The following is a 57,671-nucleotide window of genomic DNA, read 5'->3' on the forward strand; positions in this document are numbered from 1 at the left end:
GGTGCAGTCGGTGCAGTCGGTGCAGTCGGTGCAGTCGGTGCAGTCGGTGCAGTATTTAGTTTCTTTTCTGTTTGTTGTTCTACTTTTTTCGAGGAATCTGTAGTTTGTTCTTTTTCCCTTGAAAGTTTTTGAACAGGCAAAGCTACAGTCTTCTCTGGCAGATTTTTGGACTGTACGTCTATGCTAGGGAGAGACTGTTTTTCCTGATCAACTCTTCTACTAGGCACAATCATAGGACGACCATCGGGACCTATAATCGTATAAAATCCGTCTGCATAAGAAACAGAAACATTCGCTATCGCAACACATAAGGTTAAAATAGCGAAATTAGGGCTAAACATCCATTTATACTGTTTTACCATTTTGTTCTATAACTCAAACCAAGTACTGTGACTTTTGTATTCGTTTTTACATCTAAACCTGAATAAGGGTTTAATAAGATATTATCGACACCACACTTATTCGATAGAGTGCTACTACAAGCTGGAATATTGTCACGACTACGTAAGAAACCGACAGAAAGATCTAAGTCTGTATCCGTATCAAAACGATAACCTACGCCCAAACCGAATAATTGCGCATTATTGATCGGAACCATAGTATTACGTTTATCATTAGGAATAGAACTAGCACGCGGCTCATAACCTGCTCGTAACTTCAAACGATCAGTTGCTGAATACTCTAAACCAATACCCCAACTCCATGGTGAAGTAAACTTTAATGGTAATGCTAAAGAGTTATCAGTCACATCATTCGATAGAAGTTTAGCAATCTTTAATAATGTAATCTGTCTATCAAATTCAAATTTAAACTTATCCCAAGCAGAATAATCAGTCCATCCAACATCAAAGTTTAATTGTAAATCTGGAAATATTTTGTATTTAATACCGGCCTGGAAATGTGCAGGATATTCTAAATCCATCGCGACTAAACCAGACTCAGTATCAGGAACATATCCTGGTAGTCCAAGAATCGCAGCTAAAATTTGCCCAGTTGCCGATGAGTTTAATCCCTGAACCAACTGTTGAGGAGCTTTGGCATTATTAATCATGTATTTGCCTTTGAGACGCATCTTGGCAGCACTTTGATATACCATACCAAAGCCAAAATCATCTGTCGGCTCCCAAAGCAATCCCAAGTTATAACTAGGGCTTAATGATTGTTCTAATGAAACTTGTAATGAACCCATTTTATTAAATGGATTCATTCCTTCTTTCGTATTACAAATTCCCAATAAGAGCAGATCAGTAATCATATCGTTATTGTCTTTGAAGGGTGCACACACCACATCATCAACCATACGCAGTACACCAATCATTTCATTAGGAAAACGTAAATCGGTATTTAAAGCAATCGCGTTATACGACATACCAATCGAAGCACCAATTGATAAATGATCATTTACTTGATAACCAAAAGATGGGGATAGATATGTAATACGCTCTACAGCAACCTGTTGTCCCATATAGTTACCAGGATTGCCATTTTCTGCTCCAAAACCGGCTACTAAAGGCGCATACATTGCCGTTGCAAAAGTTACTTTTGAGCCTGGTGGTTTATAGGCTATACCTGCTGTAGGCGCAACGAGTGGATACCCCGCTCCCAAGTCAACCATTTTTTTAAGAATGGGTACATATAAGCTTGCATACTCGACATCACCATGTACAGAATCTTTAAAATCTGTACAAATATTGGCAGAAATTTCTGGTCCATCATTACAAACCAGAGGATCGTCTGAATAGCCAAAAATGTTGTACCCAGGAGGAGCTGAGAATTCACGCTGGATATCAAAGTTTGCAAGAATACCTTGTACATCTGTTTGTAACCCATCAATTTTCGCTAGTGCTGCTGGGTTAAAATGAACTGCACTAATCCCTGGCGGATCTGCCGTTACAGCATTCCCCATCGATAGTGAACGAATATCAACAGCTAAGTTTTGTCCTAATTGAGCATTGGCAAAGCTAGAAAAACCGGAGATAACAATTGCCGCCGTTAGAGGACATAATTTAGGATATTTCACCTGCATATCTCCTTATTTTTGTTTTTTAGTAAAACCTAAAATATCTAACGGGAATGACAAACCAAGTGAAATATCTGGCGCATCTTCGGTTAAACCAATACCTACCGTACCATTAACAATTGTTTCAGGTGAAACACGGACACCAAGAGCAAATGAAAGCATCGCACTGCTTTGATCTGGAGATGTATATGAGTCACCATTATCAAACTGGAATTCGGCATTCATGTTAAAGCTTTGCTGATACGACATAGTTAATGAAACATCGTAGTTAAATGAATAAGCAAAACCGAAAGAAAAACCACCACTGATTCCAGGGTCAAATGAGGTTAATGTACGTGTACCACGCGCCTGATTCAAACCTGTTTCTTTAAAACCATAATTGGCAGAAGCAGAAGCAAATAAAACTACAGGATCGATATATTTACGAGTACTCGCACCTACGCCAGCAGAGTAGTAACCTTTACCTGTTGATAGCTCATCTAAACCAATTTCATATGGGCTATCACCTGTCTTAGACGATAAACTACCAAAAAGTACCAATGGTAATCGACCTTGTTTTAAGGGGAAGGGCTCCCAACGAGCGCCAAGAGAAATATCCCCTAACCCAGCAGTAGTCGTATCACGAATAATTTCAGACTTTGCAACAAAAGGAAGAGTTGCGGATAAAGTTAAGTTGTCCAAAACCCCATACTGGACTGTAAAACTATTTGTTAAAGTATGGTTAGCATCTTCTTCGACACGTAAACGGTTAAGCTGAGATGAATTATCTGATAAAGCTAAATCAATTCGTGTATCACGATAATATGTGTAATCGAGGTCATAATAAGATGAAATGCCCCCTTTTTTAATTAACGAATATTGCCGCTCATTTGAAGTAAATACTTCTTGTAAATTCGTCTCTTGACTTGCATCACCTTCTTTTTTCTGTAATGCAGTTGCAGCTTGATGTGCACCACCCTCATTGGCGGGTACCGTGCTATTGTCCGTTGCAGGTGTATCAGACGACTGTACTGTACTTCCTGCTATAGCTGTATTCGAGCTTGTTGTATCTACAGGTGTAGAACTTCCTGTGCTACCTGCATTTACATCTTGGCTCGATCCGCCTACTTGTCCTTGTTGTACTTGATCCTCAGCATAAATTGTCCCTGTAATGGCACTCATACTTAAGGCCAATACACTCATCTTTATCCATCGATTATTCATATTTTTTCCCACCCAATTTATTTATTTTACTAAATTAAAATTTGACTATTTACGTTTGTAATAAAGACGCATATAGGTTTCTATTGGTAGTCCATAGGTTGCAGAGTGATTATCGTTATCTAATACGCGTCTCATGGTTGAGGCTTTATTTGCTAAACGATCATAATTAAATGTCGGATATTGCACGTCAACAAAAGCATATCTGTTGACGGTTGCATCCTCTACATGACGCATATCTGCATCTTTTAAAGCCAATAGATCTTTACGCTGAGATTCGGGGACTGAAATAACAAATAAAGTATTATTATCCCAAATTTCTTTAAAGCGATTTTCATCAAAGCTGATATTGCCTAATGCAGGATCAGCCACATAGACTCGCCCATCTTTATAAGCTTTATATACAACAAAATGTTTAAAACCAGCATAAGAAATTGGAACAATTGCAGGTTGCCCAAGTTTTACTAAATCAGAGAACTCACCACGATAACCACCACTATCTAAACCGATTGCTGTGACAAAGCGTTTCATATCGAGTAATGAGAAACTTCGGCGCTCAATAATGCGTTGATATTCGCCATACTGTAGCAAACCGCTCATAGTCTGTTGCTCAGTCAAACTGGTTCCGACATAGCCATTTAACAAAGTGGTAAGCGCAGCCGAACCACAGCTATAGTCATATGCTTGCCGAACAATTCCACGAAATTGATCTTCTACAGCAGGTTTGATTTTGACTGGTTCAATGTGATTTCGATGAAATGATAAATTACGTGAGTCGGCAGTCTCTGTGTAATAAACAGTTCCTGGTGGCTTTTTTTCTATTTCGAAGGCTTCTGTCGCAAAGTAATACATCAATGCTGAGCCTAAAACTATCTCTAACATAAGCACTTGGTCTAAATTGTGGCCTAACCGGCCTTATTCATTTTATTCTTAGAGCAATAGCTCTACATCCCTGTGTGTTGAAGATACCTTTTTTTTTGGTAAAAAACAGCTTTTTTTTAATCTTTTTGATGAATGCATAGTTCTACTTTAATTAAAGTGTTAATTAACTCTCATTCTGAAACATCAGTACTTTTAATATATTTAGTATACATATAACAATATTATTAATTCTTATGAAAAATTTAATTAAAACCCCAATAAAAAAGCGCGTATTAAACGCGCTTTTTTAATTTTTAACTTTTAACTTTTAACTTTTTAAATTAGTGACCAGAAATTGTAATTGTAGAAGTACCTACATTTAAACCTTGAATTTCTAAATCACCAATTGAAGCATTAGCAGCAGCACCTAAGTGAATCCCTTGAGCATACACATTCATGCCTTGAGTACTATTATTTTGAATTTTTAAGCCAGTTGGTACAACTGAAATATTCGCATTCACGTCTAAATCACCAGTAGTATTACCAGCACCACGTACCATTACTTTATCTAGGACAATTTTACCGCCGCCAGCAGCATCATTAATACCAAAGTTAGATAGTGTTAAACCACCTTTTAAACTTGAATTTACTTTGATCATTGCACCTTGTGGAGTAGCACCTAACTGAACATTCGCTGAAATCTGACCTAAAGATAAATCTAAACCAGAGATAATTTCAGTTGGAGCTGTTTCTGTAATACCACGTACAGCAGTTGTCTGGTTTAAAGTACCAGAAGTACCTACACCAATTGAACCTACATGAATATCAACAGCACCTACTGTGGCAGCAACGTTTAAGAAAGCGCCGTTTGAACCCGAAGCACCATTCGTATCAATTGCTAAATCTAAAAGGTTACCAGTACCTGTTTGAGTAAGAGTAACGCCGCTGATTGCGATTGCACCAGCAGTACCTGATGCACCAGTAATACCAGTTGATGATGCCAAACCATCATTATCGTGTAGATATAATTTATCGATAGTAACACCGCCAGAACCTAAAGCGATACCGATGTTAATACCATCTTGACCTGTAGCAGCGCTTAGTGCAGCATCGTCCATTGACTGCATTGCCATTGCATTTGCACTGATAGCTAAAGAAGAAACTAAAGCAAGTTTAGTGAACATTTTCATTGAGCACTCTCCCAAGAGCATTTATTTTTTGACTTTAACCACTCTCATTGTCTCAAGTTGCATTTTTCTTTTATAGCAACCGAAACTTCCAATCCTTGAGTAGTTTTGCTTAGCAATTACTAAATTACATCTACGTTACTTTTTGTTCAACTAGTGTTGTGCATTTTTTGCCAACTACCCGACAAACGGTACACTCGATTTATTTCGCTTTTAGCTTCCAAATACAACTCTAATCCCACACTAAAATTCGACTATTTTATCAGCAAAAAGTACCTCTCCTCTAAGTCTTCTCCCTGATGATCCACAAGTTGTAGTAAACTAATATTTCCCTCATTAACTATTCTGTTATTAAAAAATGTCTCAGTTAAAGAAAAAAATCTCATTACATGGTAAAAATGCTGCCGAGATTTTAAAAAATTTACAAGGATTAACTGGGCTCATTTATTTAAATGACAACAACAACCCTATTATTGGCTTTCTTCCTCAGCAATACTTTCTTATTCAGAATAAAAAAAACTTAGTATTCCAGCGCCAAAATTTTAATGAATATGAAAATATATCAAAACCGAATCAAATATTAGATTTTATCCAGCTAAAAGAAAAAGACTTAAAAGAAAATAAAAACATTAAAATGATAACAAGTTTTAACGGTGGCTATATCGGTTTTATTAGTTATGATTTTGCTGCACATCAATTTATTAATGCTCAAACTCATATACAGCCATCTTTATTCTTAGGCCAATATCGTTCTTTTTTAAAATATATAGATAATGATTGGTATTTTTTTAGTGATGAAGAAAATGCATTAGACCTATTTAAATATATTGAAAAGAAGTTAGAGATTCCTAATTCAAATAAATCTAAAAATATATTTGAATTAAAAACTGCTATTCAGCCAAGATGGTCTAAAGAACAATATTTCGAGGCTTTTAACAAAATACAAGAATACATTAAAGCTGGAGATTGTTATCAAATTAATTTAACCCAAGAATTTAAAGCTGATTTCAAAGGTTCCTTATTAAATAAAGCAGCAGATTTATGGAATCTTACTAATGCACCATATGCAGGTTATTTAAAATTAGATCAATTTGAGTTATTAAGTTGTTCCCCAGAGCTCTTCATTGAATTCAATCAAAATAAAGAAATTAAGACCCGACCTATTAAGGGAACCATGCCTCGATATCAAGATATCGAAAAAGATTTTATTTCTAAACAAACTTTAAAAAACTCGCAAAAAGATCAAGCAGAGAATGTCATGATTGTTGATTTATTACGTAATGATTTGAGCATTTATGCCAATACAGGGTCCGTAAAAACAACACAATTATTCGAGATTGAAAGTTTTAATCAAGTTCATCATATGGTCAGTGAGATTGTTGCCAAGCTTAAAGATGATATTAATCCAATGCAAATGTTGCTCTCTGCTTTACCGGGGGGATCGATTACAGGAGCCCCCAAAATTCGGGCAATGCAAATTATTGAAGAGTTAGAAGAAGAAACAAGAGGTGCTTATTGCGGGACATTAGGTTACTTCAATTTTGATGGAACGGGTCGCTGGAATATTCTTATCCGTAGCTTTCAACAATATCAAAATCAGCTCTCTTTGTGGGCTGGCGGTGGTATTACGACTGCCTCAAATGCAGAAGCAGAATATCAAGAAAGCCTTGATAAAATCTCTGCCATGCTGAACTTAATGAACAGCACAGCAGACTAAAACTTAAAAAATATCTTGTTTTAACGTTTGCACTAAACGCATATTTTGCTCATCAGTACCCACTGTAATACGCAAAAATCTATTAATACGAGGCTTATTGAAATAGCGCACAATAATACCTTGTTCACGTAATTGCTGTGCGAGTTTGCCTGCATCATGGACTGAGTGTGAAGCAAAAATAAAGTTAGCTTTAGAAGGTAAAACTTTAAAACCCAAAGCAGTTAATTCATCTACTAGCTTTTCACGACTAGAAATAACTTTCTGGCATTGTTCTTCAAAATAAGCCTGATCTTCAAAAGAAGCTACTGCGGCTGCAATTGCAAAACGGTCCATAGGATATGAGTTAAAACTATTTTTGACAGCTTCAAGCGCTGCGATTAAATGTGGCTGAGCGATTGCAAAACCAACACGTAAACCAGCTAATGAACGAGATTTCGAGGTTGTTTGACAAACAACAAGATTTTCATAGCGATTTACAAGACCAACTGCGGATTCTGCACCAAAATCAACATAAGCCTCATCGATCACCACCACCCGATCTGGATTTGCTTTTAAGATTTGCTCGATATCTGGCAAACCCATTGCAACACTGGTTGGTGCATTAGGGTTTGTAATAACAATCCCACCATTTGGTTGTATATAGGCCTTAGCTTCTATCTCGAAATTCTCATTGAGTGGAATTTCTTTAGTTTTTGTTCCAAAGAACTGACTATAAACTGGATAAAAACTATAAGTAATATCTGGATAAAGAATCGGTTCGTCTTGAAGAAAAAATGCTTTAAAAATATGAGCAAGTACTTCATCTGAACCATTACCAACAAAAACTTGAGATACATCAATATTCTGTTGTTTAGCAATTGCTTGCTTTAAAGCTGTTGCATCTGGGTCAGGATATAAACGCAATGCATCAGCTTGCTGAGTTAAAACAGCTTGAACTGCTTCAACTACTTTTGGTGATGGCGGATATGGATTTTCATTCGTATTAAGTTTCAATAAATTCTGAATTTTAGGCTGTTCACCCGGAACATACGGCTCTAATTCACGAACTTCTGGACTCCAAAAGCGCATTTGTGCTGTAGATAAAGTCATGGTCTTATCTCAAAAAGGGCTGAAAATCAGCCCTGAGTAATAATTAAAAAACTACAAGGTTTATAAGCTTATTGATAACGATAGCGAGCTGAGCGTGCATGAGCATCAAGGTTCTCTTGGACAGCTAATATGTCGGCTGTTTTAGCTAACGTTTTAACCCCATCTTTCGAACACATAATCAAGCTCGAACGTTTTTGGAAATCATAAACGCCTAAAGGAGAAGAAAAACGAGCAGTTCCAGATGTCGGCAATACATGGTTTGGACCCGCACAATAGTCACCGATTGCTTCGGGTGTATAACGTCCCATGAAAATAGCGCCAGCATGACGAATATCTTCGCTCATTGCTTCGGCATCATCTAGACACAGCTCCAAATGTTCTGGTGCAACTTGATTAATCAACTCAATTGCTTCTGCACGGTCTTTGACTAACACTAAAGCACCACGGTTTTCAATTGAAGTTCGCGCAATATCTGCCTTTGGCAATTCATTTAAATGCTTTTCAATTGCCAACTCTACTGCATTAAGCAAAGCTTCATCTGGCGTTATGAAAATAGCTTGAGCAACTGTGTCATGTTCAGCTTGTGATAAAACATCCATAGCCAACCAATCTGCATTATTCTCACCTTCTGCATATACTAAAATTTCAGAAGGTCCAGCAATCATATCGATGCCGACTTGACCAAATACGGCACGTTTGGCAGCTGCTACAAAACGATTCCCTGGCCCAGTAATTTTATCTACAGGTGGAATGGTTTGTGTTCCATAAGCCAAAGCTGCTACAGCCTGTGCTCCACCAATGGTAAACACTCGGCTGACTCCTGCAAGATAAGCTGCGGCAAGAACCAACGGATTTAATTCACCATTCGGTGCTGGAACAACCATAATAATTTCAGGTACACCCGCAACATGAGCAGGTACAGCATTCATTAGAACTGAAGATGGATAAGAAGCTAAACCACCTGGCACATAAATACCAACACGGTCTAGAGGCGTAACTTTTTGCCCTAATGTATTGCCCAAGTCATCTATATAAGTCCAGCTATCTTGTTTCTGAGCTTCATGAAATGTACGAATACGCTTTGCTGCCAACTCTAAAGCATCACGAATTTCTGGGCTTAAATTATCAAAAGCAGTTTTAAGTTGTTCTTGAGATAATTCTAAATCTGAAAATTGATGCGCAGGATGTCGATCGAACTGTTGAGTAAGCTTTAAAACATGATCATCACCATGCTGACGAACATCAGCAATAATTTGATCTACTGTTTGCACTAAATTAAGATCGTTCACGGTTTCAAATGCTAAGAGCTCAGCAAAAACCTGTTTGAAGTTTTGATCTTGAGTCGATAAACGTCGCATCAATTTACCCACAAGGCGAAAAAGAAAAAGTAAGTTTACCCTTTTTCTATGCGCTTGTGGGCATCATCTAGCTTAACTATCGCAAAAGCATGATGGGAAATTGCTTTTAACGCGATTGAACAGCTTGCTCAAGCTGTGAAATGATTGGATTTAACAAAGTTTGTTTACGTTTAAAACTGGCTTTATTTACAATTAATCGAGAAGACACTTTGCAAATCTCTTCTAATGGCTCAAGACCATTTGCTCTTAAAGTGTTACCAGTATCGACCACATCTACAATGTAATCACCTAAACCAACCAAAGGTGCTAACTCCATAGAACCATATAGCTTAATAACATCAACCTGCTCACCTAAACTTGCATAATATTGACGTGTAAGATTGACATATTTCGTGGCAATTTTTAAACGACCCTTTGGATGCTCCATACCTACTTTACCAGCTGTCATTAACTTACATTTAGCAATTTGCAAGTCAAGCAACTCATAGACATGCTGAGCACCATGTTCCATCAACACATCTTTACCTGCTACACCTATATCTGCTGCACCATTTTCTACATAGGTCGGTACATCAGATGCACGTAAAATTAAAATACGTACTTGCTTATGCGTAGTAGGAAAAATTAGTTTACGAGACTTTTCCGGATCTTCGAGTAAATTAATACCCGCTGTAGCCAATAAAGGTAACGTCTCTTTTAAAATACGCCCTTTACTCAATGCCAAGGTCAAACCATGATCAAAATTACCCATCACATCAAAATTAGGATCATCGTTTCTTACATCATTCATTAAATTACTCGCTTAATTTTGGCACCTAAACCTTGAAGCTTCTCTTCGACATGTTCATAACCACGGTCAATATGGTAGATACGATCAATTAAAGTATCTCCCTCTGCAACTAAAGCAGCCAGAACCAAAGAGAATGAAGCACGTAAATCTGTTGCCATAACAGGCGCTGCCTGTAAGGTTTCAACTCCGGTTACGACAGCATCGTGACCTTCTACTTGAATATTAGCGCCCATTCGTGACAACTCAGGAACATGCATAAAACGATTTTCAAAGATCGTTTCAGAGATTGTCGCGAATCCACGGCCAATAACATTTACTGCCATCAGTTGTGCTTGCATATCAGTTGGAAATTCTGGATGTGGCAAAGTTCTAAAACTTACAGCTTTAGGACGTTTGCCCAACATATCAAGTTCAATCCAGTCATCACCACGAGTGACTTCAGCACCCATTTCCTCAAACTTATCCAAAACAGACTCAAGCAATGCTGGATCTGTGTGAGTTGTTTTTATACGCCCACCAGTAATTGCAGCAGCTGCTAAATACGAACCTGTTTCAATACGATCAGCAACAACAGCATATTCACAGCCATGTAAACTTTCTACGCCAGTTACAACTAGAGTATCTGTATCAAGACCTTCGATCTTAGCGCCCATTTTAATTAACATCTGCGCAAGGTCAGTGATTTCAGGTTCACGAGCTGCATTACGAATAGTTGTAACACCATCTGCTAATGCTGCTGCCATTAAGATATTTTCAGTACCGCCAACAGTAACCATATCAAAAACAACTTCACCACCTTTTAAGCGACCATCAACTGAAGCATGGACATAACCATTTTCAACTTCAATATGTGCACCCAAAGCTTCTAAAGCTTTTAAATGCTGGTCTACAGGTCTTGAACCAATCGCACAACCACCTGGTAAAGAAACTTTAGCATTACCATAACGTGCTAATAATGGTCCTAAAACCAAAATTGAGGCACGCATTGTTTTCACTAGCTCATAAGGCGCAAACTGATTATCTAAAGTAGAGGTATCTGCTTTTACTGTGTCATTTTCATAGCCAATCGTTACCCCTAATCCACCAATTAGTTTTACCAAAGTATTAACATCTTTAAGATTTGGAACATTGGTTATTGTAATTGGAGAGTCTGCAAGAATAGTTGCAGCAAGTAAGGGCAAAGCCGCATTTTTAGCACCAGAAATGCGCACTTCGCCTTCGAGCTTAACACCACCCGTGATTAAAAATTTATCCATTAATATTTAAGCTCCGAAAAGGCTTGCTTTACGCCATTCATCTTTGGTCATTGCACGAATTGTTACCGCGTGAACTTCCCCACTTGCAATATAAGTATTTAATGGTGCATAAACTAATTGTTGACGAGCCACTGTACGCTTACCTTCAAATTGATCATCCACAATACGGAGGTCAAATTTTCCAGCCTGTCCGCTCACCGCTACTTCCGCTACAGGGAAAGCTTCTTTTAAAATTTGAGTGAGCTGTTCACTATTCATTGCAAAGACCTCTGACACAACCTAAGGGGTAAAACGGAGTATTTTACTATAACTTTTTCCAAGAATTCAGTACGTGTTTATATTTTATCAATAAAAAAGAGGCTATCTTTCAAGCCTCTCTTAAACTAATAAAACTTATTGAACAGAAACAGCAACTTGAGAATAAGTACATTGCATTTTTCGATATCTTAATAATTGTCTTTTTAATTTTTCAGTCAATTTTTTAATTGAAGTATACATATCATCAGCGGTTGCCTGAGCAAACAACTCAATCCCAGGCAATCTTACAATCGCCTCTGCAACATGATTTGAACTACCCTTATGAGAGCGCTTATCAATTTGATGATCTTTCGTTAATTTAATCTGCATACTATTCACCTGATCTAGGTGTTTCGTTAATTGATTAAATTTTGATTTAATATTTTCTTCTATAGCTGGTGTAATTGCTAAATGATGACCACGAATCGTTATTTGCATAATTCTATCCCTCACCTTTTTTAGGTTATTTAAAGAAGAACCAAAACGATTTAATGTTATCAAAAAGAAATTTAGGACAATTAAACCATTTTAGCGACTCCTCTTGGTGAAATTAAAATTTCATTATTTCGTCATAATGAATCTCTAGAATAGCCATACTTCAAAATTCAGATCAAGACTTTTCTTTCAGACGATGAAGGAATATGTAACGATTCTCGATATTTTGCGACAGTCCTTCTTGCTACTTCAATCCCCTCATCTTTCAATAAGGTAGCAATTACATTATCGGACAAAGGTTTACGCGGATTTTCACTTGCTACAAGCTTTTTAATCATTGCACGAATAGCAGTAGAAGAAGCCTCTCCTCCAGCAGTAGTACCTACATGGCTAGAGAAAAAATATTTCAACTCAAAAAGGCCACGTGGGGTAAGCATATATTTATTTGTAGTTACACGAGAAACTGTAGATTCATGCAATTCTACTTCTTCAGCAACATCTCGGAGAACCAAAGGTTTCATTGCTTCTGCACCTATCTCCAAAAAAGCTTTCTGATGCTCCACAATACAAGATGCTACTTTTAATAACGTCTTATGTCTTTCATCAATGCTTTTAATAAAGTTTTTTGCTTCAAGCATCTGATTACGTAAATATAAATTATCTTCACTCTGATCTGCTCTACGAATCATACTAGAGTAAAAAGTATTAATTCTTAATTTAGGTAACACATCTGGATTTAGTTGAACCTGCCAATGTAAATCTTTTTTAGAAACCACCACATCTGGAATTTGATAATCTGACTCTTCTTTATCAAAATCCATGCCTGGATACGGTTTCAATGTTTTTAATAGATTAATTGCAAACTTTAATTGCTCTTTCGTTAAACCCGTTTGTTTGAGTAATTTATTTAAATCATTTGCTATCAAAAGCTCATAATATTGCAATAAGCTTTTTGCCTCATTTAAATATTCAACATCTTTTGGTAGAAATTCGAGCTGTACCTTTAAACATTCCGCTAAATTACGCGAACCAATCCCTAATGGATCAAGTCTTTGAATATGCTTTAATACAACCAAAACTTCATCTTCTTCTATCTCTTCTTCAATATCCATTTCATTCAATAATTGCTGTGAGGCTAAAATAATTTCCTCTAATTCAGCATCCAAGAACCCCTTGTCATCTAATGCATCAACAATACAGTAAGCAATTAATTGATCTATTTTAGAAAAATGCAACAAATTAACCTGTTCTAAAATATGTTCTTTTAAAGATAATTGAACTTGGCGATTATCCTCTCGCTCTTCAAATTCTGGGGTAGCCAAAGCTGTCGATTGATGAGTATAAATATCATCCCATTCAGTATCGACTGGTAAATCATCAGGCAAATGATTTGCATTTAATTCAGTTGTTAAATCATCTGACTCTTTACTTTCTAATGTAGACAGACTTTCTGTTAATGACTCTTCTTCTATTTTTTCAAGTAAAGGATTACTATCTAGTTGGATCTGAATTTCTTGTTCAAGCTCTAAACTAGAAAGTTGTAACAAACGAATCGCCTGCTGCAATTGAGGTGTTAACGATAAAGAATTCGCAACTTTCAACCCAACAGATAATTTCATATATTTTAAATTCCATAAAACAAGCAAAAATCATGCCTACTTAACATTTATAACATATAGTTTCCATTTATCATATATATCAGCGTGAAATTCTCAGAAGAAAAAATGGATTTTTTATTAAAAAACTTGCTAGAAAGCTATCTTATTGATTGATTAGATACCTTTATTAACTAAAAGATGCTTTGCTGGTCTTATTATTTCCGAGTGTTTTATCTACTACAATTTCCCTCCCATATAAAAAAGGACTCTTCTGGAGTCTTTTTTATTGCCTAAAATTGATTAAATCTTCAATATCATTTTATTTTTGCATAAAAAAACACCCCCAACTTAGGTTGGGGGTGTTTAGAATAATGAGCTGGCGATGACTTACTCTCACATGGGAAACCCCACACTACCATCAGCGCTAAGAGGTTTCACTTCTGAGTTCGGGAAGGGATCAGGTGGTTCACTCTTGCTATGGTCGCCAGCACAACTGGTATGGATACTAGCATTGGTCTTAATATGCCGATGCGTTTTCCAAATCTTTACAGATGGGCTGATTGAGTCTTGATATTTTGTTCATTTTAGCTAAGCGTATAACTAAATCAAGTTGATTTGTACATTAATGAATCGATTGATGCTATATATACAACTGCTTGGGTGTTGTATAGTCAAGCCTCACGAGCAATTAGTATTGGTCAGCTTCACATATCACTATGCTTCCACATCCAACCTATCAACGTCCTAGTCTCGAACGGCTCTTTAGAGGACATAAAGTCCTAGGGAAATCTTATCTTGAGGTAGGCTTCCCGCTTAGATGCTTTCAGCGGTTATCCCTTCCGAACATAGCTACCCGGCGATGCGACTGGCGTCACAACCGGTACACCAGAGGTTCGTCCACTCTGGTCCTCTCGTACTAGGAGCAGATCCTCTCAAATTTCCAGCGCCCACGGTAGATAGGGACCGAACTGTCTCACGACGTTCTAAACCCAGCTCGCGTACCTCTTTAAATGGCGAACAGCCATACCCTTGGGACCTGCTTCAGCCCCAGGATGAGATGAGCCGACATCGAGGTGCCAAACACCGCCGTCGATATGAACTCTTGGGCGGTATCAGCCTGTTATCCCCAGAGTACCTTTTATCCGTTGAGCGATGGCCCTTCCATACAGAACCACCGGATCACTAAGACCTACTTTCGTACCTGCTCGACTTGTGGGTCTCGCAGTTAAGCGCGCTTTTGCCTTTATACTCTACGCGTGATTTCCGACCACGCTGAGCGCACCTTCGTACTCCTCCGTTACTCTTTAGGAGGAGACCGCCCCAGTCAAACTACCCACCAGACATGGTCCTCGCCCCGGATTACGGGGCAGAGTTAGAACCTCAACATTACCAGGGTGGTATTTCAAGGACGGCTCCATTGGAACTAGCGTTCCAACTTCAAAGCCTCCCACCTATCCTACACAAGTAAGGTCAAAGTTCAATGTCAAGCTGCAGTAAAGGTTCACGGGGTCTTTCCGTCTAGCCGCGGGTACACTGCATCTTCACAGCGATTTCGATTTCACTGAGCCTCTGCTGGAGACAGCGCCGCCATCATTATGCCATTCGTGCAGGTCGGAACTTACCCGACAAGGAATTTCGCTACCTTAGGACCGTTATAGTTACGGCCGCCGTTTACTGGGGCTTCGATCAAGAGCTTCGCTTACGCTAACCCCATCAATTAACCTTCCAGCACCGGGCAGGCATCACACCCTATACGTCCACTTTCGTGTTTGCAGAGTGCTATGTTTTTAATAAACAGTTGCAGCGGCCTGGTTTCTGTGGCTGTCATCAGCTCAGGAAGCAAGTTCCATCACCAACAACAGCGTACCTTCTCCCGAAGTTACGGTACCATTTTGCCTAGTTCCTTCAGCAGAGTTCTCTCAAGCGCCTTGGTCTACTCGACCTGACCACCTGTGTCGGTTTAGGGTACGATTCCTGTGTAACTGAAGCTTAGAGACTTTTCCTGGAAGCATGGTATCAGCCACTTCGCTGTACAAGTACAGCTTGCTATCAGATCTCAGCATAGAGCACCCCGGATTTGCCTAAGATGCATGCCTACTTCCTTTCACCTGGACAACCAACGCCAGGCTGACTTAACCTTCTCCGTCCTCTCATCGCATTACACAGAAGTATTGGAATATTAACCAATTTCCCATCGACTACGCCTTTCGGCCTCGCCTTAGGGGTCGACTCACCCAGCCCCGATTAACGTTGGACTGGAACCCTTGGTCTTTCGGCGAACGGGTTTTTCACCCGTTTTGTCGTTACTCACGTCAGCATTCGCACTTCTGATACCTCCAGCATACTTCTCAATACACCTTCATCGGCTTACAGAACGCTCCCCTACCACTTGACTTAAAAGTCAAATCCGCAGCTTCGGCACATAGTTTTAGCCCCGTTACATCTTCCGCGCAGGCCGACTCGACTAGTGAGCTATTACGCTTTCTTTAAAGGGTGGCTGCTTCTAAGCCAACCTCCTAGCTGTCTATGCCTTCCCACATCGTTTCCCACTTAACTATGATTTTGGGGCCTTAGCTGGCGGTCTGGATTGTTTTCCTCTTGACTACGGACGTTAGCACCCGCAGTCTGTCTCCCGGATAGTACTCATAGGTATTCGGAGTTTGCATCGGTTTGGTAAGTCGGGATGACCCCCTAGCCGAAACAGTGCTCTACCCCCTATGGTATTCGTCCGAGGCGCTACCTAAATAGCTTTCGGGGAGAACCAGCTATCACCAGGCTTGATTAGCCTTTCACCCCTATCCACAAGTCATCCCCTGGCTTTTCAACGACAGTGGGTTCGGTCCTCCAGTTAGTGTTACCCAACCTTCAACCTGCTCATGGATAGATCGCCTGGTTTCGGGTCTATACCCAGCAACTAAACGCCCTATTAAGACTCGATTTCTCTACGGCTCCCCTATACGGTTAACCTCGCTACTGAATATAAGTCGCTGACCCATTATACAAAAGGTACGCAGTCACCGAACAAGTCGGCTCCCACTGCTTGTATGCATGCGGTTTCAGGATCTATTTCACTCCCCTCACAGGGGTTCTTTTCGCCTTTCCCTCACGGTACTGGTTCACTATCGGTCAGTCAGGAGTATTTAGCCTTGGAGGATGGTCCCCCCATATTCAGACAAGGTTTCACGTGCCTCGCCCTACTCGTCATCATTATGTGTGCCCTTTCGTGTACGGGAATATCACCCTCTACGTTCGCACTTCCCAGAGCGTTCCACTAAAACACACATAACTTAATGGGCTGATCCCCGTTCGCTCGCCGCTACTAAGGGAATCTCAATTGATTTCTTTTCCTAAGGGTACTGAGATGTTTCACTTCCCCTCGTTCGCCTTGCAACACTATGTATTCATGTTGCAATACCTACCTTAAAGTAGGTGGGTTCCCCCATTCAGAAATCTCCGGATCACAGGATATTTGCCGCCTCCCCGGAGCTTATCGCAGGCTATTACGTCTTTCATCGCCTCTGACTGCCAAGGCATCCACCACATGCACTTAATTACTTGACTATACAACCCCAAACAGTCGTTATTACCTACAAGGAGTAATAAGACATGATCAATGATTTCTCATCAATCTCTTACAGTTTGAAGTACTGTGTATTTAAACACTGTACAGCTTCAATCTAATTCATATACCAAAACGCTTGATTCAGTTAATTTGCTAGTTCTCAATTCATTTAGATCAATTGCTTAATCTAAACTCTTGAGTGAACAATTTATTTCAGACTCAATTTTGCCAATCTGTTAATGAATAAACATGCCTTCGTCAGGTCATGCTTAATACCGTGATACTTAAATCACAGAAGTTAATAAACTAAGATCTAATCCCTATTTACTAATTTCTGTAATCTGAACTTCTCTTAAGTTCTGGTGGAGACTAGGAGAGTCGAACTCCTGACCTCCTGCGTGCAAAGCAGGCGCTCTACCAACTAAGCTAAGTCCCCAGCTTACATCATCAGTTCTGTATCTTCTTTTCTATAACTTCAACCAGTCAAAGTCATGGTGGGTCTGACAAGACTTGAACTTGTGACCCCACGCTTATCAAGCGTGTGCTCTAACCAACTGAGCTACAGACCCTCAGATACATCTATGAAGAACAACTTGTTGTGGATTCTTACTAATCGTCAATCTTTCGTTAAGGAGGTGATCCAGCCGCAGGTTCCCCTACGGCTACCTTGTTACGACTTCACCCCAGTCATCGGCCACACCGTGGTAAGCGTCCTCCTTGCGGTTAGACTACCTACTTCTGGTGCAACAAACTCCCATGGTGTGACGGGCGGTGTGTACAAGGCCCGGGAACGTATTCACCGCGGCATTCTGATCCGCGATTACTAGCGATTCCGACTTCATGGAGTCGAGTTGCAGACTCCAATCCGGACTACGATCGGCTTTTTGAGATTAGCATCCTATCGCTAGGTAGCAACCCTTTGTACCGACCATTGTAGCACGTGTGTAGCCCTGGCCGTAAGGGCCATGATGACTTGACGTCGTCCCCGCCTTCCTCCAGTTTGTCACTGGCAGTATCCTTAAAGTTCCCGACATTACTCGCTGGCAAATAAGGAAAAGGGTTGCGCTCGTTGCGGGACTTAACCCAACATCTCACGACACGAGCTGACGACAGCCATGCAGCACCTGTATGTAAGTTCCCGAAGGCACCAATCCATCTCTGGAAAGTTCTTACTATGTCAAGGCCAGGTAAGGTTCTTCGCGTTGCATCGAATTAAACCACATGCTCCACCGCTTGTGCGGGCCCCCGTCAATTCATTTGAGTTTTAGTCTTGCGACCGTACTCCCCAGGCGGTCTACTTATCGCGTTAGCTGCGCCACTAAAGCCTCAAAGGCCCCAACGGCTAGTAGACATCGTTTACGGCATGGACTACCAGGGTATCTAATCCTGTTTGCTCCCCATGCTTTCGCACCTCAGCGTCAGTGTTAGGCCAGATGGCTGCCTTCGCCATCGGTATTCCTCCAGATCTCTACGCATTTCACCGCTACACCTGGAATTCTACCATCCTCTCCCACACTCTAGCTAACCAGTATCGAATGCAATTCCCAAGTTAAGCTCGGGGATTTCACATTTGACTTAATTAGCCGCCTACGCGCGCTTTACGCCCAGTAAATCCGATTAACGCTTGCACCCTCTGTATTACCGCGGCTGCTGGCACAGAGTTAGCCGGTGCTTATTCTGCGAGTAACGTCCACTATCTGAAGGTATTAACTTCAGTAGCCTCCTCCTCGCTTAAAGTGCTTTACAACCATAAGGCCTTCTTCACACACGCGGCATGGCTGGATCAGGCTTGCGCCCATTGTCCAATATTCCCCACTGCTGCCTCCCGTAGGAGTCTGGGCCGTGTCTCAGTCCCAGTGTGGCGGATCATCCTCTCAGACCCGCTACAGATCGTCGCCTTGGTAGGCCTTTACCCCACCAACTAGCTAATCCGACTTAGGCTCATCTATTAGCGCAAGGTCCGAAGATCCCCTGCTTTCTCCCGTAGGACGTATGCGGTATTAGCATTCCTTTCGAAATGTTGTCCCCCACTAATAGGCAGATTCCTAAGCATTACTCACCCGTCCGCCGCTAAGTGATAGTGCAAGCACCATCACTCCGCTCGACTTGCATGTGTTAAGCCTGCCGCCAGCGTTCAATCTGAGCCATGATCAAACTCTTCAGTTAAAAATCATTTTGCACCTTATTAAAGACAAGGTGCCAATTCTGGCTCATCAATTTTCTGACTTAAATTTCGCTCAAATAAACTTCGAGTAATTTAAACCAATCAATCAATGATAATATTTCGATCAATCAATCAGTAAAAATCCACACAAGTTGTTCTTCATAATCTCTTAATGATCTTCTTCCTGGTTCGTCACCAGCAAGCTAGGTCGGCTATATTACTCTTAATCTCTTAAAAGTCAACAGGTAATTTCGATATTTTTAAAACTTATTCTCAAAACCAACTTCTCATCAAATTCACTACTCAAAGTAATCAACTCAATTCCAAGTAACTGTTTTTTAACAAGTTCCTATCTGCATCACCGCCGATGGATGTGCATTATAGACCATTAAATCTCGTTGGCAACCCCTTTTTTAATTTAATATTATCGTATGCTCATTTTTTAGTCTTTTTAGCATTTTATCTATATTATTTGATCAATTTTACCTTGATAATAGGTTATCGATTTTGTATTGAAGCATATCTCCATCCAACTGCACATTAAGTATTAGCCTGGCTGGCGGTTAAGGAATTATATGAATTATTCTAATTTAATTTTACTAAGTATGTTATCTGTAGGTGTTTGCACTTCTATATACGCTCAAGAAAACATGACAAGTGAATCTGCTAATGCTAGTTCATTAGAAGAAACAGGGCCAAACCATCCCCGTTCACAAATTATTAAAGATTTAAAAAATATTAAAGTTAAAGATTTAAAAATTAATGCAAATGCAGCACAACCAGATTTAGTTAAAGATCCTTTGCAATCATTGAACCGTCCAATTTATTCTTTTAATGATATGTTGGATCGCAATTTCTTGCGTCCTGTTGCGGTTCAATATAGAGAAAAGACTCCCGAAGATGTGCGTGGCTCTTATCGCCAGTTCCGCAAAAATCTTGGTGAACCATGGAATGCCGTCAATCAACTTATTCAAGGTCGTCCAAGTCGTGCAGCAAAAACTTTAGGCCGATTTACGATTAATACCTTAACTACTCTTGGTTTGGCGGACCCTGCAAGCCGCTTAGGTTTACCAACTGAGGAAGAGAATTTTGGTGTAACTCTTGGTTACTATGGCGTTCCTTCGGGTCCATTCCTTATGCTACCTTTCTTTGGACCAAGCACTTTACGTGATGGTTTTGGTTTAGCAGTAGATGCTCAAGCTCGTCCACAGAAATATGTTATGGATGATCAAGAAGGTCTTTATTGGTCAAGTAATGTATTACAAGCTGTTGATACACGTGCCCAATATCTTGACTTAGATCAAACCTTACAAGGTGATCAATATGCCATGATTCGAGACTTATATCTCCAGCGTAAAGCCTTCCAGATTGCTGAGAAAAAGGGCGATTCAGCTGACGTGTCTTTCATTGATGATGATTCACAAGATACAACAGATGAGAATCAAAACCCTTAAGATGAAATAAAGGTATTGCTTGGATTGAGAGTTCGGCAATACCTTGATTTTGATCATACATACTCTATGATGAATAAAGTGATCATATAAAAGGACTACCATATCTTCTATGTATTTTATTAAACCGACACGCTCTATGCCTTATTTAGAGCAAGCTTTGGATAAACTGCCAGGCTTACAAGTCATTAACATAGATGATTTAGATTTATATGATCCAACCATCATTGCAATTGCTGATGTACAAGATTTCCTGACTTATAAGTGGAATTTACCCACTGTGGTCATTGCTTTTGAGCACGAAGGTGCCGCTTTAGCTCATGCCTGGGAAGCAGGCGCTCTTGCAGGTTGGGTATGGGATCAGTTACCGAGCGATTTAAATAAAGCACTATCAAAAATTGATGCTCAATATAAGCGTAATCAAGACAGTCGTGATTTACCTTCAGCTGCTGAACTGCAAAAACGATTATTACCCAATCCAATTGATTTATTAAATTATGAAGTCGAAACTTTCTTTCAGCCTTCAGCTTATCTTTCCGGTGATTGGTACGACTATTGGAAATTAAATGACAAAGAAGTTCTATTCTATCTTGCTGATGTCTCAGGTCATGGTGTAACAAGTAGTTTATTAACATCATGGATGGCAGCTTTTCATGGCCGTTCTAAAACTCCAAGACAATTAATAAAAAAATTAAACGGAATGTTAGTTCAAGAGAATATCGAAAAGCACATTACGATTGTGGTGGGCATTTTAAACCTTGAAACGCATACGCTTCGCTGGTCAAGTGCTGGGCATTACCCGCCTCCTATCATTTTTGAACCTAATCAGCCACCGAAGATTCTAACAACGAGTAGTTTCCCACTAGGTTTAACTGACGAACTCGAAGTTGAAGAGCATATTTGTACATTAAATCGCCATGCTCGCTTCATTGTTTGCTCAGATGGAGCCCTCGAACCTTTTGATGGCGGTTTGAACGATCAGTTCCAACAATTGGTCCATCATTTGCAAAATCAATCATTTCAAGCACCCGATCATGTGGCCGACGATATTGCCATCTTCAGTCTTTGTCGAATGAATTAATTTATGAATCAATTAATTACATAATATACGACTTAAGGACTCTTGAGTCTGAGATGGCACTATGTGATAATTTTTCTATCCTTCTCTGAAAATGGCATTTATATGTCAACAGGTCATGTTGAATATGCAAGCTTAAATGGAACGCATATTTTCAAACTTATTGGTGAAGTGCGAGCCCATTCTTGTATAAGTCTAGACAAACTTTTAAACAGAATTGAACAGCAAGAAAATGTTGTAGGTGCAATCGTTGATTTAACCCAAACAACATTTATTGATAGTACTGTATTAGGTATTCTAGCTAAGCTAGGTTTAAAGCTTAAACAGACTCATCATATTCAAGCTGTGATGCTATCTACCAATCCAGATATCACAACCTTAGCCAACAGTATGGGGCTAGGGCAGGTTTTTGTCATTTTGAATTACTGTGGTGATCCTAATGTTTGCACGTTAATGTTAACAGATGAACAAATCACCCATAATGCAATGCTAAGAACTGTTCTGGATGCACATAAGACATTGATGAAACTCAATGCAAACAATCAGAATATGTTCGAGCCACTTGTGAAGCAGTTACAGAAAGAACAAGATACGCTTGAACAGGTATCGGACAAGCAAAATGCCTGATTTTCACCATTAAGCCGGATTAGAATATGACCCTCGTTTCTGTTGCTCAAATGAACTCTCAAGATGATATTGAAAATAACTTTCAAGTCATTGAGTCTTTGATTCAACAGAGCAAGGCGAAAAATGCCAGTTTGATTGTTTTCCCCGAAAACTTTGTATGTTTTGCTGCTGGAAAACAACGTGAAACCGCTGAGCAATTTGAATCTATTCAACAAAGGCTTGAGAAACTAGCGCATCAATATCAAATCTGGATTGTGGCAGGCACCTTACCCTGCCCATTTCGTCCAGATGGATCTATTATTCAAGATGGTCGCGTCCGAACTGTTAGCCTCTGTATTAGCCCTGAGCGTACAGAAGCGCGTTATGACAAGATTCATTTATTTGATGTACAAGTTGGTGACGCTGTCGGTGGTTATCAGGAGTCTCGTTTCTTTGAACCAGGAACAGACGTAGTAGTCACATCTACCCCTTTTGGCAATATTGGCTTAATGGTATGTTATGACTTGCGTTTTCCAGAGCTTGCTCTAACACTGAGACAACAAGGCGCTCATATTCTTACAGCCCCTGCTGCATTTACCTACACAACTGGACAAATGCACTGGCAGCTTTTGCTACAAGCTCGGGCAATGGATAGCCAATGTTATGTTTTAGGTGCAGCACAACAGGGCTGGCATGGTGAAAAACGACAAACCTGGGGACACTCTGGGGCAACAGATAGTCGTGGTCAAATTTTAAGTATGATTGAAAATGAAGGGAGCGGTTTAATTACTGTACCCTTTGATTTAACAGCACAAGATCTCGTCCGCTCTTCAATGCCTCTAATGACACACCGTAAATTAATTCACTATTAAAAGTTTAATTATTCATGTGGAAATACTTATTTAGCTTTTTTTGCTTGGGGGCAAATATTCATTGTTATGCTGAGTTTGGTACAACGAATCATTTCGTTTCACCAACCGCGCAGCTCAAATCAGATATTCTTCCCTCCACTCCTAAAGATATTCCTTTGCCGGCATTTGGCCAAAGAATAATTGGATGGGGAACAGGCGCAGAAGGTGCAAGACAACGTTTAGAAAATATTCAGCCAGCAGATGTTTCTATGATTAAAAAACAAGGAACAACGCTTGAAATGATTACTGCTTGGCAAGATTTTTATGAACAAGAGCAACAACGCAGCGTAAATAATCCGACCGCTAAATATCGTGCACGTTTAATGAAAAAAATTGCAGATCTGTGGTAGATAATTTTATCTAAAATATTTTTATCTTATGGAATAATTGGATTAATTATTCCATTTTTTATGTCTCTTAATTTACTTTATTCATAACCTATTCTTATGAACATTTAAGAAACTGAATAGAACGCGATATACTACAAAAGCAATATGAGTTTCTTTGAGGAATATATGGACCAAGACTGTCAAAACTTAAAGCTTGAGAATCAACTATGCTTCCTCGTCTATTCAACAAATTTAGCGCTTAATCAGCTCTACCGAAAACTTTTAACACCTTTGGGTATTACTTATCCTCAATATTTGGTGATGTTAGTTTTATGGGAACAGGATGACGTGACTGTTTCAGAAATTGGCACCAAGCTTTTTTTAGAATCATCTACCCTCACCCCCATTTTGAAAAAATTAGAAGCCTTACATTTTCTTCATCGTACACGTTCAACGCAAGATGAACGCCAAGTTATTATTACGCTGAGCGATGAAGGAAAGAAATTAAAAGATCAGGCAATGAATATTCCAACCGAAGTATTAGAGGCAAGTTCATGCGATATGACAACGCTACTGGGCCTGAAAGATCAACTTACTAAACTCCGCACAAACCTAGTCAAATAAACAGCAATTTTTTCAAAAAATTTACTTGTTAAAATAATTAAGTCGTGTACGATATATTTGTATTCAATTTATTTTAGGAATAAAAACGATGTCATTAGAAAAAGTTGTTTATCGTGCAAAAGCTAAAGCAACTGGTGGTCGTGATGGCCGTGCAACTTCATCAGACGGTGTATTAGATGTACAACTTGGCGTACCTAAAGAAATGGGTGGCGCTGGTGGTGCTGTAACAAATCCTGAGCAATTATTTGCAGCTGGCTATTCAGCATGCTTTTTAGGAGCTTTAAAATTTGTTGCAAACCGCGATAAATTTAATATTAGCAAAGATGCTTATGTAGAAGGCGAAGTAGGTATTGGTCCAATTCCTACAGGTTTTAGCATCGAAGTAACTTTAAATGTTTACTTGGTTGGCATGGACCGTGAAGAAGCTGAAAAGTTAGTTGCAGCAGCTCATATTGTTTGCCCATATTCAAATGCAACTCGCAACAATATTGATGTAACTTTTAATATTGTAACTGAGTAATTTTTTAAGTTAAAAAAATGCCCGAATCTTATCGGGCATTTTTTACATCCTACCTATTATCCTTCACTTGCTTCATTGGTTACTCGAAGTACTTCTTCAAGTGTAGTTTTACCTGAAAGCACCTTACGTAAACCATCATCTCGAATAGAACCAGAGTACTGACGAGCATGGTTTTCTAATTCAAATTCAGCTGCATTACCGTGAATTAGACGGCGCATAGGCTCATCAACAGGCACGATTTCATAAATAGCTGTACGTCCATTGAAACCTAAATGTGAGCAATGATCGCATCCTTTGGCTTCAGGTAACTGCAACAACGGTTCATTATGAATATGCTGAAATACCTGTCTTTCGAAAGTATCAGCTTCACGCCATGTCATACAATGTTGACATAAGGTACGAACTAAACGTTGAGCCACAACCCCAATTAAAGAGCTCGATAGTAAGAATGGCTCGATTCCCATATCTTTAAGTCGAGTAACCGCCCCAATAGCAGTATTAGTATGTAGTGTCGATAAAACCAAATGACCCGTTAACGATGCTTGTACTGCAATTTCAGCCGTTTCCAAATCACGAATCTCACCAACCATCACCACATCTGGATCTTGACGCAACATTGCCTTTAAAGCACGAGCAAACGTCATATCTACTTTAGTATTGACTTGTGTCTGCCCAATGCCTTCAAGTTGATATTCAATCGGATCTTCGGCTGTCAAAATGTTACGCGTATTGTCGTTTAGATCAGATAGAGCTGCATACAAAGTCGTTGTTTTCCCCGAACCTGTAGGCCCTGTGACCAAAATAATGCCATGGGGACGATGTACTAACTGAGTTAAACGCTCATAGTCATTTACCATCAGCCCCAAATGGATCATATTAAGACGACCAGCTTGTTTGTCGAGCAAACGCATTACAACCCTTTCACCATGTGAAGATGGTAAAGTCGAAACACGGACATCTACTTCACGACCAGCAAGGCGTAAAGAAATACGCCCATCTTGCGGCACACGCTTTTCTGCAATATCGAGTTTTGCCATGACTTTAATACGTGAAACAAGTAAAGGTGCCAACTCACGGCGCGGCTGTACAACTTCACGTAATTGACCATCTACACGTAATCGTACAGATAATTTCTTTTCGAAAGATTCAATATGAATATCAGAAGCGCCTACTCGAATTGCTTCTGAAAGTAGCGCATTAATAAGACGAACAATAGGTGCATCGTCTTCTTGGTCCATCAAATCTTCTGTCTCAGGAACCTGATCGGCCAAACTCAATAAATCAGGATGGTCTTCTAAACCTGCTGCAACTTGTTGTGATTCCCCTGTATCGCCAGCATAGCTCGTACTTAAGAGCGTATTAAATTCTTGTTCAGTACATAATTGGTAGTGAGCTGGCTTACCTAGAATTCGTCTTGCTTCCTGCAATGCAATTTTTTCAGTATTTTGACGTCTAATAATAAATACTTGATCACCGTCATAACGAAATAAAACACCATGACGCTTGGCAAAACTATATGGAACTTGTATTTGTTTCAATATTTGCATCACAATTTATAATGATGAGTAAGATGATTTTGAGTGTACTCTAAGCAGATTACAGCGTGAAGTCTGTTTAACAACTCGGTAGAGGAATTTTACGTCTTGTTTGAAAATAATGAATATCAGCCTCGCCCCCAGAATTCCTTAAAATGGTGGGGAGAACAGCGCTTTGAAATTAATCAGTCTAAAGCATGGCAATTTGGTTCAATGCTTTTTCGTCTAACGCGCGGTATAAAAGAATGGCGTATCGAATATTATCGCCCATCTCTTCAAGACGATAATGAGCAAGATTGGCACCCAATCGCAGATCCGAATTTTGCCTTTCCGCATACTGTTCAAGTAGAACGCTACATGTTTCGGAAAACTAATCCAGAATTCCTACTGATGCCACGTCTGGCAGACCGCTCCGTAGTAATTAAACCTGTTGACCCGATCTACATTCCTGCGGGACAACGCGGAACTCTTTATATTAGTACACCATTATGGATTGCCGGTTTAGTCGAAAGTCAGCATGAGCCTTTGTTTGAGATTCCTCTAATTCAGCCCAAAGATACATGGTTTGGCCCAAATGCTCAGCAAGGCGAAATTTGTTATGCCACTTCAGTAGATGGGCGTACCGATTTGAACTTGTTAACACCACGTGCTTTTCGTGCTGTAACCCCAATTGATTTTCACAACACCAGTAATCATCAATTGCGCTTTGACCGCATGAACGTGCCCGTTACTGCTTTGCCTCTTTTTTATAGTGAAAGTACTGGTCGTTTATGGACTTCTCAAATTAAAGTTTATTATGAAGGCTCTGATCGTCCCGCACGCATTCGTATTGAAAATCGTACTCCACCACTTGCTGGTGAAGTGACTTATGTTCACCCACCACGTTCACCTGGTGGGGCATTATTCAATATGTTTGATTCATTCTTTTAAGAGGTTTATATGGCTGATACAAGTATTCCTAAGGATATCGCTGATAGCCTCACAAGCATATTTACCAATATCAATACCGAACGTATTAGTGAAATTTTAGTCGCTGTTGTGCTGTGTTTTATTGGTTTTGTTCTTGCCCGTATTATTTCAAATACATTTATTAGAACCATTGGCTCACGTTTTAATGCTCATCAACGTCTAGTATGGCGCCGCGGTATTTTTTACTTTATTTTCTTACTATTCATTATGACGAGTTTAAAAGAAGCTGGCTTTAAACTCAGTGTATTTCTTGGCGCGGCAGGAATTTTAACCGTAGCGCTGGGTTTCGCATCACAAACATCTGCCAGTAACTTAATTAGTGGTTTATTTTTGATTGGCGAAGGTTCATTTGAAGTCGGTGATACCATTCAAATCACCCTGATTCGTGGCAATACCATCGAAGGTGAAGTGATCTCGATTGATTTACTTTCGGTTAAGCTGCTTACATTAGACAATGTCTATATTCGTTTGCCAAACGAACAACTCATTCGTGCCCCCGTACACAACTTATCTAAATACCCAATACGGCGTATTCCAATTACACTTGCAATTAACTTCCATGAAGACATCATTAAAGTTCGCGAGGTTCTACTTAACGTAGCAGCTCATTATCCTCTTGTATTAGATGACCCAAAGCCTGCTGTTACAGTGACCGCATTCAGAGAATCATCAATTGAGCTTTTATTTACAATGTGGTGTCGACAAGAGAACTCTTTAAAAGTCCGGGATGAGATGCAAGAAAGAATTCGAAATGGATTTTTAGATAACCGAATTGAAATTCCTGTTCCTAAAATGGGATTGATTGATCGACCATCTAATGTTTTTGCTGAAGATGATATCGATCAATACAGTAATCAAAAAGAATTAAATCGAGAGCCTAAAGCTTAGGCTCTTCATTTTTCTGTATAGCGGATGATGGTGGTAATGGCGCAAGATAAGCAATAATCAACATTACCCCACCCGCTCCAATAAATGAAATGACTCGAGTTAAAGTCGCACTTTGTGATAGATCGAGCAAAATCAGCTTTAATACAACAATTCCTAAAAGTGCAGCACCTACAAACCACAATTGACGAATCATTTTTCGGCTAGAGAACGTGGTTAAAATGAATGCCAAAATAACCCAGAGCAATGTCAAACTTAACTGCACCAAGCCATTTGTCCAAATTGCAGCACTCCAGAGTGGTGTCGCCCAGTAATGGTGCAAGCCTCTGACCACCACACTACTGAATACCAACAACCCCACTAGAATTGTTGTAATTTTAAAAGTCCACTCCAGTGATTTATCTTGATCAAAAGCATGCTGATAAATAATAAAGAGTAGACCAGCAAATACTGAAATTGAAAGGAAGTCAGTTAAGTTAATCAAAGGAACAAAGTAAAGGTACTCTGCAGAATGCAGATCAACGCTCACTACTAGCAACCAAAGTAAGCTTAAACACCACACTGGAATTTGATGTAACAATGTCGTTTTATGAGCTTTATACACACAAAGGGAATAAGTCACAGGTATGAAAGCCAGAGCAACAAGTGGCATTTGTGGAAATATTGCCAAACCAACCGTCGCTAATGCCACCCAGCTTAAAGCAGCCCATACCTTTAAAGATCCAAATTGACCTGACTGCGGTTGAGCCATAATGAATAAAGCACTAAGGAGCGTTGCTGCGATGAGGAAAGTACCTTGCTGCAACATACTCAGCCATTTAAACATGCTGAATACTTGACTAGTAAACGCTTCACCCAAAATTAACAACAATAACAGGCCAATTAAACCTAACTGTAGGCTCTGCCATTGGACCCTTAGTTTGTAATGAACCACTACACTAAATATTGATAATAATAGTATCGCAATCATCAAATATGGACTTAAGCCGTGATGTTGCCATGTCAAAATTTCTATACCAGCGATAGCGCCTGCATACATCCCTAAACACAAGAAAATGCCGCTAAATATGCTGGCACTAAAATAGTGTTGCTCTTTACTGTTGTATTGCAATAAATAAAAGGCTGAAATGAATTGGGCAATTGCATAAATGCTTGTGCTTAGCGTCGGGAACTCTGCATTCGCCCAAAATTGATAAAACAATGCAACTGAACTAAGTAAAACTAAAATTACACCAATATATCGGCTTAAACGGTACCGCTCAGTTACCCCCCATACAATGAGGGCCGTACCTTGAGCAACCCAACCAATCGCAGTCCAATGTGCTCCTTTCGCGAGTGGAAAGATTAAGGCAAAAAATGCAACGGCGAGGATGAAAAAGCTTTTGGCCAGAACTGAAAGTTGAGGATGTGTCTTTTTGATCCAGAAAGTTAATACCGCATAGGTACCAGCCAAAACAGCAGCACCAATCGTTAACGCTTGGGTAGACTCATGTACTAAATAGGCATGCAGTGTGAAACCTAGTACAGGCACACTAAAAATAAGACCAACATCTAAGAGCGGAGGTAAACGAATGCCTTCTTTTTGTTCACGTACTGAAACTCGAGATATATTTTGGCTATAACGAACACTAAGCCAAATAAACAGGGCTATATGTAGCCATAAAATCCAATCTAATGTATCAAATTTTGCTGGTTCTGCATAAAAACCTATTGCACTACCGCCAATAAACATCGTGGCAAAGAAAGCAATCTGATTTAAGATTTTCCATGGTTGAATAAAATTAACAGCAGCAACTGCTAAGTTAATTACCAAATAGTAGCTAAATAGGAAGACTACATCTGGACGATATTGGGGAATAACTAAAGGTGCTGCGTAAGCCATCCCAAGTGCTAAAATTGCCAAATAAATAGCTTGTTGTTTTAAACTCAAGAATACCGTAATAGCCAATAAGATCGTAAACAGAATACTGGCTGTAGTTAAATTGGCAATTACACCAAAATGATGCGAGAACACGAGTGTTAGGAATACAACAGCTAGTCCTACACCCTGCAATGCCACAGCAAAAAGCTGATTTTTCTTTTGCAAGCTATAACCAAATGCTGTTAATACGCCTCCGGCAATCGCAATGAAACCAAGTTTTACGCCTAAGCTGAGCTGCCAGTGCTCGCTTGCGAAACGCAATAACAACACTACCCCAACCATGAGAACAGCGACGGCAACTCTTAAAATTGGATTACCATGGACCATCCAGTCGACTGCTGGTTGCCACCATGTACTCTGTACATGGGCTGGTTGTTCTTCTTGATTTAAAACTGATGTTTCAACAGGAATTAGCTTGTCCGTACTATTGGAATCAACTTGCACTACCGCTGGAGTTATAATTTCTGTTTGTAGAGTTTCATTTACATGAGCAGTTTGTTTTACTGACTCGAGGTATAACAGTCGAGTATGAAACGCACTAATTGTTTGAATCAAACATAGCAATAAAACCAGTAACGCCCCCCCAGCAATCCACATCCAGTGATTCATATAAGCAACTAATGCAACCAAGGCGGCTGCATAAATCACTATTGTTTGCATATGAATAGAATAAAGTGGCTTTTTCTGCTGAGAAACCTGTTGTTCTAAATGAGTCAGACGCTGATGCAGATTTGATAATAACTGAACCAGTACTACCACGAGTGCAATAGATAAAGCAGCAACAGCACTCTGGAATTTAAAACCAATTGAAATGGCTAAAAACAAAGTCAAAGCGATCAAAACAATGATCATTCCCTGTTTGTCTTTTTTATACATGGGCTTAGCAATATGACACCTTCATTACATGTCATCTTACTTTAAGCCAATACAAGCGTATATTTATACATACAAAATACTGCAAAAATCATAATCCTGCATTCATAGCCGTTTTCACGTAAAATACCCGTAATTCAAATTAAGGAATTGTTCAATGCCACCATTTGTCTTGGTTGATGGGTCGTATTTTTTATTTCGTGCATATCATGCATTACCACCATTGACGACCTCTACAGGGTTACATACCAATGCAATACGTGGAGCAATTTCTGCGATTCAAAAACTTATGCGTCGTATGCAACCGACGCATATGGCAGTCATTTTTGACACTCCCGAACCAACCTTCCGTCATAAGCTTTCACCGATCTATAAAGGTGACCGCCCGAGTATGCCCGAAGAGTTAGCTCAACAAATTCCATATTTACATGCATTGATTAAAGCTCAAGGGATTCCTTTATATAGTCTTCCAGGCGCTGAAGCAGATGACATTATCGGTACACTTGCTAAACGTGCTGTGCTCGAAGGCCACCATGTGCTTATCTCAACAGGAGATAAAGACATGGCTCAGCTCGTCAATGATCATGTCAAACTCGAAGATAGCTTTAAAGACCGCGTAATGGACACCGACGGTGTATTTGAAAAATTTGGCGTTTGGCCAAATCAGATTATCGACTATTTAACGCTAATGGGTGATGCATCCGACGGTATTATGGGTGTCCCAGGCATAGGTGCAAAAACAGCAGCTAAGTTACTGACTGAATATGGCACTTTAGAAAATATCATTGCCAATGCAGACCAGCTTAAAGGCAAAATTAGTCAAAATATCAAAGATAATTTAGAGAATATTAAGCTTGATCATCAGTTAGCTAGCATTGTGTGTGATCTTCCTTTAGAGCTCGACTGGCACGAATTAAAGCTTATCGATCCAAATGTTGACGCTTTACGCAACTTATATACTGAGCTTGAGTTTAGAAATCAGTTACAGTCGCTTGATCATCCAAATAATCCAAACAGCTCTACTTATAAACAACAAGTTTCACAAGTAGTCGTTCAAGATGAAGTTAAACCAGCTGACGCTATAGAAACCGAAGATCAGGCAAGCCTAACCAGTCAAGATGACCAGCTTGGAACTGCAAATTATCATACTGTTTTAACTCAAGAAGCATGGGATCAACTCTTGCAACGTATGCAAAATGCTGATCATTTTGCCATTGATACAGAAACCACAAGTCTTGATTACCGTATTGCCGAGATGGTTGGTTTTTCAATCGCCTTTGATGCACAAGACGCTTATTATGTGCCTTTAGCGCATAATTATGAAAATGCACCGCAGCAACTGGACCGTGAACAAATTCTAGCTCAAATTAAGCCTGTATTAGAAAATGAAGCGGTTAAAAAAATCGGTCATCATCTTAAATATGATGCACACATTTTTGCAAACCACGGAATTGAGTTAAAAGGCTGGTATTTCGATAGCATGTTGGCATCTTATGTACTAAATGCAGCAGCAACTCGTCATGGCATGGATGATGTAGCTCGTGTCTACTTAAGCCATTTAACAACGACTTTTGAACAAATTGCTGGCAAAGGTGCAAAGCAGAAAACCTTTAATCAAATTGAGATTGAAGTTGCTGCTCACTATGCAGCAGAAGATGCGCATGTGACCTATCGTTTGTATGAAGTACTTTCAAACAAACTTAAGCCATTTCCTGAGTTAGAAAATATTTTATATAACATCGAAATGCCAGTTGCCCGAATTTTGTCAGGCATGGAAGAAGATGGCATTCGTTTAGATCATGCATTCCTAGATAAATTAAGTGTTGAATTTGCAAAAACTATGGAAGGTCTTGAAAACAAGGCCATGGAAATTGCAGATGAAACTTTTAATATTGCTTCACCTAAACAAGTAGGTGAAATCCTATTTGATAAATTAGGAATCAAAGGCGGTAAAAAAACTGCAACTGGACAATACAGCACCAGTGAAAGTGTTTTAGAAAAAATTGAACATCCTTTAGCGGAAATTATTCTAGAACATCGTGGTTTGGCAAAGCTAAAAAGTACCTATACGGACCGTCTGGTTGAGCAATCTCATAACGATACGCACCGTGTACATACGAGCTATCACCAAGCACTCACAGCCACAGGCCGCCTCTCCTCTTCTGATCCTAACCTACAAAATATTCCAATTCGTAGACAAATTGGCCGTCAGATTCGCAAAGCATTTATTGCACCAGAAGGCCGAGTTTTATTGGCTGCCGATTACTCGCAAATTGAACTACGTTTAATGGCACATTTTTCTCAAGATGATGCTTTAGTACATGCATTTCAGCACGGACAAGACGTTCACCGCCGTACTGCTGCAGAAGTATTGGGTATTGCAATTGAAGATGTAACCAATGATCAACGTCGTCAAGCCAAGGCAGTAAACTTTGGTCTACTTTATGGTATGTCTGAGTTTGGCTTGATTCGTCAGTTAGGTTTCACACGTCAAGAGTCACAAAACTATATTAAGCAATATTTCCAACGCTATCCTGGCATCTATGAATATATGCAACGCACGCGTCAAGTTGCATCAGAGCAAGGTTTTGTTGAAACTATTTTAGGTCGTCGTCTTTATACGCCAGATATTGATGCAAGAAATGTGATGGTGCGTAAGGCTGCCGAACGTGCGGCGATCAATGCGCCTTTACAAGGTAGTGCAGCTGATATTATTAAAATTGCGATGATTGAAGTTGATAAAATCTTGCCAAAAGATCAAGCAAAGCTACTACTTCAGGTACACGATGAATTAGTATTTGAAGCCGATCAAAATATTGCTGATGAGCTTTCTAAGCAAATCGCAAAAGTCATGGAATCTGTTGTAGAAATTTCCGTGCCTTTAGTGGTTGAAGTAGGACAAGGACTAAACTGGGATGATGCCCATTAATTAATAGAAATAAAAAAAGGGCTGTGAAATACAGCCCTTTTTTTATTGAGTCAGCTTAAAGACCTGTTAAGAGAACTTTAGCGACTTCATTCATTAAAATCTCGGCAATATAGAGCGCCAAAAATGCCAAAATTGGCGATAAGTCAATCATTCCCATATTCGGCAATAAGCGACGGAATGGCGCGAGTAATGGTTCGGCTAAATCTTGAATCACCTCAATATAAGGTGAACGAGATTGAGTGAACATAACTACCCAACTCAAAATGATTGTTGCAAAAATTAAATAACGGCAGAAACGGATCAAGTCCTGAATCATAGTCACAAATGTCAGAATCACTAAATGAATCGGACTATTTGGCATAGAGCCAGAAAGATACATCACACCGAAAATTTTCAGTAAATACAAAATAATTAAAAGAGCCAACGCAGCTAAATTAAATCGGCCTTTTGCGACCGTCGGAAAAATTCGGCCAAAAATATCAACAATCTTAGTCGCCTTTACGGTCGATAAAACCACAGGATTATAAGGACTTACTGCCGCCAATTGCATTAAAAAACGGAAAAAGACCAATAAAATCGCGACATTAATTAAAATTCCAAAAATTAGCGCAGAATTTGCACCCATAGTTGTCTTATCCTATTTAAGCTATTTCGCACTGTCACTCAATTCTTGAGCCAATTCTTGGCTACGCTTCTGAGCAGCAGCCAATGCAGATTGAATATTTTGGGAGATTTGTGCACGGTCAAAAACTTCAAGTGCAGCTTGTGTTGTACCATTTGGCGATGTCACATTCTTACGAAGTTCAGATGGAGTATTTGAACTAGTAATTGCCATTTGAGCTGCACCTAACGCCGTTTGAAGAGTTAAAGCGGTTGCAACTTTTTCATCCAGTCCTAAATTTTTACCCGCACGGATCATACTTTCCATCAGATAGAAAAAATATGCAGGGCCTGAACCAGAAACTGCTGTTACCACATCAATTTGAGCTTCGGAGTTTACCCAAATTGTTAAGCCTGTGGCCGCTAAAATCTGACTTGTTAATTCACGATCCGAAGCACCGACTACATCATTTGCATAGATACCGTGCGCACCTGTTTGAACCAGAGCTGGTGTATTCGGCATCACCCGAACGATTCGATCGCTATCAATTAAATTTGATATCGTTTGAATTTCAGCACCAGCAATAATTGAAATGACCAATTTATCTGATAAAAGACCTTTCAACGGACGTAAAACAGTCGCCAAAACTTGGGGTTTTACCGCAAGTACGACAACATCAGCATTTTGAATTGCAGCCACATTATCTTGTGTTACGTGGACTTCTTTCTCTTGTAATAATTGACGGATCTGCTCAACAGGATCTGAAACAGTAATACGTGTCGGTGGTAAACCTCTTGAAATGAGCCCGCCAATTAAAGCTTGGGCCATATTACCGCCACCAATAAAACAGATATTACAATTTACTGCACTTGCCATAACCATATTCGCCATTTACCAGATTACAAGAATAAGAAATTAAATCTGGTTGCCATCCTCCTTGCTCACAATACGGAGACTGAGCCAACCAAAATCCTTTCGGTGTAAAAACCCCAAGCATAACATTATCTATGACTAATATTTGAATTGTATGACGAAGCCAAGGCAAAATATGTGCTTCTTGAATTGCTTTTTTTAAAGGCCACTGGCCAACACGACCATATAAATGGATTTTTTCTCCACCTTGGCGTCGAATGATTGTCAGTTTTTTATTTAATAAAGATGGAGCCAAACCAATATTTTTCTGTGTAATCTGAAAATTTCCTGAAGCGTACTGCACTATTTCCCCCATTTGGAAATAACGCTCTGATTCAGCTTCAACTGGATTTAATGTTTCAGCAAGAAAAACCTGCTTACTCAATCTATAAAGATGTTGTTGATAACGGACATAATAAAACTGATTCCAGTGTAATGCTGCCTGTGCATCAGACTTTGAATCAATCACTTCATTTTTTAAACGTTCTACCATTTCAAATGCAGGTCGATATTGCCCATCACCTTTCATCCATACTGAAAGCAATTGACGTTGACGGGCAGCTGATAAATCTAAAAGTTTAGTTAAGTCTAAACACTCAGCCGTACCACAATGTTTTAAATCAACTTTTAAAACTTCTTCTAAAATTTCAGAAGCATCTTGCATCAAATAGCTGGTTCGGCTCAGTGCTTGCTGCATTTTAGGGAATCGGTTTTGTAAAAATGGCCAAAGTTCCTCACGCGACCATGCCCGATCATAATGAATATCGTAATTTGTCGGGTCATTTACATACTCAATTTCAAGTTGAGTAGTCCAATCAGCAATTTGCTCACGAGATAAGTCTAAAAAAGGACGCCAAATCGTCATGTCTACACGGTAATCCACAGACTGCATAGCAGCTAATCCATCAACACCTGCACCCGATAATAAACGGAGTATGACCGTTTCAGCCTGATCTTGCTGATGATGAGCGAGTACTAAAGTTTCATTTGTTTGCAAATGCTGTCGATAAGATTGATAACGTGCCTGACGCGCTTGAGCTTCCAAATTACCATCGTTAACCTGAACTTTTTGAATAATATAAGGAATATCTAAGCGATTAGCTTGTTCAGCGACTAGTTTCCCCCATTCTGCACTTTGTGATTGCAGTTGATGGTCGATATAAATTGCTCGGATCTTTTGAGGGAAAATTTGAGACATCAAATGTAGCAGCAGCATAGAATCCATGCCGCCACTACATCCAATAAGAAAAGAACTATTTTCTGAAAACAGTTGAGCCTGCTTTAAGACATTATGCCTAAATTTGCGCTGCCAAACTTCATTAAACGTTGATAACGTGCTTCGCATCGTTCATTTGCATCCAGTGGTAGCAATTCATCCAAAGCTTGCTTCAGAACTACTTTTAGGTTTTGCATGACTTGCTCAGGATCTAAATGTGCCCCTTCGCCTTCATCTACTACATATTCAACAATACCTAGAGATTGTAATTTGTCTGCTGTCAAACCTAAAGCTTCGCTCGCTTGAGCTGCTTTTTCAGCAGTCTTCCATAAAATAGATGCGCAGCCTTCTGGTGAAATCACTGAATAAATACTGTGTGACAACATAATGACTCTGTCAGCAACACCAATACCTAAAGCACCACCAGAACCACCTTCACCCAGTACTGTTGCAACAACAGGAACTTTCAAGCGTGAAAGTTGAGCAAGGCTAGTTGCAATTGCTTCGGCTTGTCCACGCTCTTCAGCACCAACACCTGGGTAAGCACCCATCGTATCAATAAAAGTGAAGACCGGAAGGTTAAAACGCTCAGCCATATCTAATAGGCGTTGAGATTTACGGTAACCTTCAGGGTTAGCCATACCGAAGTTATGCTTTAATTTTTCACGGGTACTACGACCACGGTGTTGTCCAATGACCATCACAGGTTGACCGTCAAAACGAGCAAGACCACCTACCATCGCACCATCGTCACCAAACAAACGATCACCATGCAAGGCGTCAAACTCTGTAAAGATTTCACCGACATAATCTAGAAACTGCGGACGTTCAGGATGACGTGCAATTTGAACCGTTGTCCAAGCTTTGGACTGAGTAGATTTTTTCATAGGTCGAATATTATCCCTTTAATCGATAAATTTTTCCGACTGAATATTCAATTCAATGTCCCAATGCTTAAACTGCTCTTGCTCATCGTGCAAGTCGGCAACTAACAATGGCCATTGTTTGGCATCACCAGAAACACTAAGCTGCCATTGTTGATCATTTATGATGGTCAGTTCAATGGCAGGAAGCATCTGATCACTTCGACTATGGTTGAGTAAAACTGCTAGGCGAAGTAATAAACTTAAGTAAAGTAATTTATGACCACCAGCCTTCAAAATTTCGTTTTTTACATCATTTCGCAATTTACGACGATGGTGAGCCACTAAATGTGAAAGATGATTTTGATCAATTTGCGAGAAACCCGGAATATCAGAATGCTGTAATAAATAAGCACCGTGGCGATGATACCCCCCATGACTAATTGCTAAACCGATTTCATGCAAATAAGCTGATCGACGCAGTAAGTCACTGTCTTCACTCGTTAAATTAAGAGATTTCGCGACACCATCAAATAATTGTTGTGCTGTATTTACAACACGTTCTGCTTGTTTAGGGTCAGCATTATAACGCCCCATTAGAGCTTGCACACTACGGTCGCGGATATCTTCATGTTTAAATCGACCTAATAGGTCATACATGACACCTTCGCGTAATGCACCATCAGAATATGCCAAACGATCAATTTCTAGAACTTCAAAAACTGCGTACAAAATTGCCAATCCGGCTGGCAAAACTGCTCGTCGATCTTCTCTTAATCCTTCAAAATCAATTTCAGAAACATTTTTAAACTTAAGTAATTTATCTTTAAGTTTATATAGCCCTTCTCGAGTGAGATTTTCTTGTTCATCACTTAAGCCCATATTGACCATAATTTGGCGACAGGCTTTAATCGTTCCACTTGAACCAACGACTGTATCCCACCCTTCCATTTTATAAGTTGTTGCAATAGCGGAAAGTTCTTTACGGGCAGCAACTACTGCTTTATCAAATGATTTCTGGGTAATTTCCCCATCAGAAAAGTAGGCCGTTGTATAAGCCACACAACCCATTTGCAATGACTCGGTGTAAATAGGTTCAAACTCTTCACCGATAATAAATTCGGTAGAACCACCACCAATATCAACAACTAAGCGACGCCCACCATTAGCCATAGTATGCGATACGCCCAAATAAATCAGACGGGCTTCTTCTCGTCCCGCAATAATTTCAATAGGTTTAGGTAAAATTTCTGCAGCTTTTTGAATAAATTCATGACCATTTTTTGCCTGACGCAAGGCATTAGTAGCTACAATTCGTAAACGATTAGCTTGAACAGAACTCAATCTTCCAACAAAACGGGCTAGACATGCCAAACCACGTTGCTGGGCGGCTTCCGTTAAATTTTTATTTTCATCCAGACCAGCTGCAAGCTGTACTTTTTCTGACATCGAAGCAACTTTTTTAACTTCGCCATGATCTACCCGTGCAATTGCAAGGTGAAAGCTGTTCGACCCCATATCTATGGCGGCAAGTAATTCTTCATCAATCAAAAAGTCAGACATTATTGAACTAAACCCATAACAATTCACGCCTAGAGTAATTCACACGAATGCAATTGAAAAGCCATTTTCATCAACAATTAACTGTCATTTATATTTTTCTATTTATGAGTTGATTGTACAAGTCGATGATGAATATCGTGAGCATCCATTAGACAAATTTAGTGAAGCCTTGAATAATAGCATCAAACCCTTACATTGAACTAAGTAGCTATGTAATACTGATAGAGATAATTTCTCCTGTAGTAATAGCACTTTTTCTAAAAATTGGAGCCGTACCATGTCTGCGACTATTGTAAATACAACTGATGATAACTTCCAAGCAGATGTTCTAGACGCTGAAACACCTGTACTTGTTGACTTCTGGGCAGGTTGGTGTGCGCCGTGTAAAGCAATTGCACCTGTTCTTGAAGACTTATCAAGTGAATATGCTGGTAAAGTAAAAATTGTTAAAGTTGATGTGACTTCTTGCGAAGATATTGCAGTGAAATACAATATCCGTAATATTCCTGCTTTATTACTTTTCAAAAATGGTGAAGTCGTAGCTCAACAAATTGGTGCTGTGCCTCGCTCTAAACTTGTTAGCTTTATTGATGAAAATGTTTAAGTCAAAATGCTAAGAATGAAAATACGCTATACTTTTTTATAGCGTATTTTTTTCGGCTATAAATTGACAAATTGACTAAGCTAGCTTATATTGCATGCTCAAGAGGCACTGAAGGGAATCATCTTCGTCCGGCTTCTTACAAGACACAAACATAAAGATCGCCACTCGGCAACAGAAATTGTTTTTTCACATTTTTCTTCGAAACAATCAATCAGACTTCTGAATTGTTATTGTGTAAATACAATTGCGATAATCTTTTTTGTATGCGAGCGATTTTTCTTCTTTTTAAACCACACTCTACTCTTTCCTAATTCTGACCCTTATGAATTTAACTGAACTCAAGAAAAAACCAATTGGTGAATTAATTAAAATTGCTGAATTTATGGGCCTGGAAGGTATGGCTCGTAACCGAAAGCAAGATATTATCTTTGCCATTTTGAAACGCCATGCAATGAATGGCGAAGAAATTTTTGGTGATGGCGTTCTTGAAATTCTCTCTGATGGTTTTGGTTTTTTGCGCTCTGCCGCAGGTTCGTATTTAGCAGGTCCGGATGATATTTATGTGAGTCCCTCACAAATCCGACGCTTTAACTTGCGTACAGGCGATACCATCACAGGTACTATTCGCCCTCCAAAAGAAGGTGAGCGTTATTTTGCGTTGCTCAAAGTTAACCAGATTAACTACGACACGCCAGAAAATTCTCGAAATAAAATTTTATTTGAAAACTTAACTCCCCTTTTCCCAACCGAACAATTGGTTATGGAACTCGGTAATGGTACGACAGAAGACTTAACTGCTCGTGTCGTTGACTTAGTTGCGCCAATTGGTAAAGGTCAACGTTCTATTATTGTTGCACCGCCAAAAGCGGGTAAAACAATGTTACTTCAAAATATTGCTCAATCTATTGTTAGAAATAATCCTGAAGTATTCCTGATGGTTTTATTAATTGACGAGCGTCCAGAAGAAGTAACCGAAATGGAACGTACTGTTCGCGGTGAAGTCATTGCTTCAACTTTCGATGAAGCTCCTGCTCGCCACGTACAAGTTGCAGAAATGGTTATTGAAAAAGCAAAACGTCTTGTTGAACACAAAAAAGACGTTGTGATTCTGCTTGACTCAATTACCCGTTTAGCGCGTGCATATAACACCGTCATTCCTTCATCAGGTAAAGTATTAACTGGTGGTATAGATGCTCATGCATTAGAGCGCCCTAAACGCTTCTTCGGTGCTGCACGTAATATTGAAGAAGGTGGATCTCTTACGATCATCTCAACTGCTTTGATTGAAACAGGCAGTAAAATGGATGACGTAATTTATGAAGAATTCAAAGGTACAGGTAACCAAGAGATTACTCTTGATCGCCGTATTGCTGAAAAACGCGTCTTCCCTGCCATGAATATTAAGAAATCTGGCACCCGTCGTGAAGAGCGTTTAATGGATGATGATAACTTACGTAAAGTATGGATCCTCCGTAAGCTCCTTCATCCTATGGATGAGTTGGCGGCAATGGAATTCTTACTTGATCGTATGAAAGAAACCAAAACAAATGATGATTTCTTCGATCAAATGAAGCGTAAAGCTTCAACTTAATCGATTAATCTTCAATAAAAAGCCACTCTTTTGAGTGGCTTTTTATTTGGTTGACAAGCTTTACACAAAAATACATTTTGCAGTTTTTTATGTAAAATTATTTATAAGCTTTTGATAATAATTATTTTTAAATCAAAAAAAAATAAGTTTTTTAATAGCTTACTTTTACCTTTCCAATACACTCGAGCCGATTGATTGTTTTTTTCTGTTAAAAAACAGACTGTTTTTCTCGTTTTCATACGTTTTTTTGACAAACGGCAGTAGTATTTCAGCATTTGCAGTGATAGCATAGCGGCAGACCAGTTAGACTGCTCCATGCGTTGTTACCTAGCTACGTTTTAGGAATAATAAAAGCAAAACAGTCCAACTTAGGTTTTTTTAATCTCAAATCTTTTTTGTGAGAGTGATGCCATGTTATTCAAAAAATTTGCTGCCGTTGCTGCTGTAGCTGCTACTTTAGCTTTCGTTGGTTGTTCTAAGAAAGAAGAAGCTCCTGCTGCTGCTGCTTCTGAAGCTGTAGCTGCTGCTTCTACTGCTGCTTCTGCTGCTTCTGAAGCTGCTACTGCTGCTTCTACAGCTGTTGATGCTGCTGCTTCTGCACCTGCTGCTTCTGCACCTGTTGCTGCTTCTGCTGCACACTAATCTATATATTAGATTAGAAAAAAAAGAGGACATTATGTCCTCTTTTTTTACGCCTAAATTTTATATTCCTAAAATTACTTTGCTTAATCTATCTAGATAAATTGACATCACATCCTAATTAAATAAAGCTGTCTAATTATAAGTAAAAAAAGCAGATCAATCGATCTGCTCATTTCCAACGCGTTGTCTAAACTTCTGACCTGCTCTAAAGGTCACTACCCTACGTGCTGAAATTGGAATTTCTTCACCTGTTTTAGGATTACGTCCTGGGCGTTCGCGTTTATCTCTTAACTCAAAATTACCGAAACCAGAGAGCTTAACCTGCTCCCCTGCAATAAGTGCTTGGCTAATTTCGTCGAAGAACAACTCGACCATTTGTTTTGCTTCACGGCGATTTAAGCTGGTTAACTCACTTAAATGATCAGCCATGTCTGCTTTAGTTAATGCTGTCATGAGGCCCTCAATGTCGCTTGATAAGTGTTTTCTAACACTTGGATTATATTGTCCATACCAGATTTAATTTCAGCATCTTCAAGCGTACGTGAAGGATGTTGCCATAATAATGCAAACGCTAATGAGCGTTTACCTTCTTCGACACCCTGCCCCGTATACACATCGAATAACCATGTAGAGTCTAAAAGCTCTCCACCAGTTTGTTCGATTAACTGCTGAATATCTCTAACATTTATATTATCAGAGATTAAAAGCGCAATATCACGTCTAACCGAAGGAAAACGTGATAATTCTGTAAAATTAGATACATAAGATTGCAAAACCGCGTCTTGATCAAGCTCAGCAACCCAAGTTGTGCTCAAATCTAGCTCATTCTCCAAAGACGGGTGCAAGCGACCTAAGTAACCAATTGATTTACCTTCCACCAAGATCTCAGCAGATTGTCCTGGGTGCAACCAAGCACGCTCAGAACGTACATATTCAACTTTAACACGACCAGCAGCTAAAACTTCCTCCACCTCACCTTTGAAATCAAAGAAATCCATTGGTTGAGGCTTAACATGCCATGATTCTGGTTCTTGCGAACCGACTGCAACCAAAGCTAAGGTAGGAGTCTGTTTTAAGTCGTCAATGTTCTTAGCATTTTGATAATCAAAACGCAGCCCGAATTCGAAGAAACGAACACGACTTTGCTGACGATTAAGATTATATTGTACGCAAGGAATTAAGCTAGAAAGTAAAGTACTACGCATTGCAGCCAAATCACTTGAAATTGGATTTGCTAGCATCAGTGGCTTAACTTCAGGATTTAATTGCTTTTCAAGTTTCGCATCAGCAAAACTAAAGCTAATTGCTTCTTGATAACCTAACGTCACGATCGTTTGACGCAGCTCATTGAGTTCAAAACGATCTTGGTATTTAGCAAATTTAACATCCATGCTTGGTAAGCTAATCTGGATATTGTCATAGCCATCAATACGCGCTACTTCTTCAATTAAGTCTTGATAAATAGCCATGTCATAGCGATGTGATGGTGGTACTACACTCCATTCACCTTCAGCCTTAACTGTTACCTTACACCCTAGTCGAGTTAAAGCATCTGCAATGAACTCACCCGCAACTTGATATCCCAATAATTGGTCTACCTGAGCTTGTTTCAGTTCAATTGCTTCACGCTTAGGCAGTAGATCAGTTTTTTCAGCTACAGTAATTGGACCAAACTCGCCGCCTGCTAACTCTTGAATAAGTTGAGAAGCACGATTCATCGCAATTAAAGGTAATTCGAAATCTACACCGCGTTCATAACGCTGCGAAGAGTCGGTATGCAAGCCAAAACGACGAGCACGACCAGCAATCGCGAGTGGAGCGAAGAAAGCACTTTCCAGGAAGATATCAGTCGTATCATCGATTACACTTGATGCTAAACCACCCATAATTCCAGCAATTGCTAGAGCTTTTTGGTCATCAGCAATCACCATTATATCTTCTTGCAACTCAACTTCTTGATCATTCAGAAGTTGTAACTTTTCTTGTTGTGTTGCTTGACGAACATGTACAGTCCCTTCGATTTTAGACAAATCGAATGCATGCATTGGTTGACCCAATTCCATTAAGACATAGTTGGTCACATCAACCAAAATACTATGAGTACGGATTCCTGAACGTGATAAAGCCTGTGCCATCCACTCAGGAGTAGCAGCTTTTATATTAACATTTTTAACGACACGCCCTAAATAACGCGGAGCACCTTCAGTACTGATAACTACTTTTTTCTCATCAGTAATGGTGGCATCAACCGTGTTAATTACAGGTTCATTCATTTGCAGTTGATTAATAACTGCAATTTCACGGGCAATACCACGAATACTAAAACAGTCACCACGGTTTGGCGTAATGCTGATATCAATGACATTGTCGTCAAGTTTTAAGTATTCACGGATATTTACTCCTACTGGAGCATCAGCTGGCAGTTCGAGCAAGCCATCGATTTTATCTTCAAGATCAATCTCAGAAGCACCACAAAGCATTCCTTGTGATTCAATTCCACGAAGTTTACCTTTTTTGATTTTAAAATCGCCAGGTAATACCGCCCCAATAGTTGCAACTGGAGCTTTCATTCCAGCACGAACGTTCGGTGCACCACATACAATTTGTAAAGGCTCACCCGAACCAATATTCACTGTTGTAACACGTAGACGATCTGCATCAGGGTGCTGCTCAACAGTGAGCACTTCACCGATTACAACGCCTGTAAATGGTTTAGCAACAGGTGCCAATTCATCAACTTCAAGACCAAGCATCGTCAACTGATCAGATAATGTATCGCTATCAATTGCCGGATTAACCCATGTACGTAGCCAATTTTCGCTAATCTTCATCTTTATAAACCTTTTTTAATCCTGAAAAACTGTTAGGCAAATTGGCGTAAGAAACGCACATCATTTTGATAGAACATACGCAAGTCATTAATGCCATAACGCAACATAGCAAAGCGCTCTACCCCTAAACCAAAAGCAAAGCCTTTGTATTTATCAGGATCAATACCCGCGGCACTTAATACATTTGGATGCACCATGCCACAGCCTAAAACTTCTAACCAACGGCCACGTTCATCCATAATATCTACTTCTGCACTTGGCTCAGTAAACGGGAAATATGATGGACGGAAACGTACCTTTAAATCTTTTTCAAAAAATTCATTCAGCAGGTTAATTAATAAACCTTTTAATTCAGCAAAGCTGGTGTTCTCAGCAACGTATAAACCTTCGATCTGATGGAACATTGGCGAATGCGTTTGATCTGAGTCACAACGATAAACACGGCCTGGACATACGATACGGATTGGTGGCTCACTTGTTTCCATTGTACGAATCTGTACACCAGACGTGTGCGTACGCAGTAAATGAGTGGCATCAAAATAGAAAGTATCGTGCATAGCACGCGCTGGATGGTGACCAGGAATATTTAATGCTTCAAAATTATGATAGTCATCTTCAACTTCTGGACCAGTCGCAACTGTAAAACCAGCTTTAGTGAAGAACTGACAAATTCTTTCTTGTACTTGAGTAACAGGGTGAACTGTACCAACGCGTTGACCGCGGCCCGGCAAAGTAACATCAATCGTTTCACTTGCTAGCTTTTGCTCAAGTGCTGCCTGCTGTAATCCCGCTTGACGTTCTGTTAAAGCAGTATTAATTGTTTCTCGAACAGCATGAATCGCAGCACCTTGTACTTTGCGTTCTTCAGGGTCCATTTTCCCTAATGCTTTCGATTGTTCTGCAAGCTGGCTTTTTTTCCCTGTAAATTGCACACGCACCTGATCAAGTGCAACAAGGTCTTGAGCTGCTGCAATGGCAGCAAGCGCTTCTGTGGTCAGGGCTTCCAGTGACATATTAACTCTCAAAGCAACAAATTAAAAAAATATAATAAAACACTGCATTCTAACAGTTTTTCATCAGATTGATGAAGTTTATCCATCATGAAAAATGTATTAGGCAACAAAAAGATAAAACGTATAAGATAATAGCATCGTCAATGAGATCAACTATTATGGCGCTCAATCAAATTTGGAAACAACAACTTACGCTTGTAACATATGGTAATGAATACCTCCGTCAAAACTTAAGCTTTACCCAATGGCGACAACATCATATTTTTGACCACCATAGTTTTCAATTTCGTGACTTAGCTTCTCAGCATTTACTCGCTCAACACTTTCAAGTTTGGCTAGAAGCGCTAAAAAAACAAGGCACCACTCAGCTCAGTTTACATTTATCAAGCCTTCTAAATGAAGAGCAAAATCCAAACAGCAACGTTGAGCTTTTACCTTATACCCATTTTATCGTTAGCCATCAAAATGATAAGAAATTTGCCTGGATTTTTGGCCAGGAACTTGCTGAATGGTATAACAATGATAATGAGTTTGAAGCCCCTGCTTCACAAACCTGTGAGCTTCATTTAGAAACTTTCTGGCGTTTTGAACTCAATGAAAAATTATCAAAAAAAATTGAAGCTGATTTAAAAAATCCGCCATGGCAAGAAATAGCTGACTTTATGGAGAGTGAATTATTTCGTAGTAAATATGCAGCAGGTTTTGAGGAACCAGAATTTCAAAAAGCTCATTTTGATGGTACAAGCATTACGAGCCAAGAACCAAGACTTGCTTTAATGCCAGAGAATTATCCTGCTGATTATGCTCATCAACTTTTAGCTCGCACTCAAGCATTAGCCAATTATTTAGAGCAAAAAAAACGCCTTGCAAATGATCCGTTAGGAGAAGAGCTAGACCAAGAACAACTTATTAATTTAAGAAATTTTACGCAAAAAACTGATGATTTGTTTGCCAAACTTATTGTTAAAGCTGCTAATCACTACCAAACAGCTCAGATCGTACCTGTAGTTAAAGCCTCCCCATTCGAGCAATCAAATGAAAACCCACAACATGTGAAATCTCACCACCATAAAGGCACTGGTTCAGGCGTTATTAAGCTGATTATTCTAACGATTATTATTTGTGCTCTGGCTTATTATTTTGGGCTTTAACTTAGATTAGAGTTTCCATTGATAAAGTAATTCTGTTATTTCGAAGCCGAACTCAGGTAGTTCGGTTTCGCCAATTATTTTGGCTCCCATTTTTTCATAGAAGAACCGGCTTGGATTTTTATTAAAAACCTCTAAACGAATAAAACTGTATCCATGATTTAAAGCACATTGATGAAACTTTTGAAACAACTCGTGTCCTATACCTTGCCTTTGGATTTCTTCCAAAAGATAAAAAGCAAGAATTTCAGCAATATTATTCTCTGGATTTAAGTAACCATCGAGAAAGCCTTTCACTATTCCATTTTCAATATAGATAAATAACTTATGATCAGGGCTTTTGGCGATTTCTTTCCATAACTGTTCTTTATCTAGTACTTTAAGCTCATCCAATATTTCCTGCTTAAGCATACCTGTATAGGTTTCTTTCCAACACTGCACATGTACTTCTGCAATAGATAATGCATCCTTAAAAGTAGCTATACGAATTTCTCTTTCATTTAGTGATTGCAATTCGTTTCCCTCATGTCACTACTTTTAAAGTAAAGCACCAATTTGTTTCATACAAACTTATTCAGCTAAAAGCCGCTCTCGAACATGCATTAAAGCAAAACCCAACAAATTTAAGCCTTGCCATTGAGATGGATCTTGAATATGTGGATGGTCTTGTGCCATACCAATTCCCCAAATTTTATCGACTGGAGATGCTTCAACCAAAATACGATCTTTTGTGGCTAATAAGAATTCTTTCAATTTATGATGCTGAGAGAATTTAGCAAAGTTCGCCTGTACGACAATGTCAAACCGATTTTCTTGCCATATCTGTTCATCATAATTACGCACTTTACGACCTAGCTGTTTCGCCTCATTCGGATGTTTAACCTGCAAGATCCGTGCAAAAACTTCTTCATCATTAAATAATTTTGCTTTTTGCGCCATCATGTAGTGCTCAGCAGTAAAGTATTCATCACCTTCCACTTTAAATTGCGCAGGAAACCACTGGCTAAAACAGCTTTTATCAACAAGATCAGCTTTTTTAGGAGTATGTCCCCAGAAACATAAGTATTTAAACTGGTGGCCTTGCTGTACTTTTTGAATTAAGTCATTTAGAAACTGTTCGTCTTTCATCACTTATCTCTTTTTATTATCTCTTTTTAAAATAGAACCACTAAAAATAAAAAAGACCGCTAAAAAGCGGCCTCTTTTTGAATCTCTAAGCTTATGCAGCTAATGCGCCTTTAGCTTTTTCAGCTAAAGCAGCAAATGCTACTGCATCATGCATAGCGATGTCAGCTAATACGCGACGGTCGATGATCACTTGAGCTTTTTTCAAGCCATCGATCATACGGCTGTAAGACAAACCGTTTTGACGAGCACCAGCATTGATACGCGCAATCCATAGAGCACGGAATTGACGTTTCTTTTGACGGCGGTCACGATAAGCGTATTGACCAGCTTTGATTACCGCTTGGAACGCTACGCGGTATACGCGTGAACGAGCACCATAGTAACCTTTAGCGCGAGCAAGAATTTTTTTGTGACGACGATGAGCCACTACACCACGTTTTACACGAGCCATTTATAATCTCCTTAGATGTATGGGCACATACGACGAACTGAGTTCACGTCAGAAACATGAACCATTACACAGCCGCGTAATTGACGGATACGTTTAGCAGATTTTTTGGTCAAAATGTGGCGCTTAAATGCTTGTTTGCGCTTGAAACCGTGTGCAGTCGCTTTGAAGCGTTTAGCAGCACCGCGGCGAGTTTTCATCTTAGGCATAACAACCTCTTTTGAACACCTGTTCGGAACGTTCGCACCATTGCAAAAACGACCTGCAGGTAAGGGAGCCGATATTCTAAAGCATCGCAACTTAAAACAAAAGTAAAATGCTCATTTTTTGATAGTAAATTGTCTATTTTATATAAACGTTATTTTCTATAATCAATTATCAAATTACGAGAAAATCCATAAAATCATCACCTATAATAAGTGCAATCTCTTAAATTCAAAAGAATATGAATATACAAAATGATGCTTTCGCTGCATTGCGGTATCGAGACTTCTCTATCGTTACGATCAATCAGTTTTGCTTAACACTCGCAATTTTGATTCAAGAAATTATTGTTGCCTATTCATTATATCAAATCACCAAAGACCCACTGACTTTAGGTTTAATCGGACTCGCAGAAGCAATTCCTTTTATTGCTCTTTCTCTTTGGGGAGGCTATTTTGCAGATAGGTTTAATAAACAGATTATTATGAAAATCTGTTTATTTTTCTCAGTTCCCCTTCCCTTGGTTTTATGGTTACTTTTCCACTTACATGGTTTAGGGCATATCAGTGTTAGCTTCCTTTCTTGGGGTATTTATGCTGTTATTTTTGGTTTAGGAACAATCCGCGGTTTCTATAATCCTTCTGCAACTTCATTAAAACCATTTTTAATTCCGCGTGAACTCTATGCAAATGGTGCGACATGGACAACCATCGGCTGGCAAAGTGGTGTAATTATTGGACCAATGCTGGGTGGTTTTATGCTTGCTTATTTAGGCAGGGAAACCAGCCTATTTAGTGTTGCTGCTTTACTCGCTATTTGCTTTATTTTAATTAATTTATTGCATAAACGTAGTTTCCCTAAAATTGAAACTGACAATATTTTAGAAAGTTTAGGAGAAGGTTTCCGTTTTATATGGAAAACCAAAATTGTTCTTTGGGCAATTTCTCTTGATTTAGCTTCTGTTTTATTTGGCGGCGTTATCGCCTTATTACCAATTTTCGCAGAAGATATATTAAAAGTCGGCCCAGAAGGGCTTGGATATTTACGAGCAGCTCCGTCTATTGGCGCACTAATCACTATGATTGCTTTGACTCGCTTTCCGCCAACTCAGCATGCATGGCGTAACATGTTACTTGCTGTAGCAGGTTTTGGAATATTTACTATTCTATTCGCCTTCTCAAACAATATGTGGTTATCTCTTTTTGCTCTTGCTATGACAGGCGCATGTGACAGTATTTCTGTTGTTGTAAGACAAACCATTTTACAAATTTTCCCACCAGAAAATATGCGAGGCCGCGTTGCTGCCGTAAACGGTATGTTTGTATCTTCAAGCAATGAATTAGGTGCTTTTGAATCAGGTTTAGCGGCTAAATATTTAGGCACAATTACGGCTACAATTTTTGGAGGCTGTATGACTCTCGTGGTTGTGACTTTCTGTTGGCTCAAAACGAACGATCTATTTAAAGTAGACATTACCAAAAGCTCAGAAGATTAATTTAAATATTTATGAACCAAAGCATCTTCGGATGCTTTTTTATTTTAAATAAAACCCATCATCACCCAGTAAATAAACAAATAGCGCCCTGCTTTGGCAATAATAACGATACCAAGGAAGCGCCAAAAATTTTCTTTGAAGAGTCCAGCAACCAAAGTAATTGGATCGCCAATGATAGGTGCCCAACTCAAAAGTAAGGAGTAAAAGCCATATTTATGATAAAAGTTTTGTGCTTGTTGTAAACGCTTTTCAGAAACTGGAAACCACTTTCGATGTTTGAATTGCTCTATCTTTAAGCCTAACCACCAATTGACACAAGAACCTAAGACATTACCCAAAGTAGCTATGCCAATTAAAAGCAAAGCTGAATGTTGGCCCTTCAACAATAAGGTTACCAATACCGCTTCAGACTGTAGAGGTAATAAAGTGGCAGCGCCAAAAGCACTAATAAAAAGCAAAAAGTAACTCAGCATAATTCATTACACCAAACTACTTTTTGCTTTAAGCATTTATTAAATCTAGGCAAGAAATTAAGCTACTTTAATTGATAGTGCTTTCTGAACTGCTGGACGTGCTGTTAAGCGGACAATATATTCTTGTACGTATGGATAATCTTCAAGCTGAATACCTTGCCATTCATAACGTAAAATCCACGGCAAGATTGCCATATCAGCAATCGAGTATTCCCCAGCAACAAACTTCTGACCAATCAGTTGTTTATTGAGCACTCCATATAAGCGTTTAGTTTCATTTAAATAGCGCTCTATGGCATAAGGAATTTTTTCAGGAGCAAATTTATTAAAATGATGATTTTGCCCAAGCATCGGTCCTAAACCACCCATTTGCCACATGAGCCATTGCTCAACCTCAACCCGCTCTTGCTCATCAGCTGGATAAAATAATCCAGTTTTTCTACCTAAATATTGCAAGATAGCGCCCGATTCAAATATAGAAATTGGCTCACCACGAGGTCCATTTTGATCAACAATCGCAGGAATTTTATTATTTGGGGAAATTCTCAGGAAATCTGGTTGAAATTGATCATTTTCTAAAATATTAATTGGGTAGAGGGTGTAATCCAATCCCATTTCTTCTAAGGCAATTGTGATTTTATGTCCATTGGGAGTACCCCAATAATATAGATCAATCATTCTATTTTCCTATTCATCATTATCATGACTGCGTCTTGCGTTATATCATGTTTTAAGAGGAACTATGATATTTCCAACACCAAAAAACACATAAAATTCGTGAATCGAGTTTCTTAAAAAATATAGCAATTGTCTTAAATAAAACTGAACAGAAAAAAGTTAAATGATGTTTTTTATTAATATGAGGATAAAAAAAAGCACTGCTTTTGCAGTGCTTTTTTTGAGTATTACTTTTTCTTTTTCGGTCCAAGTAACATACCCATTTGACGGCCTTCCATTTTTGGTGCTTGTTCCACAACCCCAAACTCGGCCACATCTACTTCAATTTTTTGCAATTGAGCTAAGCCAAGTTGTTGATGAGCCATTTCACGACCACGGAAACGTAAAGTGATCTTCACTTTGTTTCCTTCTTCAAGGAATTTCAAAATAGCACGAAGCTTAACTTGATAATCACCAACATCAGTTGCAGGGCGCAGTTTGATTTCCTTCACTTGCACTTGATGCTGTTTTTTCTTCGCATCTTTTTGCTTCTGCTTAAGGTCAAACAAGTGCTTGTTGTAATCCATAATTTTACAAACAGGCGGCTCGGCGTTTGCGACGATCTCAACAAGGTCAAGCTCTACCTCTTCAGCAGCACGCAGTGCTTCACTTAATGAAACAATTCCTTTTTGCTCCCCTTCAGCACCGACAAGGCGTACTTCTTTTGCACGGATCTCATCGTTAATTGCTGGACGGTTGCTTTTTGCACCTTGTTGTTGGTTACGGTCAGGCTGTTTAATCTTTCTTACTCCACAATATACCGGCCGCGATCGGCGACGGCAGACTTCACTAAGTCAATGAATGCATCTACTGACATAGTACCTAAATTTTTTCCTGAGCGCGTACGTACATTCACAGTACCTTCTTCAACTTCCCGGTCACCAAGAACTAACAAGTAAGGAATACGCTCTAGAGTACGCTCACGAATCTTAAATCCGATTTTTTCGTTTCTCAAGTCAGAAATAGCACGAAGACCATTTTCTTTGAGTTTTGCTACGACTTTCTCACAAGCTTCAGCTTGAGAGTCAGTAATATTCATAACACATGCTTGTAACGGCGACAACCAAGGTGGCATGAAACCAGCGTAGTGTTCAATTAGTATACCAATAAAACGTTCAAAACTGCCAAGAATTGCACGATGCAACATAACAGGTTGATCACGATCATTGTCTTCAGTCACATAAGACGCATCTAAACGTTCTGGTAAATTGAAGTCACACTGAATAGTACCACATTGCCATACACGTCCGAGACAGTCTTTCAATGAGAATTCAATTTTCGGACCATAGAACGCGCCTTCACCTGGCTGTAATTCCCACTCAAGACCCGCTGCATCTAAAGCATCTGCTAAAGATTTCTCAGCCATATCCCAAAGTGCATCATCACCCACACGTTTTTCTGGACGTGTAGAAAGTTTCATTTGCACTTCTTCAAAGCCAAAATCTTTATAAACATCTAAAGTGAGTTTAATAAAGTCTGCAACTTCTTGACCAATTTGTTCTTTAGTACAGAAGATATGAGCATCATCTTGTGTAAAACCACGTACACGCATAATACCGTGTAAAGAACCAGATGGTTCGTTACGATGGCAAGAACCAAACTCCGCTAAACGAATTGGCAAATCACGGTAAGACTTCAAACCTTGGTTAAAAACTTGCACGTGACATGGGCAGTTCATTGGCTTAACCGCATAGTTACGACTTTCAGAATGAGTCGTAAACATGTTGTCAGCATAGTTCGCTGCATGACCAGATTTTTCCCAAAGCGTAAAGTCTACGATTTGTGGAGTTTTAATCTCGAGGTAACCATTGTCTTGCTGAACTTTACGCATGTATTGTTCAAGAACTTGGTAAATTGTCCAACCGTTTGGATGCCAGAACACCATACCCGGTGCTTCTTCTTGCATATGGAACAAGTCTAAGGCTTTACCAATTTTACGGTGGTCGCGCTTTTCAGCTTCTTCAATACGCTTAATGTATGCAGCAAGCTGTTTCTTATCAGCCCATGCTGTACCATAAATACGTTGAAGCTGTTCATTCTTCGCATCGCCACGCCAGTAAGCGCCAGAGATTTTTGTTAATTTAAACGATTTTAAGAATTTAGTGTTTGGTACGTGTGGACCACGACACATGTCCAAATAATCTTGATGGTAGTACAAGCCCATTTGTGTTTCTTCAGGCATGTCTGCGATCAAGCGTAATTTATATTCTTCACCACGTGCAGTAAATTCAGCAATTACTTCATCACGCGGTGTCATTTTTTTAACGACATCATAATCTTGGTCGATGAGCTTTTTCATGCGCTCTTCAACAGCAGCCATATCGTCTAATGTAAAAGGACGAGGCATCCAGATGTCGTAGTAAAAACCTTCTTCAATGACTGGACCAATCACCATCTTAGCTTCAGGGAATAGCTGTTTAACAGCATGTCCTACAAGGTGTGCACAAGAATGGCGAATGATTTCAAGACCTTCTTCATCTTTTGGAGTGATGATTTGTAAGGTCGAATCTTCGGTAATTAAGTCACATGCATCAACTAAGCGATCATTTACTCGTCCGGCAACAGTATTCTTTGCTAGACCAGGCCCAATACTTTGGGCAACTTCCATAACAGATACGGCGTGATCAAAACTCTTTTGATCGCCATTTGGCAATGTGATAATTGGCATAAAAAAATCCTTAAGGAGTGATGCCCTATACGAAGGAGCATTTCACCGCGAGATTATGATCGAGGCGAACCTCAAAATATAAAAACGGTGTAAAGCAAAATTAAAAATCCTGAAAGATTTTACACTTGTTCAAGCAAAGTGAAAACCTTTGAGCCCACAAAATCATAAATACATTTTGCTTATCAGGTAAACAGCAATAAATGACTTAAAAAATATATGGGGAAGATTTTTTAAACACACTCAGCACAAGTGGTTTAAGATGAAGAAAATAGCATTTTTGCTCATTTTCTGACTGAAGGGTATTTCTCTTTAAGACTAAAGCATAGATGCGTTGATGAGTATTAAGTCATATTTTCAAAGAATGAATTAAAAAATAGAACACGGAGTTGTTTACCATGGTTAGTGCTTATGATGAATTACCACGCACACCCGCAAACTTTGTTGCATTATCACCTCTACGCTACTTAGAACGTGCAGCTTATATTTATCCAAATCAAGCTTCGATTATTCATGGTAAGCGCCAAATTTCATGGAAAGAAACTTACCAACGTTGTTGCCAATTTGCTTCTCAGCTCAAACAACTGGGAATTAAAAAAAATGATACGGTATCAGTCTTATTACCAAATATTCCAGCCATGGTTGAAGCACATTTTGCCGTTCCAATGGCTGGTGCTGTACTCAATACGCTCAATACACGTTTAGATGCAAAAACAATAGCTTTCATGTTGGAACATGCTGAAAGCAAAGTGCTTTTGGTTGACCCTGAGTTTGTTAATTTGGCAAGAGAAGCCCTCTCTCTTATTCCTGACCAACACATTATTGTGATTGATGTAGCTGATGATGAATATGAAGGTGAAAATCAGTTTATCGGTTCTTTTGAATATGAAGAATGGATAGGCCAAGGCGATATTAATTTTGTATGGCATTTACCAGAAGATGAATGGGATGCGATTAGCTTAAGTTACACATCTGGAACGACGGGTAATCCCAAAGGTGTTGTTTATCATCATCGTGGTGCTTATCTCAATGCTGCAAGTAATATATTAGCCTGTGGAATGAAACCTCGTGCTGTGTATTTATGGACATTACCCCTTTTCCACTGTAATGGTTGGTGTTTTGCATGGAGTATCGCAGCCAGCGGTGGGACGAATATTTGTTTGCGCAAAGTCGACCCAGAATTAGTCATGCAACTCATTGCAGAACATAAAGTTGATTATTTCTGTGGTGCACCTATTGTTCTTTCTATGATTATTAACTTACCTAAAGAAAAGCAAACTAACTTTGATCACCATGTTGAAGTAATGGTTGCTGGAGCAGCTCCCCCAGTTGCTATTATTGAAGGTATGCGAAATATGGGGATTAACGTAAACCATGTGTATGGCTTAACAGAAACGTACGGCCCTTCTGCCCTATGTGCCTCTCAATCAGGATGGAATGAACTTTCAATTGCTGAACAAGCTCAGCTTCATTCTCGTCAAGGTGTTCCCTATCCATTACAGGACAGTATGCGTGTGCTAGACCCCGAAACCATGCAGCCTGTACCGAATGATGGACAAACTATGGGAGAAATTATGTTTCGTGGCAATATTGTCATGAAAGGCTATTTAAAGAATCCCCAAGCAACCCAAGAAGCTTTTGCTGGTGGATGGTTCCATACGGGAGACTTAGCCGTTTGCCATCCCGATGGTTATGCAAAAATTACTGATCGCTCAAAAGACATTATTATTTCAGGTGGAGAAAATATTTCATCTCTAGAAGTAGAAGATGTTTTGTATAAACACCCCGCCGTTTTAACCGCTGCGGTAGTTGCTAAACCCGATGCTCGTTGGCAAGAAGTACCTTGCGCATTTATTGAATTGAAAATGGGTGCTACGGCAACACCTGAAGAAATTATTGAACATTGCCAAAAAGAATTAGCACGCTTTAAAGTTCCTAAAGATGTGGTCATTACAGAAATTCCAAAAACATCGACCGGCAAATTACAGAAGTTTATTTTGCGCGAATGGGCAAAAGAACGTGCTGAGAGTATATAAACAAAAAAAGCGACGCCTTGAGCGTCGCTTTTTTTGTTTAAGCGCATTTAGCCTTGATCGGACAATAATGCGATTTGCTGTACATAGTTAACAAATTTAACTTTTGATGCCTCGATTTCTGCTTCACTCAACTGTTGAGTTTTATCACGATTGATTCTCAACACATGTTGACGCAAGGTATGACGTTCCGATGCATTATAAATTTTACTAAATTCATTAATTGCAGGATCACCCTGTTCAATCATGCGGTCAACCCAACGCATTAATTGAGCCTGTCTTTTTGCGCCTTGCTGCGGGGTTAAATAAGACAAAATAACGGTCTCATCTTCATTGCGCAACAATTTACCAATACGTTGAAATTGGCGACGACGTGCTTCAAAAGAACTAATGTTCTGCACTTCCATTAAAGCATCAATTAAACGCTCATCAACTGGAAGTTTCTGAATTTGTTTAATAGAAAGTTGTGCGAGTTGCTCACCTAAAGCAGCCATGCGTTGCACTGCTTTTTTCTGTTCGGTTTTACTTGCACGTCCTTCTAAAGAACCAAAATCTTCTTCACTATAACGTTGGGAACCACGTGCCACGATTAATCTGCCTCATAAAATTTTGCTGCGAATAACGCCAGCACTTCATTTAATGCCTGTTCTTCGTCGGTACCATCAATGACCAATCGCAAAGTGGTCCCTTTACCTGCACCTAACATCAGCAAAGACATAATATTTTTTGCATCTACCAAATGATCGCCTTTTCCAATCTGGATCGACGAACGAAACTTTGTAGTGACCTCTATCAGTTTCCCTGATGCACGAGCATGTAAACCGAGTTTATTAATTACATCAACAGTTGTGTCTATCATGACCAGTGCTTCATTTCTCTGTGTAAGACCTGAACAGACCATTCTGCCTCAAGTGCTTGTTTTAGTCTATCTACGATATAAACCGAACGATGTTGCCCCCCAGTACAGCCAATAGAAATCGTCATATAGTGACGATGTCCTTCAGCAAATGCGGGAAGCCATTTTTTTAAGAAGTGAAGAATATCATCAAACATTTCGTTTGCTTGTGGACTCGCTTCTAAAAATAGTCTTACTGGCTCATCCAAACCAGAAAAACGTCTTAATTCTAAATCCCAATGCGGATTTGGTAAATGCCGTACATCAAAAACATAATCGGCATCTAAAGGAATGCCATGTTTATATCCAAAGGACTGCAATATGACAATAAGCTTATCTGACTGCCCCAGTTTAGACAGTAAAATATGCTTTAAATCATGAACGCTTTTATCCGTTGTATCAATATGAACCGTAGCGCGAAACTGAATTGGAAGCAGTAACTGCTTTTCTTCATGAATACATTG

Annotated in this window: 49 protein-coding genes, 2 tRNA genes, 3 rRNA genes and 2 pseudogenes (1 of these 56 cut by a window edge); 17 read left to right on the forward strand and 39 right to left on the reverse strand. The window is 39.4% G+C overall.

Annotation, left to right across the window (positions count from 1 at the left end; all coding sequences use genetic code 11):
• The 5 genes and pseudogenes from F935_RS19080 to F935_RS12135 form a co-directional block, all read right to left on the reverse strand.
• A pseudogene (locus F935_RS19080) lies at nucleotides 1-362 on the reverse strand (protein FilE); the annotation flags it as partial.
• On the reverse strand, nucleotides 356-2,020 hold the full coding sequence (locus tag F935_RS12120; RefSeq protein WP_016139187.1) for a putative pilus system OmpP1/FadL family transporter FilD: 1,665 nt from the start codon (nucleotides 2,018-2,020) through the stop codon (nucleotides 356-358). The pseudogene F935_RS19080 and the gene F935_RS12120, both read right to left, overlap by 7 nt.
• A 12-nt stretch (nucleotides 2,021-2,032) precedes the next feature.
• Entirely contained in the window at nucleotides 2,033-3,223 is a 1,191-nt protein-coding gene (locus F935_RS12125) for a putative pilus system protein FilC (protein ID WP_016139188.1), read from the reverse strand.
• Nucleotides 3,224-3,268: 45 nt separating this feature from the next.
• The gene (locus tag F935_RS12130; RefSeq protein WP_016802052.1) at nucleotides 3,269-4,102 is read right to left on the reverse strand and encodes a putative pilus system C39 family peptidase FilB; all 834 of its coding nucleotides are present in this window, start codon (nucleotides 4,100-4,102) and stop codon (nucleotides 3,269-3,271) included.
• 320 nt (nucleotides 4,103-4,422) lie between these two features.
• The gene (locus tag F935_RS12135; protein ID WP_016139189.1) at nucleotides 4,423-5,271 is read right to left on the reverse strand and encodes a putative pilus system protein FilA; all 849 of its coding nucleotides are present in this window, start codon (nucleotides 5,269-5,271) and stop codon (nucleotides 4,423-4,425) included.
• Between the two features lie 355 nt (nucleotides 5,272-5,626).
• Here F935_RS12135 and F935_RS12140 point away from each other — a divergent pair, with 355 nt between their 5' ends.
• The gene (locus F935_RS12140) at nucleotides 5,627-6,985 is read left to right on the forward strand and encodes a chorismate-binding protein (protein WP_016139190.1); all 1,359 of its coding nucleotides are present in this window, start codon (nucleotides 5,627-5,629) and stop codon (nucleotides 6,983-6,985) included.
• A 3-nt stretch (nucleotides 6,986-6,988) separates the two neighbouring features.
• Here the strand turns inward: F935_RS12140 and hisC are convergent, their stop codons facing one another.
• The 12 genes from hisC to F935_RS12200 all read right to left on the reverse strand — a co-directional run bounded on the left by hisC (nucleotide 6,989) and on the right by F935_RS12200 (nucleotide 19,536).
• Nucleotides 6,989-8,074, reverse strand: a complete 1,086-nt coding sequence (hisC, locus tag F935_RS12145) for a histidinol-phosphate transaminase (RefSeq protein ID WP_016139191.1) — start codon at nucleotides 8,072-8,074, stop codon at nucleotides 6,989-6,991.
• A gap of 68 nt (nucleotides 8,075-8,142) precedes the next feature.
• Nucleotides 8,143-9,432, reverse strand: a complete 1,290-nt coding sequence (gene hisD / locus F935_RS12150; RefSeq protein ID WP_005043028.1) for a histidinol dehydrogenase — start codon at nucleotides 9,430-9,432, stop codon at nucleotides 8,143-8,145.
• 106 nt (nucleotides 9,433-9,538) lie between these two features.
• Complete coding sequence (gene hisG, locus F935_RS12155; RefSeq protein ID WP_003655841.1) at nucleotides 9,539-10,222, reverse strand: ATP phosphoribosyltransferase; 684 nt, start codon at nucleotides 10,220-10,222, stop codon at nucleotides 9,539-9,541.
• Nucleotides 10,222-11,478, reverse strand: a complete 1,257-nt coding sequence (gene murA, locus F935_RS12160; protein ID WP_016139192.1) for a UDP-N-acetylglucosamine 1-carboxyvinyltransferase — start codon at nucleotides 11,476-11,478, stop codon at nucleotides 10,222-10,224. Before murA ends, hisG begins: the two co-directional genes overlap by 1 nt.
• Nucleotides 11,479-11,484: 6 nt before the next feature.
• Nucleotides 11,485-11,736, reverse strand: a complete 252-nt coding sequence (gene ibaG / locus F935_RS12165) for a BolA family iron metabolism protein IbaG (RefSeq protein ID WP_004794487.1) — start codon at nucleotides 11,734-11,736, stop codon at nucleotides 11,485-11,487.
• A gap of 135 nt (nucleotides 11,737-11,871) precedes the next feature.
• The gene (hpf, locus tag F935_RS12170; RefSeq protein ID WP_016139193.1) at nucleotides 11,872-12,213 is read right to left on the reverse strand and encodes a ribosome hibernation-promoting factor, HPF/YfiA family; all 342 of its coding nucleotides are present in this window, start codon (nucleotides 12,211-12,213) and stop codon (nucleotides 11,872-11,874) included.
• Between the two features lie 167 nt (nucleotides 12,214-12,380).
• Entirely contained in the window at nucleotides 12,381-13,829 is a 1,449-nt protein-coding gene (locus F935_RS12175) for an RNA polymerase factor sigma-54 (protein WP_035366263.1), read from the reverse strand.
• A 353-nt stretch (nucleotides 13,830-14,182) separates the two neighbouring features.
• A 5S ribosomal RNA gene (rrf, locus tag F935_RS12180) occupies nucleotides 14,183-14,297 on the reverse strand.
• A gap of 178 nt (nucleotides 14,298-14,475) precedes the next feature.
• A 23S ribosomal RNA gene (locus F935_RS12185) occupies nucleotides 14,476-17,369 on the reverse strand.
• Between the two features lie 361 nt (nucleotides 17,370-17,730).
• A tRNA-Ala gene (locus F935_RS12190) sits at nucleotides 17,731-17,806 on the reverse strand.
• Between the two features lie 56 nt (nucleotides 17,807-17,862).
• Nucleotides 17,863-17,939: transfer RNA gene (locus F935_RS12195), tRNA-Ile, on the reverse strand.
• Nucleotides 17,940-17,998: 59 nt separating this feature from the next.
• Nucleotides 17,999-19,536: ribosomal RNA gene (locus F935_RS12200) — 16S ribosomal RNA — on the reverse strand.
• The 16S, 23S and 5S rRNA genes sit together here with 2 tRNA genes alongside, the layout of an rRNA operon.
• Nucleotides 19,537-20,184: 648 nt before the next feature.
• On the opposite strand from F935_RS12200, the gene F935_RS12205 reads away from it, so the two are divergent.
• The 7 genes from F935_RS12205 (at nucleotide 20,185) to F935_RS12235 (ending at nucleotide 25,053) form a co-directional block, all read left to right on the forward strand.
• Nucleotides 20,185-20,988, forward strand: coding sequence for an MlaA family lipoprotein (locus tag F935_RS12205; RefSeq protein ID WP_080645765.1), 804 nt, complete (start codon nucleotides 20,185-20,187; stop codon nucleotides 20,986-20,988).
• Between the two features lie 109 nt (nucleotides 20,989-21,097).
• Complete coding sequence (gene gigA / locus F935_RS12210) at nucleotides 21,098-22,066, forward strand: RsbU family protein phosphatase GigA (protein WP_016139196.1); 969 nt, start codon at nucleotides 21,098-21,100, stop codon at nucleotides 22,064-22,066.
• 102 nt (nucleotides 22,067-22,168) lie between these two features.
• Entirely contained in the window at nucleotides 22,169-22,690 is a 522-nt protein-coding gene (gene gigB / locus F935_RS12215) for an anti-anti-sigma factor GigB (RefSeq protein WP_035366265.1), read from the forward strand.
• 26 nt (nucleotides 22,691-22,716) lie between these two features.
• Entirely contained in the window at nucleotides 22,717-23,541 is an 825-nt protein-coding gene (locus tag F935_RS12220) for a carbon-nitrogen hydrolase family protein (protein ID WP_016139198.1), read from the forward strand.
• 14 nt (nucleotides 23,542-23,555) lie between these two features.
• Entirely contained in the window at nucleotides 23,556-23,930 is a 375-nt protein-coding gene (locus tag F935_RS12225; RefSeq protein WP_016139199.1) for a DUF4951 domain-containing protein, read from the forward strand.
• A gap of 165 nt (nucleotides 23,931-24,095) precedes the next feature.
• Nucleotides 24,096-24,533: a MarR family winged helix-turn-helix transcriptional regulator gene (locus tag F935_RS12230; RefSeq protein WP_016139200.1), complete on the forward strand. Its 438-nt coding sequence runs from the start codon at nucleotides 24,096-24,098 to the stop codon at nucleotides 24,531-24,533.
• Nucleotides 24,534-24,621: 88 nt separating this feature from the next.
• Nucleotides 24,622-25,053 carry an organic hydroperoxide resistance protein gene (locus tag F935_RS12235; RefSeq protein WP_002117290.1) on the forward strand — a complete coding sequence of 144 codons (432 nt, stop codon included), beginning with the start codon at nucleotides 24,622-24,624 and terminating at the stop codon, nucleotides 25,051-25,053.
• Between the two features lie 56 nt (nucleotides 25,054-25,109).
• On the opposite strand, the gene gspE is transcribed toward F935_RS12235, so the two are convergent.
• A complete protein-coding gene (gspE, locus tag F935_RS12240; RefSeq protein ID WP_016139201.1) occupies nucleotides 25,110-26,600 on the reverse strand; it encodes a type II secretion system ATPase GspE in 1,491 nt (496 codons plus the stop codon).
• Nucleotides 26,601-26,696: 96 nt separating this feature from the next.
• On the opposite strand from gspE, the gene F935_RS12245 reads away from it, so the two are divergent.
• The gene (locus F935_RS12245; protein WP_016139202.1) at nucleotides 26,697-27,518 is read left to right on the forward strand and encodes a hypothetical protein; all 822 of its coding nucleotides are present in this window, start codon (nucleotides 26,697-26,699) and stop codon (nucleotides 27,516-27,518) included.
• Nucleotides 27,519-27,527: 9 nt separating this feature from the next.
• Nucleotides 27,528-28,445 (forward strand): mechanosensitive ion channel family protein, encoded by a 918-nt coding sequence (locus tag F935_RS12250; RefSeq protein ID WP_016139203.1) that lies wholly within the window; start codon nucleotides 27,528-27,530, stop codon nucleotides 28,443-28,445.
• Here the strand turns inward: F935_RS12250 and F935_RS12255 are convergent.
• Nucleotides 28,435-31,239, reverse strand: a complete 2,805-nt coding sequence (locus tag F935_RS12255) for a DUF2339 domain-containing protein (RefSeq protein ID WP_016139204.1) — start codon at nucleotides 31,237-31,239, stop codon at nucleotides 28,435-28,437. The two genes, F935_RS12250 and F935_RS12255, sit on opposite strands and share 11 nt — an antisense overlap.
• A 154-nt stretch (nucleotides 31,240-31,393) precedes the next feature.
• On the opposite strand from F935_RS12255, the gene polA reads away from it, so the two are divergent.
• Nucleotides 31,394-34,165: a DNA polymerase I gene (polA, locus tag F935_RS12260; protein ID WP_016139205.1), complete on the forward strand. Its 2,772-nt coding sequence runs from the start codon at nucleotides 31,394-31,396 to the stop codon at nucleotides 34,163-34,165.
• 55 nt (nucleotides 34,166-34,220) lie between these two features.
• On the opposite strand, the gene F935_RS12265 is transcribed toward polA, so the two are convergent.
• From F935_RS12265 to ppx, 5 genes are read right to left on the reverse strand one after another with little or no spacing between them, the layout of a single operon-like run.
• Nucleotides 34,221-34,790, reverse strand: coding sequence for a YggT family protein (locus F935_RS12265; RefSeq protein ID WP_004794512.1), 570 nt, complete (start codon nucleotides 34,788-34,790; stop codon nucleotides 34,221-34,223).
• Nucleotides 34,791-34,811: 21 nt separating this feature from the next.
• A complete protein-coding gene (proC, locus tag F935_RS12270; RefSeq protein WP_080645600.1) occupies nucleotides 34,812-35,648 on the reverse strand; it encodes a pyrroline-5-carboxylate reductase in 837 nt (278 codons plus the stop codon).
• Nucleotides 35,620-37,023, reverse strand: coding sequence for a tRNA lysidine(34) synthetase TilS (gene tilS, locus F935_RS12275; RefSeq protein ID WP_080645601.1), 1,404 nt, complete (start codon nucleotides 37,021-37,023; stop codon nucleotides 35,620-35,622). Before tilS ends, proC begins: the two co-directional genes overlap by 29 nt.
• Nucleotides 36,960-37,781, reverse strand: a complete 822-nt coding sequence (locus F935_RS12280) for an acetyl-CoA carboxylase carboxyltransferase subunit alpha (RefSeq protein WP_003655062.1) — start codon at nucleotides 37,779-37,781, stop codon at nucleotides 36,960-36,962. The genes tilS and F935_RS12280 overlap by 64 nt, the downstream gene beginning before the upstream one ends.
• An 18-nt stretch (nucleotides 37,782-37,799) precedes the next feature.
• Nucleotides 37,800-39,320 carry an exopolyphosphatase gene (gene ppx, locus F935_RS12285; protein WP_016139208.1) on the reverse strand — a complete coding sequence of 507 codons (1,521 nt, stop codon included), beginning with the start codon at nucleotides 39,318-39,320 and terminating at the stop codon, nucleotides 37,800-37,802.
• Between the two features lie 277 nt (nucleotides 39,321-39,597).
• Here ppx and trxA point away from each other — a divergent pair, with 277 nt between their 5' ends.
• Nucleotides 39,598-39,924: a thioredoxin gene (gene trxA / locus F935_RS12290; protein ID WP_003655060.1), complete on the forward strand. Its 327-nt coding sequence runs from the start codon at nucleotides 39,598-39,600 to the stop codon at nucleotides 39,922-39,924.
• Nucleotides 39,925-40,246: 322 nt separating this feature from the next.
• On the forward strand, nucleotides 40,247-41,515 hold the full coding sequence (gene rho / locus F935_RS12295; protein WP_016139209.1) for a transcription termination factor Rho: 1,269 nt from the start codon (nucleotides 40,247-40,249) through the stop codon (nucleotides 41,513-41,515).
• Between the two features lie 194 nt (nucleotides 41,516-41,709).
• Here the strand turns inward: rho and F935_RS19085 are convergent.
• Nucleotides 41,710-41,832 (reverse strand): annotated as a pseudogene (locus F935_RS19085) (hypothetical protein); the annotation flags it as partial.
• A 94-nt stretch (nucleotides 41,833-41,926) separates the two neighbouring features.
• Here F935_RS19085 and F935_RS12305 point away from each other — a divergent pair.
• Nucleotides 41,927-42,157, forward strand: a complete 231-nt coding sequence (locus F935_RS12305) for a hypothetical protein (RefSeq protein ID WP_016139211.1) — start codon at nucleotides 41,927-41,929, stop codon at nucleotides 42,155-42,157.
• A 156-nt stretch (nucleotides 42,158-42,313) separates the two neighbouring features.
• On the opposite strand, the gene F935_RS12310 is transcribed toward F935_RS12305, so the two are convergent.
• From F935_RS12310 to pheS, 3 genes are read right to left on the reverse strand one after another with little or no spacing between them, the layout of a single operon-like run.
• Nucleotides 42,314-42,610, reverse strand: a complete 297-nt coding sequence (locus F935_RS12310) for an integration host factor subunit alpha (RefSeq protein WP_000126166.1) — start codon at nucleotides 42,608-42,610, stop codon at nucleotides 42,314-42,316.
• Nucleotides 42,607-44,988: a phenylalanine--tRNA ligase subunit beta gene (gene pheT / locus F935_RS12315; protein ID WP_016139212.1), complete on the reverse strand. Its 2,382-nt coding sequence runs from the start codon at nucleotides 44,986-44,988 to the stop codon at nucleotides 42,607-42,609. Before pheT ends, F935_RS12310 begins: the two co-directional genes overlap by 4 nt.
• A gap of 32 nt (nucleotides 44,989-45,020) precedes the next feature.
• Nucleotides 45,021-46,001, reverse strand: coding sequence for a phenylalanine--tRNA ligase subunit alpha (gene pheS / locus F935_RS12320; RefSeq protein ID WP_016139213.1), 981 nt, complete (start codon nucleotides 45,999-46,001; stop codon nucleotides 45,021-45,023).
• 158 nt (nucleotides 46,002-46,159) lie between these two features.
• On the opposite strand from pheS, the gene F935_RS12325 reads away from it, so the two are divergent.
• A complete protein-coding gene (locus tag F935_RS12325; RefSeq protein ID WP_016139214.1) occupies nucleotides 46,160-47,152 on the forward strand; it encodes a hypothetical protein in 993 nt (330 codons plus the stop codon).
• A 6-nt stretch (nucleotides 47,153-47,158) separates the two neighbouring features.
• On the opposite strand, the gene F935_RS12330 is transcribed toward F935_RS12325, so the two are convergent.
• From F935_RS12330 to rpmI, 4 genes are all read right to left on the reverse strand, one after another.
• Nucleotides 47,159-47,662 carry a GNAT family N-acetyltransferase gene (locus tag F935_RS12330; RefSeq protein ID WP_016139215.1) on the reverse strand — a complete coding sequence of 168 codons (504 nt, stop codon included), beginning with the start codon at nucleotides 47,660-47,662 and terminating at the stop codon, nucleotides 47,159-47,161.
• A 57-nt stretch (nucleotides 47,663-47,719) separates the two neighbouring features.
• Nucleotides 47,720-48,277, reverse strand: coding sequence for an NADAR family protein (locus F935_RS12335; RefSeq protein WP_016139216.1), 558 nt, complete (start codon nucleotides 48,275-48,277; stop codon nucleotides 47,720-47,722).
• Nucleotides 48,278-48,368: 91 nt separating this feature from the next.
• The gene (gene rplT / locus F935_RS12340; protein WP_000124858.1) at nucleotides 48,369-48,728 is read right to left on the reverse strand and encodes a 50S ribosomal protein L20; all 360 of its coding nucleotides are present in this window, start codon (nucleotides 48,726-48,728) and stop codon (nucleotides 48,369-48,371) included.
• A gap of 11 nt (nucleotides 48,729-48,739) precedes the next feature.
• On the reverse strand, nucleotides 48,740-48,934 hold the full coding sequence (rpmI, locus tag F935_RS12345) for a 50S ribosomal protein L35 (RefSeq protein ID WP_003655048.1): 195 nt from the start codon (nucleotides 48,932-48,934) through the stop codon (nucleotides 48,740-48,742).
• A 236-nt stretch (nucleotides 48,935-49,170) separates the two neighbouring features.
• On the opposite strand from rpmI, the gene nreB reads away from it, so the two are divergent.
• Nucleotides 49,171-50,424, forward strand: a complete 1,254-nt coding sequence (nreB, locus tag F935_RS12350) for a nickel resistance MFS transporter NreB (protein WP_016139217.1) — start codon at nucleotides 49,171-49,173, stop codon at nucleotides 50,422-50,424.
• Nucleotides 50,425-50,468: 44 nt separating this feature from the next.
• On the opposite strand, the gene F935_RS12355 is transcribed toward nreB, so the two are convergent.
• The 4 genes from F935_RS12355 to thrS all read right to left on the reverse strand — a co-directional run bounded on the left by F935_RS12355 (nucleotide 50,469) and on the right by thrS (nucleotide 54,282).
• Nucleotides 50,469-50,897 (reverse strand): YqaA family protein, encoded by a 429-nt coding sequence (locus F935_RS12355; protein ID WP_016139218.1) that lies wholly within the window; start codon nucleotides 50,895-50,897, stop codon nucleotides 50,469-50,471.
• Nucleotides 50,898-50,954: 57 nt separating this feature from the next.
• Nucleotides 50,955-51,575 carry a glutathione S-transferase N-terminal domain-containing protein gene (locus tag F935_RS12360; protein ID WP_016139219.1) on the reverse strand — a complete coding sequence of 207 codons (621 nt, stop codon included), beginning with the start codon at nucleotides 51,573-51,575 and terminating at the stop codon, nucleotides 50,955-50,957.
• A 227-nt stretch (nucleotides 51,576-51,802) separates the two neighbouring features.
• Complete coding sequence (gene infC, locus F935_RS12365; RefSeq protein WP_080026316.1) at nucleotides 51,803-52,354, reverse strand: translation initiation factor IF-3; 552 nt, start codon at nucleotides 52,352-52,354, stop codon at nucleotides 51,803-51,805.
• A 5-nt stretch (nucleotides 52,355-52,359) separates the two neighbouring features.
• Nucleotides 52,360-54,282: a threonine--tRNA ligase gene (thrS, locus tag F935_RS12370; protein WP_016139221.1), complete on the reverse strand. Its 1,923-nt coding sequence runs from the start codon at nucleotides 54,280-54,282 to the stop codon at nucleotides 52,360-52,362.
• Between the two features lie 395 nt (nucleotides 54,283-54,677).
• Between thrS and F935_RS12375 the strand changes: the two genes are divergently transcribed.
• Complete coding sequence (locus F935_RS12375) at nucleotides 54,678-56,315, forward strand: acyl-CoA synthetase (protein WP_016139222.1); 1,638 nt, start codon at nucleotides 54,678-54,680, stop codon at nucleotides 56,313-56,315.
• A gap of 47 nt (nucleotides 56,316-56,362) precedes the next feature.
• On the opposite strand, the gene yjgA is transcribed toward F935_RS12375, so the two are convergent.
• The 3 genes in view from yjgA to rapZ are tightly spaced (at most 2 nt apart) and all read right to left on the reverse strand, a layout consistent with a single transcriptional unit that may run on beyond the window.
• Nucleotides 56,363-56,899, reverse strand: coding sequence for a ribosome biogenesis factor YjgA (gene yjgA / locus F935_RS12380; RefSeq protein ID WP_016139223.1), 537 nt, complete (start codon nucleotides 56,897-56,899; stop codon nucleotides 56,363-56,365).
• 2 nt (nucleotides 56,900-56,901) lie between these two features.
• On the reverse strand, nucleotides 56,902-57,171 hold the full coding sequence (locus F935_RS12385; RefSeq protein ID WP_013198928.1) for an HPr family phosphocarrier protein: 270 nt from the start codon (nucleotides 57,169-57,171) through the stop codon (nucleotides 56,902-56,904).
• Nucleotides 57,168-57,671 carry the 3' portion of an RNase adapter RapZ gene (gene rapZ / locus F935_RS12390; protein WP_004794551.1) on the reverse strand. Its footprint extends 348 nt past the window's final position, so 504 of the gene's 852 nt are visible here — the last part of the coding sequence; its start codon lies beyond the right edge, outside the window; it ends in the stop codon at nucleotides 57,168-57,170. Before rapZ ends, F935_RS12385 begins: the two co-directional genes overlap by 4 nt.

Origin of the sequence: Acinetobacter calcoaceticus ANC 3811, assembly GCF_000399665.1 — a bacterium.
GTDB lineage: Bacteria > Pseudomonadota > Gammaproteobacteria > Pseudomonadales > Moraxellaceae > Acinetobacter > Acinetobacter calcoaceticus_B.

Excerpts from the sequence above, each read along its gene's own strand:
- F935_RS12125 (WP_016139188.1), bottom strand. The coding sequence starts at position 3,223 with ATGAATAATCGATGGATAAAGATGAGTGTATTGGCCTTAAGTATGAGT.
- F935_RS12130 (WP_016802052.1), bottom strand. The coding sequence starts at position 4,102 with ATGTTAGAGATAGTTTTAGGCTCAGCATTGATGTATTACTTTGCGACA.
- F935_RS12135 (WP_016139189.1), bottom strand. The coding sequence starts at position 5,271 with ATGAAAATGTTCACTAAACTTGCTTTAGTTTCTTCTTTAGCTATCAGT.
- F935_RS12140 (WP_016139190.1), top strand. The coding sequence starts at position 5,627 with ATGTCTCAGTTAAAGAAAAAAATCTCATTACATGGTAAAAATGCTGCC.
- hisC (WP_016139191.1), bottom strand. The coding sequence starts at position 8,074 with ATGACTTTATCTACAGCACAAATGCGCTTTTGGAGTCCAGAAGTTCGT.
- hisD (WP_005043028.1), bottom strand. The coding sequence starts at position 9,432 with ATGCGACGTTTATCGACTCAAGATCAAAACTTCAAACAGGTTTTTGCT.
- hisG (WP_003655841.1), bottom strand. The coding sequence starts at position 10,222 with ATGAATGATGTAAGAAACGATGATCCTAATTTTGATGTGATGGGTAAT.
- murA (WP_016139192.1), bottom strand. The coding sequence starts at position 11,478 with ATGGATAAATTTTTAATCACGGGTGGTGTTAAGCTCGAAGGCGAAGTG.
- ibaG (WP_004794487.1), bottom strand. The coding sequence starts at position 11,736 with ATGAATAGTGAACAGCTCACTCAAATTTTAAAAGAAGCTTTCCCTGTA.
- hpf (WP_016139193.1), bottom strand. The coding sequence starts at position 12,213 with ATGCAAATAACGATTCGTGGTCATCATTTAGCAATTACACCAGCTATA.
- F935_RS12175 (WP_035366263.1), bottom strand. The coding sequence starts at position 13,829 with ATGAAATTATCTGTTGGGTTGAAAGTTGCGAATTCTTTATCGTTAACA.
- F935_RS12205 (WP_080645765.1), top strand. The coding sequence starts at position 20,185 with ATGACAAGTGAATCTGCTAATGCTAGTTCATTAGAAGAAACAGGGCCA.
- gigA (WP_016139196.1), top strand. The coding sequence starts at position 21,098 with ATGTATTTTATTAAACCGACACGCTCTATGCCTTATTTAGAGCAAGCT.
- gigB (WP_035366265.1), top strand. The coding sequence starts at position 22,169 with ATGTCAACAGGTCATGTTGAATATGCAAGCTTAAATGGAACGCATATT.
- F935_RS12220 (WP_016139198.1), top strand. The coding sequence starts at position 22,717 with ATGACCCTCGTTTCTGTTGCTCAAATGAACTCTCAAGATGATATTGAA.
- F935_RS12225 (WP_016139199.1), top strand. The coding sequence starts at position 23,556 with ATGTGGAAATACTTATTTAGCTTTTTTTGCTTGGGGGCAAATATTCAT.
- F935_RS12230 (WP_016139200.1), top strand. The coding sequence starts at position 24,096 with ATGGACCAAGACTGTCAAAACTTAAAGCTTGAGAATCAACTATGCTTC.
- F935_RS12235 (WP_002117290.1), top strand. The coding sequence starts at position 24,622 with ATGTCATTAGAAAAAGTTGTTTATCGTGCAAAAGCTAAAGCAACTGGT.
- gspE (WP_016139201.1), bottom strand. The coding sequence starts at position 26,600 with ATGCAAATATTGAAACAAATACAAGTTCCATATAGTTTTGCCAAGCGT.
- F935_RS12250 (WP_016139203.1), top strand. The coding sequence starts at position 27,528 with ATGGCTGATACAAGTATTCCTAAGGATATCGCTGATAGCCTCACAAGC.
- F935_RS12255 (WP_016139204.1), bottom strand. The coding sequence starts at position 31,239 with ATGTATAAAAAAGACAAACAGGGAATGATCATTGTTTTGATCGCTTTG.
- polA (WP_016139205.1), top strand. The coding sequence starts at position 31,394 with ATGCCACCATTTGTCTTGGTTGATGGGTCGTATTTTTTATTTCGTGCA.
- F935_RS12265 (WP_004794512.1), bottom strand. The coding sequence starts at position 34,790 with ATGGGTGCAAATTCTGCGCTAATTTTTGGAATTTTAATTAATGTCGCG.
- proC (WP_080645600.1), bottom strand. The coding sequence starts at position 35,648 with ATGGTTATGGCAAGTGCAGTAAATTGTAATATCTGTTTTATTGGTGGC.
- tilS (WP_080645601.1), bottom strand. The coding sequence starts at position 37,023 with ATGCGAAGCACGTTATCAACGTTTAATGAAGTTTGGCAGCGCAAATTT.
- F935_RS12280 (WP_003655062.1), bottom strand. The coding sequence starts at position 37,781 with ATGAAAAAATCTACTCAGTCCAAAGCTTGGACAACGGTTCAAATTGCA.
- ppx (WP_016139208.1), bottom strand. The coding sequence starts at position 39,320 with ATGTCTGACTTTTTGATTGATGAAGAATTACTTGCCGCCATAGATATG.
- trxA (WP_003655060.1), top strand. The coding sequence starts at position 39,598 with ATGTCTGCGACTATTGTAAATACAACTGATGATAACTTCCAAGCAGAT.
- rho (WP_016139209.1), top strand. The coding sequence starts at position 40,247 with ATGAATTTAACTGAACTCAAGAAAAAACCAATTGGTGAATTAATTAAA.
- F935_RS12305 (WP_016139211.1), top strand. The coding sequence starts at position 41,927 with ATGTTATTCAAAAAATTTGCTGCCGTTGCTGCTGTAGCTGCTACTTTA.
- F935_RS12310 (WP_000126166.1), bottom strand. The coding sequence starts at position 42,610 with ATGACAGCATTAACTAAAGCAGACATGGCTGATCATTTAAGTGAGTTA.
- pheT (WP_016139212.1), bottom strand. The coding sequence starts at position 44,988 with ATGAAGATTAGCGAAAATTGGCTACGTACATGGGTTAATCCGGCAATT.
- pheS (WP_016139213.1), bottom strand. The coding sequence starts at position 46,001 with ATGTCACTGGAAGCCCTGACCACAGAAGCGCTTGCTGCCATTGCAGCA.
- F935_RS12325 (WP_016139214.1), top strand. The coding sequence starts at position 46,160 with ATGGCGCTCAATCAAATTTGGAAACAACAACTTACGCTTGTAACATAT.
- F935_RS12335 (WP_016139216.1), bottom strand. The coding sequence starts at position 48,277 with ATGAAAGACGAACAGTTTCTAAATGACTTAATTCAAAAAGTACAGCAA.
- rplT (WP_000124858.1), bottom strand. The coding sequence starts at position 48,728 with ATGGCTCGTGTAAAACGTGGTGTAGTGGCTCATCGTCGTCACAAAAAA.
- rpmI (WP_003655048.1), bottom strand. The coding sequence starts at position 48,934 with ATGCCTAAGATGAAAACTCGCCGCGGTGCTGCTAAACGCTTCAAAGCG.
- nreB (WP_016139217.1), top strand. The coding sequence starts at position 49,171 with ATGAATATACAAAATGATGCTTTCGCTGCATTGCGGTATCGAGACTTC.
- F935_RS12355 (WP_016139218.1), bottom strand. The coding sequence starts at position 50,897 with ATGCTGAGTTACTTTTTGCTTTTTATTAGTGCTTTTGGCGCTGCCACT.
- F935_RS12360 (WP_016139219.1), bottom strand. The coding sequence starts at position 51,575 with ATGATTGATCTATATTATTGGGGTACTCCCAATGGACATAAAATCACA.
- thrS (WP_016139221.1), bottom strand. The coding sequence starts at position 54,282 with ATGCCAATTATCACATTGCCAAATGGCGATCAAAAGAGTTTTGATCAC.
- F935_RS12375 (WP_016139222.1), top strand. The coding sequence starts at position 54,678 with ATGGTTAGTGCTTATGATGAATTACCACGCACACCCGCAAACTTTGTT.
- F935_RS12385 (WP_013198928.1), bottom strand. The coding sequence starts at position 57,171 with ATGATAGACACAACTGTTGATGTAATTAATAAACTCGGTTTACATGCT.